Source organism: Variovorax sp. SRS16, assembly GCF_901827165.1.
Lineage (GTDB): Bacteria > Pseudomonadota > Gammaproteobacteria > Burkholderiales > Burkholderiaceae_C > Variovorax.
Genome location: NZ_LR594666.1, coordinates 2,407,259 through 2,461,804 on the forward strand (window position 1 = coordinate 2,407,259; position 54,546 = coordinate 2,461,804).

Sequence of the window (54,546 nt, forward strand, 5' to 3'; positions counted from 1 at the left end):
GCCATGCACCCGCGCTCAACGTACCGGAGCAGCTCGAAAGGGTGTCCGGCTTCGTTCAAGCGAATTCTTGAGCGGCGCGCGACAATCGCGCCCCTTCCATTCCAAAGAGAGATTCCCATGGCGCTGTCGCTGTACGAGGCTTCCATTCCGGTTTTCATTCGCGGGCTCGGGCAGCTCTCGCATGTGCTCGACAAGGCGCTGGCCCATGCGGGCGCGCAGGGCATCGATCCGGCAACCTTCGTCGCCGCGCGCCTGGCGCCCGACATGCTGACGCTGGCCGGCCAGGTGCAGACCGCGAGCGACGCCTCCAAGCTCGGCGCCGCGCGCATCGCGGGCATCACCGGCCCGAGCTTTCCCGATACCGAAACGCGCTACGAAGAACTGCAGGCCCGCGTCGCGAAGACGGTCGAATTCCTGCGCACGGTGGACCGCGCGCTGATCGACGGCCACGAGGACCGCGCCGTCGTCATCAAGGTGCGCGGCACCGAGATCCAGTTCACCGCCGAGCGCTATCTGCTGCAGTTCGCGCTGCCCAATTTCTTCTTCCACGTGACGACCGCCTACGACGTGCTGCGCCACAGCGGCGTGCCGCTCGGCAAGCTCGACTATCTCGGCCGTCTCTAGGAGGAACGCCGTGTGGGCCAGCCGCTCAGGTGGCGTTCCGCGATCGCGGCCAGCGCCGTGATCCAGGCGGGGCTGTCGTTGAGGCAGGGGATGCAGTGGAATTCCTTGCCGCCCGACTGCAGGAAGGCGTCGCGGCCTTCCATCGCGATTTCTTCCAGCGTCTCCAGGCAATCGGCCGGAAAGCCCGGGCATATCACGTCGACGCGTGAGACGCCGGCCGCGCCGAGCGCTCGCAGCGTGGGCTCGGTATAAGGCTCGAGCCACTTCGCGCGCCCGAAGCGCGACTGGAAGCTGACGCGGTACTGCGAGGGCTCGAGCTTCAGTTGCCGGGCCAGCAGGCTCGCCGTGGCGAGGCATTGGCGCTGGTACGGATCGCCCAGGCGGATGTTGCGCTCGGGAATGCCGTGGAAGCTCATCAGCAGCTGGTCGGGCCGGCCGCTCTGTTGCCAGTGGCGGGTCACGCTCTGCGCGAGCGCCTCGATGTAGAGCGGCTCGTCGTGGTAGTGGCTGACGAAGCGGAACTCGGGCAGCCGCCGCACGCGGGCCGACCATGCGTTGACCGCATCGATCACGCTGGCCGTGGTGGTCGCCGAATACTGCGGATAGGCCTGCAGCACCAGCACGCGCGTGACGCCTTCGGCCTTGAGCGCATCGAGCTGCGCCGAGATCGACGGCTGGCCGTAGCGCATGGCGTCGCGCACCGTCACGCGATGGCCGCGCTCGCCCAGCCATCCGGCCAGCAAGGTGGCCTGTTTCCGGGTCCAGACCTTGAGCGGCGAGCCCTCGGCGGTCCAGATGCCCGCGTACTTGGCGGCCGACCTGGCGGGCCGGGTGCGCAGGATGATGCCGTGCAGGATCAGCGCCCACAGCGCGCGCGGAATCTCGACCACGCGCGGGTCGCCGAGGAACTCGGCCAGGTAGGGGCGCACGGCACGCGCCGTTGCTTCGTCGGGTGAGCCGAGGTTGCACCAGAGCACCGCAGTGCGCTCCTGGGGGCTCTCGGGGGCGGGCGGTTCGGCGCGAAAGGGCATGCGATATTCTCGGTCATGGATTCCGCGACCCCTGATCCCCTGGCCCTCGACGTGCGGCGCATCGCAGCGATCTCGCTCGATCTCGACGACACGCTGTGGCCGATCTGGCCGACCATCGAACGCGCCGAGCGCGCGCTGCACGCATGGCTGTCGCGCGAAGCGCCGAAGACGGCCGCGCTGCTGCTCACCCCCGGCATGCTGAGCGAGTTGCGCGAAGCCACTGCCAAGGAGCGCTCCGACCTGGCCCACGATCTGAGCGCGTTGCGCCGCGAATCGATCCGCACGGCGCTGCGACGCGGGGGCGAAGACCCGGCACTGGCCGATCCCGCCTTCGAGATCTTCTTTGCCGAGCGCCAGCGCGTGACGCTCTACGACGACGTTCTGCCGGCGCTCAAGTGGTTGAGCGAGCGCTATCCGCTGGTCGCGATCTCGAACGGCAACGCCGATGTCCATCTCACGGGCGTCGGCCGCTGGTTTCGCGCCGCCTTCAATGCGCGCGCCTTCGGCAGCGGCAAGCCGCATGCGCCGATCTTTCGTGCCGCGGCGGCGTCGGTCGGCCTGTTGCCGAAGGACGTGCTGCACGTCGGCGACGACGCGGCGCTCGACGTGGTCGGTGCGCTCGATGCCGGCATGCAGGCCGCCTGGCTGGTGCGCGACGAGCGGCCGTGGGAACACGGTGCGCGCCCGCAGTTGATCGTGCCGAATCTGCACGCGCTGTGCGTGGCGCTCGACACGGCCTAGACACCGCCGGGGGTTGCCCGTCCACAAGGATCGGTGGCCGGCCTGTCGGGCGTGTCAGGCTGCGGCTGCCTCCTCCTCGATCACCGCAGTCCGTGTCCGGGTGCCGGCCATGTGGCGCGCGGCGATGTAGCCGAAAGTCATGGCCGGGCCGATGCTGCTGCCGCCGCCGGGATAGCGGCCGCGCATCATCGAATTCATGTCGAGGCCGGCCGCATACAGCCCTTCGATCGGATCGCCCTGCGGCGTCAGAACCTGCGCCTGGCCGTTGGTCTCCAGGCCGCCCACCGTGCTGAGATCGCCGGGATGGAGCGCGACGGCGTAGTAGGGGCCGTTGCCGATGGGGGCGATCCCGGGATTGGGCGCATGGGTCTGGTCGCCCCGGAAGCGGGAGTGCGCATCGGCCCCCTTGCCGAACTCGGGGTCCTCGCCGCGGGCGGCGCCCTCGTTGAAGCGCCGTACCGTCGCCTCGAGTTCGGCCGGGTCGATGCCGATCCGGCCGGCGAGCTGCGCGAGCGTCGGGGCTTCCACGAGGTAGCCGGCATCGATGAGCGCGCGCGCACTGAAGGGGGCAGGGCGCGCCAGGCCCAGGCCATAGGTGCGCAGGAAGTCCCGATTGGCGATCAGATGCGCGGTCGTGATGCCGCGCCGGTGCATGGTGCCGACGAAGCTCTGGTAGGACGTGCCTTCGTTGACGAATCGATGCCCATCCGGACCCACCGCGATGCAGCCGGGCATGGCGCGGTCGATGAAGATGTGCGGATACCTGACCATGCTGCCGTCGGGCTTGCGCAGCACCGACACCGGCGTCCAGATGCAATCGCCGGCATGCGCGGGATCGTGCATCCCGCCTGCGCTCCGGCCCAGCCGCACGCCATCGCCCACGTTGCCTTCCGGCTGCAGCGAGTGGTGATGTTCCGCGAAGGGGATGTGCTTCCTGCGCATCTGTTCGCTGGCGCCATAGCCGCCGGTCGCCAGCAGCACGCCGTGGCGTGCGGCGACGCGGATGCGTTGGCCCTCGTGCTCGATTTCCGCGCCGGTCACGCGTCCGTCCTTCAGCGTCAGTTCGAGCGCAGGCGAGTTCTTCCACAAGGTGACGCCGGCCTGGATGGCGGAATGAAACAGGCGCGCAGCCAGCGCGTTGCCATTGACGATGCGGGTGCCGCGGCCGTGCTGGAGCTTGTCCAGCATGAAGCGCCGCATGACGCCCGCGGTGTGCCTGAACCCCGCCCAGGTCTTCAAGGCGTGCCGCATCGGGTGGATGTCGGCGCCTTCGATCTGCATGCTGCCGAACAGCATGAGCTGCGGCAGTGGCATCCGCAGATCAGCGAGGCGATGGCCCAGCAGGCGGCCGTCGAAGGCCTCGGTCAGCAGCGAGCGGCAGCGCGCGGCGCCCGGCAGCTCGGACTCGTAGTCCGGCAGCGGGAACGGCTTGAAGCGCACCTGCGAATTCCGTTCCATGAACTTCAGCATCGCGGGCGCGTTGTCCAGGTAGCTCGCGACGAGGTCGTCCTGGTAGGCATCGCCCAGCACGCCATGGAGATAGGTCTCGGCGGCCTCGCGGGAATCGTCCAGGCCGATCTGTTGCATGACGTGGTTGCACGGGATCCACGGCGCGCCGCCGGAGTAGGCGGTCGTGCCGCCGAAGAGCGCGGTCTTCTCGATCACGAGCGCCTCCAGACCCGATTGACGCGCGGTGATGGCCGCGGTGAGGCCGGCGGCACCGCTGCCGATGATGAGGACGTCGGTTTCGATCATGGTGAAAGTCTCCTGGCGAACGATGGGAAGCGGCTTGGGCCGCTCGACGGCCCGCTGGCGCTCACGCCGGCACGATGCGCATCGGCAACTTGTCGAGCGTGCGCATCTGGTTGATCGGGCGATAGGTGGCCGGCGCGGTCAGTTCCATGCGGGCCACGCGGCGGCTCAGTGCGCCGATCAGTGCTTCGGATTCCTGGCGCGCGAGCATCTGGCCGATGCAGGCATGAATGCCGTGACCCAATGCCACGTGGTTGCCGGCGAGGGCAGGGCGATCGACATCGAAGCGCTCGGCCTCCGGGAATTGCCGCGGGTCGCGGTTCGCGGCACCCATGAAGACGCCGATCTTCGTGTCGGCGTTCAGGCGCACGCCGGAGAGTTCGGTTTCGCCGCGCGTGGTGCGATAGGTCACCTGGAACGGTGTCTCGTGCCGGATGCCTTCCTCGAAGGCCGCCTTGACCTTCGCGGGCTCGCTGCGCACGCGCTCCCACTGGGCCGGGCTCTTCGCCAACTGGTGCAAGGTGAAGCCGATGCCCGCGATGGTCGAGTCGGTGCCGCCGCCCACGAAGCTGCGCACCACGTTCGAGGCAATGCCTTCATCGAGCTCGCCCGCGTCCTCCGCGCGAAACAGGAGCTCGGCGATCGAGCCGGGGATCACGCCCTGGCGCGACACGCTCTCCTCGAACCATGCGAGATAAGGTTGCGCGGCCTCCATCGCGCGCTCGTAGAGCGCGTTGCGCGGGCCGCTCTGGTTGAAACGCATCTCGCCGATGGCCAGCGTCTCGGTGCGCGGCAGGCGCACGCCGACGGCCGCCGGAAAGGCTTCCAGAATAAAACGTTCGGCGCAGTCTTCCACACCGTCGAACTCGCGCCGCGCCAGCAACTCGTCCACCAGCGCCTCGGCCTTGCGGTCGAAGCCTTCCTTCCACTTGCGGATGACCAGCGGCGAGAGCAGGCGCGTCACCACCGATCGGATCTTCGTGTGGTCCGGCGGATCGGCTTCGAGCAGCCGGCTCGGTATGCGGAACTCGCCCGGCCTGCGGATGTCCTGGATGCCGATGCCGCCGGCATTGGTGAAGCGCGCGTGGTCCGACAGCACCGTCTTCGCTTCCGCGTGACGGCCCACGGCGTAGATGCCATGCGGCTGGATGTAGGCCACCGGCCCGGCTTCGCGCAGCGCTTCATGGAACGGATAAGGATCGCGCAGGACCTCGATCGAATAGGGATCGATGTCCAGCACGGGCGCTTCGCGCAACGCGACGGCTTCGGCGTTGGAGGTCATGCACAGGCTCCTGACGTGGGAAATGCGTCGAGTTTGGGGTTTGCCCTAGGCGCCGTCTGTCCCCTTGCCGGGGACGGGACGCGCCTTGAGATTCCGTGGCGGCGTGCGCTGTCACGCGGGATGGGGACAGACGTTCCGTCCGCAGCTTGATTTACTCGCGCCCATCCATCGAACGACTCAGGAGACACAACATGCGCGCTTCCCTCCTTGCCCTCGCGGCCTCCATCGCCCTCGCGTCCGGCGCGGGGGCGTATGCCCAGAAGAACTACGGCCCCGGCGCCAGCGACACCGAGATCAAGCTCGGCCAGACGGTGGCGTACAGCGGTCCCGGTTCGGCCTACGCGATGGTCGGCCGCATGTCGGTGGCCTACTTCAAGATGCTCAACGAAACCAGGGGCGGCATCCACGGACGGAAGATCAATCTGCTGTCCGTGGACGATGCCTACAGTCCGCCCAAGACGGTCGAGGGCACGCGCAAGCTGGTCGAGTCCGATCAGGTGCTGGCGATGGTCAACTCGATGGGGACCGCCGCGCAGACCTCGGTGCAGAAGTACCTCAATGCCAAGCAGGTGCCGCAGGTGTTCTTCTATGCGTCGAGCCCCGGCCTGCACGACGCCAAGGCCACGCCCTGGACGGTGCCGTTTTCCTTCGCCTACGACATCGAAGGGTCGATCTACGGAAAGTATCTGGCCGAATCGAGGCCGCAGGCCAGGATCGGCGTGCTCTACCAGAACGACGATGTCGGCAAGTCGTACATGCGCGGCTTTCGCAAGGCCCTGGGCGACAAGCAGCGCAACATCGTCAAGGAAGTCAGCCAGGAGATGAGCGACCCGACCGTCGATTCGCAGATCCTGCAACTGCAGGCCTCGGGCGCCGACGTGCTGGTGGCGTTCACTTCGAACAAGGCGCAGGCCCAGGCGATCAGGAAGGTGGCCGCGATCGGCTGGAAGCCTTTCTATATCGTGCCCTATGTCTCGAGTTCCATCACCGGCGTGCTTGCGCCGGCCGGCCTCGACAACGCGGTGGGCCTGGTGTCGAGCTACTGGTTCAAGACGCCGTCCGATTCGACCTGGACCCAGGACAAGGCGATGCAGGAGTACCTGGCCTTCTTCAAGAAATACCTCCCCAATGACGATCCGGGCGACACCACCTCGGTCTACACCTACATGGGCGCGCAGCTCACCGCGCTGGTGCTGGAGCGCTGCGGCGACAACCTCACGCGCGAGAACTTCCTCAAGCAGGTGCAGGGCCTCAAGGATGTGGAACTCGGCATGCTGCTGCCGGGCATGAAGATCAACTTCAGTGCCGACGACTACTACCCGATCCGCCAGGCGCGCCTCGCGCAGTTCGACGGCAAGTCGTGGAAGCCGATGACGGAGCTGATCACGATCGAGCGTTGATGGCGGAAAGGATCTCCAGGAGAAAGGCCGCATGCGCGGCCTTTTTCCTTGTGCGAATGTCCGGCCGATTCAGGCCATCGCCTGCGCCTCGCGAAACCCCTCGAGCACCGCATCGTCGACTTCGCGCGGCGCCACGCAATCGCCGATGCGGCGCACGGGCAGGCCGCGCGCGCTCAGCTGGTGGTAGAGCGCATCCTCGCTGGTGCGCTGCATCGACAGCACGACCGTGTCGGCCGCCAGCGCCTCGGCCGCACCGCCGAGCGTGCTGCTCAGAACGGCGTGGCCCGGCGCGATGCTGTCGACCCGGGTCGAGGCGCGCATCGCGACCCCGGCTTCGGTCACGCGCGGCATCAGCCATGGCCAGTCGAGCGTGGCTTCGAGCTTGCGCCCGAGCATCGCATCGGCGGTGACCACCGTGACCTCGCGCCCCGTGGCCGCCAGCAATCGCGCCAGGCCCAGCGGCAGGTAGTCGCCGTTGTCATCCACGATCAGCACGCGCCGGCCGCAGACCGGGAGCTGGTCGAGCGCCGAGAGCACATCCATCACGTGCGGCAATTCCGCGCCGACCATCGTGTCGCGGTCGGTGCGGAACATCGAGCGCCCGCCGGTCTGCCAGCGCGCGCCCGTGGCCACCACGACCTCGTCGGCACCGGCGGCTGCGACCGCCTCGGCCGTGGCCTCCCGGTGCAGGACGATCTCCACGCCCCGTCGCCGCACCGAGGCTTCCAGGTCGTCGACCAGGAAGTTCCACGATGCGTAGTCCGGCAACAGGCCGGCCTTGCGGATCTGGCCGCCGAGCTGGCCGCTGCGCTCCCACAGCGTGACGCGGTGCCCGCGCGCCGCCGCGGTGTCCGCGAACTTGAGGCCGGCGGGGCCGCCGCCGATCACCAGAATCCTTCGCGCGCCGGCGGGCGGCCTGATGACGACTGCCGCGCCGAATTGCAGCTCGCGGCCGGCCACCGGGTTGACGGTGCAGCTCACGTTCTGTCCGAGCCGGCGCCAGCAGCCCTGGTTGGCGCCGACGCAGCGGCGCGTTTCTTCGGCGCGGCCCTGTTGCGCCTTGCGCACGATCTCGGGGTCGGCAATGTGCGCGCGCACCAGGCCGACGAGGTCCGATTGCCCGCGCTGCACGATCTCCGCGGCCTTCTCGATGCTGCGCACCGAGCCCTGGATCAAGAGCGGAATGCGGCCCGCCAACGCCGCGCGCACCGGCGCCGCGCCGGCGGCGAGCGGTGCGGTCTCTCCGCTCGATTGCGGCGGCACGAGTTTGTGGTTCTGGTGGTAGTCGGTGTGCGAGAGGCACACGTAGTCGAAGAGCCGCGCCTGCTCCAGCAACTGCACGACGCGGACGGTCTCGCGCGGTGTGGTGCCGGCCTCGCCGAGGTATTCGTCGAGGCTCAGCTTGATGCCCACGACGAACTCGCTGCCGCAGCGCTGGCGCACCGCCTTGCCGATCTCCAGTGCCAGCCGCGCGCGGCGCTCGGTGTCGCCGCCCCAGGCATCGTCGCGCCGGTTCCAGTAGGGCGACAGGAAGTTGCTGACGAGATAGCCGTGCGAGCCGTGGATCTCCACACCGTCGCCGCCGCCTGCCTGCACGTTGGCGCAGGTGGCCGCAAAGCCGGCGATCACCTCGCGGATGTCTTCTTCCTCCATCGGCTTGGGCATCGCGCGGTGCACGGGCGAGGGCAGCGGCGAGGGCGCCATCACCGCGCCCCAGTGGTCGATGTTGTCGGTGCGCCGCGTGCCGCTGGCGCCCATGTGCGTGACCTGCACGAACACCGGAACGCCGTGCCGCTTGCTGGGCTGGACGAAGGCCTGCACCGCATCGGCCCAGGCCGGTTCCCAGGGCGAGACGCCCGCGCGCGCGCTGGCCGGGTGCACGTGAAAGCCATGCGTCACGATCAGGCCGACGCCGCCGTGCGCGCGTTCGGCCAGGTAGGCGCCATAGGCCGGCGGCGGCAGGCTCACCTGGTGCGCGGGCAGGTAGATCCGGTTGCGTGTCTGCACGGGGCCGATGCGCACCGGCTCCCACAGCGCGTCGAGCGGGTTCATTTCAGGAGAAGCACATGCCGCCGTTGACGTCCAGCACAGCGCCGGTGGTGAAGCTGGCGCCGCGCGAAGCCAGGAAGGCGGCCGGCCAGCCGATCTCTTCCGGCTGGCCCAGGCGCTGCATCGGATACTGGTCGACGGTGAAGGGTTGCTTGGCCGAGAGCAGCAGCGGCGTGAGGATCGGGCCCGGCGCCACGCCGTTCACGACCACGCCCGAGGCCGCAGCCTGCCGGGCGAAGTAGCGCACCAGCGCCGACAGGCCGCCCTTCGATGCCGCATAGGCCGGCTCCACGGCCAGGGTCGATCCGGCATTGCGTGCGGCCATCGAACTGGTCAGCACGATGCGGCCGCTGCCGCGTTTCATCATCCCGGGCAGCGCGGCGCGCAGCAGGTTGACCGGGCCCTTGACGTTGACGGCCATGGTGCGTTCGAACAGCGCTTCCCATTCGTCGCCGCCGTCGAGCCAGTCGCCCTTGACGTAGTAGCCGCTCGTGTCGATCAGCGCGTCGATCTCGCCGATGTCCTTGAGCAATGCGTTGACGTCGTCGCGTTTCGTGTTGTCGAGCGAGGCGGCGCGGGCCTTCAGCTCCCCGGCCAGCGCGGTCGGCGCCGTGAGGTCGGCGATGAACAGTTCGGCGCCCAGCGCCGCGCAGACGCGTGCCGTGGCGCCGCCGATGGCGCCGCCCGCACCGGTCACGAGGATGCGCTCGCCGCGCAGGTCGAAGAGATTTTTCATGGTGTGTGTCCTTCAGGAAAGTGAGGGGGGTGTGCCGTACGCGCCGGCCTCGAGCAGCGCGCGCGAGCCCAGGTCGGCGCCGTTCCAGCGCGTGAAGAAGCCGGCGGCGCTGCCGCCGTCGACGGTCATCACCGAGCCGGTGACGTAGCTGGCCGCATCGGACAGCAGGAAGAGGGCAGGGCCTGCCTGCTCTTCGGGCCGGCACAGGCGTCCGAGCGGGTTGCGGTCCACCATCGCGTACTGCAGGTGGTCCGGCGGAATGTTGGCCTTCAGGAGCGGCGTGTCGACCACGCCCGGCGCGAGCGCGTTGACGCGCACGCCGAAGCGTCCCCATTCGATGGCCAATGCGCGCGTGAGGCCGATCACGCCGTGCTTGGACGCGCTGTAGTGCGCGCGGCCCGCGTGGCCGCCGAGGCCATCGATCGACGCGACCGTGACGATCGCGCCGCGCTGCCGCGCCACCATGCGCCGGCCCACCGGCTGGACCGAGCGGAACATGCCGGTCAGGTTGACGTCCAGACAACGCGTCCAGAGTTCGTCGGGCATCGTGTCGGCGGCGGAAGGTGGCGAGATGCCGGCGCAGGCGACCATGCCGTCGATCTCGCCCATCTGTTCCTCGACGCACACGACGGCGGCCTCGCAGGCGGCCGCGTCGCGCACGTCCAGCGTCTGCGCCATCGCCTGCGCGCCGAGGTCGCGCAGTTCGGCGGCGACGTTCGCGGCGCGTTCGGCCACGGCATCGACCAACGCGACCCTGGCGCCGCCGCGCGCGGCTTCGATGCCGATCGCGCGGCCGATGCCGCTGCCGCCGCCGGTGATGAAGATCAGGCGGCCCTGCAGTCCGTAGTCCATGGCGAACACCTCCACATGGGATTGAGTGCGCCGAATGTGGCAGCGAGCGCGCGGGGCGTCTGTCCCCATGGCAAGGGACAACGCCGCGGCTGTACCACGCGCAGGGGACTGACGGTCCGGCGCGCCGCCCGAATACTGCGGCCATGTCTTCACCCTCCGATGTCCTGCTGCGCGTGAGCCAGCTGTGTGTCCGCTTCGGCGGCATCGTCGCGCTCGACGGCATCTCCTTCGACGTGCGGCGCGGTCAGATCTGCGGGCTGATCGGTCCCAACGGGGCAGGCAAGACCACGCTCTTCAATTGCCTGAGCCGCCTCTACACGCCGGCCTCCGGCGCCATCACTTTCGATGGCATCGATCTGCTGGCCCAGCCGCAGCACGCGATCGCGGCCGCGGGGATCGGCCGCACCTTCCAGAACGTGGCGCTGTTCCCGGCCATGACGGTGCGCGAGAACGTGATGGTCGGGCGCCACTGCCGCACCGGCACCGGCTACCTCGCCAATGCCTTCCGTCTGCCTGCCGTGCGGCGCGAGGAGGCCCAGGTGCGCGAGCGCACCGACGGCGTGATGCGCCTGCTCGACCTTGCCGAAGCGGCCGAGACGCCGGTGAAGAACCTGTCCTTCGGCACGCGCAAGCGCGTCGAGATGGCGCGTGCGCTGGTGGCCGAGCCCCGGCTGCTGCTGCTCGACGAGCCGGCGGCAGGCCTCAATCACGAAGAGGTGGATGGCCTGCGCCAGCTGATCGTGGACGTGCGCGACCGGTTCCGCGTCACCGTGCTGCTGGTGGAGCACCACCTCAACCTCGTGATGCGCGTGTCCGACCAGGTGGTGGCGATGAATTTCGGCCGCAAGATCGCCGACGGGCCGCCGGCCGAGGTGCAGGCCGATCCGGAGGTGGTGCGCGCCTACCTGGGAACGGAGACCGCCTGATGGCCGCGCTGCTGGAAGTGAAGAACCTCGAGGCCTTCTACGGCCCGACCCGCGTGCTCAAGGGCATCGGCTTCGAAGTCGCCGAAGGCGGGATCACCACCCTTCTCGGCGCGAACGGCGCGGGCAAGACCAGCACGCTGCGCGCGCTCAGCGGACTCATCCGCCGCACCGGCGAGATCCGCCTTGCCGGCCAGCGCATCGACGGCCACAGCACCGAGAAGATCGCCGCGCTCGGCATGGCGCACGTGCCCGACGGACGCGGCACGCTGGTGAACATGACAGTGGAAGAGAACCTGCGCGTCGGCGCCTACCTGCGCCGGCGCAAGGCGGAGGTGGACGAAAGCATGGAGCGCATGTTCGGGTACTTTCCCCGGCTGCGCGAGCGGCGTCAGCAACAGGCCGGCACGCTCTCGGGCGGCGAGCAGCAGATGCTGGCCATCAGCCGGGCGCTGATGCAGCGGCCCCGGCTGCTGCTGATGGACGAGCCCTCGTTCGGCCTCGCGCCGCTGATCATCCGCGAGATCTTCGACATCATGCGCGTCGTCAACCGGCAGGAGGGCGTGGGCATCCTGCTGGTCGAGCAGAACGTGGCGCGCGCGCTCGACCTGGCCGACCACGCATGGCTGCTCGAAACCGGCAGCACCGTGATCTCCGGGACCGCGAAGCAGTTGCGCGACGACGCGCAGATCCGCCGTTCCTACCTCGGCTTCTGAGAAGGACCCGTTCCATGTACAGCCTGCTGCAACAGATCGCCTCCGGCATCGCCATGGGCGCGATCTACGCCTGCCTCGGCCTGGCGCTGGTGATGATCTACCAGTCGACCCACCACATCAATTTCGCGCAGGGCGAGATGGCGATGTTCTCGACCTTCATCGCCTTCCTGCTGCTCAAATGGGGGCTGCCGTACTGGGCCGCGGCGATCGCGACCCTGGCCTTCGGCTTCGTTGCCGGCTTCGCCATCGAACGCCTGGTGCTGCGGCCCCTGGGGGACGTTCCGGAGCTGTCGGTCATCGTCGTCTTCATCGGCCTCTTCGTCGGCATCAATTCGCTGGCGGGATGGATCTTCGGCCACCAGCTGGAGCCCTTCCCGAGTCCGTTCCCCGAAAAGGTCTTCGGCGGCAGCACGCTGATCTCGGGCCACGAGTTCGGCACCGTGGTGGTGGTCCTCCTGGTGATGGCGGTGCTGTATGCATTCCTGCGCTTCACCAGGATCGGGCTCGCGATGCGCGCTTCGGCCGAGAACCCGGTGTCCTCGCGGCTCGCCGGCATCCCGGTCTCGTGGATGCTCTCGCTGGGCTGGGGCCTCTCGGCGCTGATCGGCGCGGTGGCGGGGCTGATGGTGGCGCCGGTCGTCTTCCTCGAGCCCAACATGATGGGCGGCGTGCTGATCTACGCCTTTGCGGCGGCGCTGCTCGGCGGCATCGACAACCCCTGGGGCGCGGTGGCCGGCGGGCTGATCGTGGGAGTGATCGAGAACCTGGCCGGGACCTATGTGGTGGGCACCGAGCTCAAGCTCTCGCTGGCCCTGCTGCTGATCGTCGGCGTGCTGCTGGTGCGGCCCTCGGGCATCTTCGGCCGCAAGCTGGTGGCGAGGGTCTGAGCATGTCGGCATTGCCTCTTTCAACCGAGCAGCCCTCCACCGTGGTCCCGCCATCCACCCGCGCCGCGCGAAGCTCGTGGCGAGCGCTCGCCCTGGGCGTGCTGGTTCTCGCGGCGCTGGCCGTGCCCTTCGCACTGTCCGACTACCGCATCTTCCTTGCCACCATGACGCTGATCACCGCGATCGGCGTGCTCGGCCTCAACATGCTGGTGGGCTACAACGGCCAGCTCTCGCTGGGCCACGGCGCGCTGTATGCGCTGGGCGCGTACGTCACGGCGGTGCTGATGGAGCACGCCGGCTTTGCGTGGTGGGCCACGCTGCCGGTGTCGGCAGTGGTGTGCTTCGCATTCGGTTTCCTGTTCGGTTGGCCTGCGCTGCGCCTGAAGGGCCACTACCTCGCGCTGGCCACCTTTGCGCTCGCGCTGGCCACGCCGCAGCTGCTCAAGCACAAGGCGCTGGAGCCCTGGACCGGCGGGGTGCAGGGCATCGCGCTGATGAAGCCCGACGCGCCCTTCGGGCTCAAGCTCTCGTCCGACCAGTGGCTCTACCTCGTGGTGCTGGCCGTGGCGGTGCTGATGTTCCTCTGCGCGTGGAACATGCTGCGGGGCCGGCTCGGCCGGGCCACGATCGCGATACGCGAACAACCGATCGCGGCGTCCGCCATGGGCATCAACGTGCCCTATGTGAAGGCGATGACCTTCGGCATCAGCGCGCTCTACACCGGCGTGGCCGGCTCGCTCGGTGCGATCGCCACGGCCTTCGTCGCGCCCGACAGCTTCGGCATGTTCGTGTCGGTGTTCTTTCTCGTGGGCGTGGTGGTGGGCGGCCTCGGCACGATCTCGGGCGCGCTGGTGGGCGCGGCCTTCATCCAGTTCATTCCCAATGTCGCCGACCAGATCTCGAAGTCCGCGCCGTCGGCCATCTTCGCGGGCTTCCTGATCCTGTGCATGTTCCTGATGCCGCAGGGCTTCGTCGGCCTGGTGAACAGCAGCCTGCGCCGCCTGGCCGCGCGACGTGCCGGCGAACGTCCCCGTCGAGGGGACTGACGCGCGCACGCGCCTGAGAGAAAGTCACACCATGCCCCGTGCCATCTACATCCATCCGAACGGCGAGCGCACCGAGCTCGACGTGGCCAACGGCCAGAGCCTCATGCTGGCCGCCACCACCCACGACGTGCAAGGCATCGTCGGCGACTGCGGCGGCGTCATGAGCTGCGCCACCTGCCACGTGATCGTCGACGACGCCTTCCTCGAGCGGATCCCGCCCGTGGTCGACACCGAAAGCCAGATGCTCGACTACACCGCCGCACCGCGCGAAGCGGGCAGCCGCCTGTCGTGCCAGATCGTCATGAGCGATGCGCTGGACGGCATTGCCGTGCGCATCGCGGACCCGCAACTGTAAGAACCGCATTCAACACGGAGAAACGCTTCATGCAAGTCACCGCATCCCAGGTCAGCGCCAAGCCCCCGACACCGCTGGCACCCAATCCCGGCCTCACGCCGATGATGCTCAACCACGCCGCATGGGTGACGCCCGACGCGGCGGCCACCACCGACTTCTACACCCGCATCATGGGCATGGAGCTGGCCAGCACGGTGCTGGACGACAGCGTGCCGTCGACCGGCGACGCCATTCCCTACTTCCACATTTTCTTCCGCATGGGCGACGGCTCGACCCTGGCCTTCTTCGAGGCGCCGGGCGTTCCGCCGCCGTCGAAGGCCAGCCATCCGGCCTACGACATCTTCAATCACATCGCGCTGCAGGCGAAGGACCGCGCCGAGGTGATGAAGTGGTACGAGTGGCTCACCTCGCAGGGCGTCGAGGTGATCGGGCCGACCGACCACAAGGGTCTGATCCTGTCGATCTACTTCCATGATCCGGCGGGCATCCGGCTGGAGGTCACCACGCCGCTCGACAAGGAGTGGAACCGCCACACCGACAAGGGCTACGCCGACCTCAAGCTGTGGGAAGACTGCAAGCGCCAGGCGAAGGCCGAAGGGCGCGACGTGCCGGAAGCGCTGCTCGAGCTCATCAAGGACGTGCGCAAGCGCTACGACGAGAAGGCATGACCCCGATCGCGCTGCGCCCGCTGTTCACGATCAAGGCGGAGGTCTCTGCGCCGCCGCAACTCGTGGGCGCCGTGCCGCACGGCTACACGCGGCGCGTGATGTGCGTGAGCGGAGGCCGCTTCGACGGCGAGCGCCTGCGCGGGCGCGTGCTGCCCGGCGGCGCCGACGTCGTGCTCGAGCGTGCGGACGGCGGGCTGCACCTGGACGTGCGCCTCGTGCTCGAGACCGACACCGGCGGCCTGGTCTACATGACCTACAGCGGGCGGCGAAACGGGCCCACGCCGGAGATCATGAAGAAGATCGTGAACCGCGAGCCGATTCCACGCGGCGCCGACTATTTCCGCGTCGCCGTCCAGTTCGAAACGGCCGCGCCCGGTCTCGAATGGCTCAACGACCGGATCGCCATCGGCACCGGGACCCGCGAGCCCGACGGGCCGGTGTACGACATCTGGGAAGTGGCATGAAGCGCTTCGAGGGCCGGCCGGCCATCGTCACCGCCGCCGCCTCCGGCATCGGCCGGGCTATTGCGCTGAGGCTGCACGAGGAGGGCGCACGGGTGCTCGCGGTCGACATCAACGCGGCGGCACTGGAAGCGCTGCCGCGCTCGGACACGCTGTGCACCCTGGTGGCCGACGTCACCGCCGAGGGCGCGCCGCAGGCGATCGTCGCGGAATGCCTGCGCGCGTTCGGCGGCATTCGCGTGCTGGTCAACAACGCGGGCCTCGGCAACTGCCCGCCCTTCCACGAAACCACCGACGCCGACTACGAGAAGTACGCCAACATCAACCAGAAGGCGACCTTCATGATCACGCGCGCTGCCTTTCCCGCGCTGATCCGGTCCGGCGGCGTGGTGCTCAACATCGCATCCACGCTGGGCGTGGTCGGATACCGGCGCCAGGCCGTCTACTCGATGGCGAAGGCCGGCGTGATCGGCCTCACGCGCAACCTGGCCGCGGACTATGCCGACCAGGGCATCCGCGTCAACGCCATCGCACCCGGCATCATCGCGACGCCGCAGACCGCGGGGCGCCTCGGCACCGCGCGCTTCCAGGCCACGATCGTCGGCACCACGCCGATGGGCCGGCCCGGCCTGCCCGAAGAGATCGCCGGCGCGGCCGCATTTCTGTGCAGCGACGACGCCGGCTTCGTCACCGGCCAGGTGCTGGCGGTCGACGGCGGCCAGACGACCAGCGCCTACCTCAGCGAGCCCTTGGTGCAGTGCTGGGTCGACGCGCATCCCGACCACTGAATCCCTGGAGTTTTCTCATGCGCATCGCATTGATCACCGGCGCCGCGGGCGGGCTGGGGCTGGCCAGCGCCCGCAGGCTGGCCGAAGAGGGACTGACCATCGCCGTCGCCGACCTGCATGCGGAGGCCGCCCGGCGCGCCGCCGCCACGCTGCCCGGCGCCGGTCACATCGGCCTGGCCTGCAACGTGGCCGACGAGGACAGCGTGCGCGCCGCCTTCGACACGGTGCAGGACAGGCTCGGCCCTGTCGGCGTGCTCGTCTGCTTCGCCGGCATCCTCAGCGCCCAGCCGTCGCCGGGCCGGCTGCCCACGGTCGACATCACGCTGCAGGAATGGGACGCCGTGATGCGCGTCAACGCGCTCGGCACTTTCCTGTGTGTGCGCGAGATGCTGCGCCGTTGCGACGGAAGGGCCGTCGAGCACGGCCGCATCGTCACCGTCGCCTCGCTCGCCGGCCAGATGGGCGGCATGCAGAGCGGATCGGCCTACAGCGCGTCGAAGGGTGCGGTGCTGGCCTTGTCGAAGGTGGTGGCGCGCGAGGCCGCGCCGCTGGGCATCACGGTCAACACCGTCGCGCCCGGACCGATCGACACGCCCATGCTGCACCAGACCGTGCCCGCCGGCGCGGGTGACCGGAAGTACCTCGGCACCGCGGCCGTGCCGCTGGGCCGCATCGGCCTGCCCGAGGAAATCGCTGCCGCCGTGTCGTACCTCGTCTCGCCCGGCGCCGGCTTCGTCACCGGCGCCACCCTCGACGTCAACGGCGGCATGTTGATGCGCTGACCACCCCTGAAGGAGATCCACGATGAACGCGATCGACGCTTGCCCCTTCCATCCCGCCAACAGCGACTTCAAGCCGTACTACAGCCCCGAGCTGCACGCCGCATTCGAACGCCAGCGGCGCGACGAACCGGTCTTCTGGAGCGAAGAGATCGGCTACTGGGTGCTGACCCGGCATGCCGATGTCTACGCGGTGCTGCACGACGGCGCGCGCTTCTCGTCGCAGAACACCACGCGGCCCGTCACGCCCATGCACCCCGACGCGCAGGCCATCCTGAAGGAGGGCGGCTATGCACAGACCGGCAGCCATTCGAGCCTGGACGGCGCCGTGCACAAGCGCATCCGCGGCGTCACCGGCCAGGTGCTGAATCTGCGCGAATTCGTCAAGCTCGAGTCGCACATCCGCCGCCTGGTGAACGAGGTGCTGGACCGCATCGACGGACAGGATCCGGTCGACCTGCTGCGCGACGTCAACTACGAGCTGCCGGCGCAGGTCGTCTTCAAGGTCCTGGGCATTCCCGATTCGGACATTCCCGACGTCAAGCACTGGGCGGGTGCGCGCAGCGTCATCGATTTCAGCCCCGCCACCCACGCGCAGCAGATCGAAGGCGCGCGCAACATGGTCGCGTTCTGGCAGTACTGTACCGAGATGGTCCACGAGCGGCTCAGGCATCCGCAGGACGACTTCACCAGCCGCATGCTCGCCATCCGCAACGGCGACGATGCCGTGATGACCATCCCCGAGATCATCACCCACACCTTCGGCGTCGCCTTCGCCGGCCACGAGACCACGACCAACCAGCTCACCAACACCTTCCGCAGCCTGCTGCAGAACCGCGGCCAGTGGGAAGCGCTGTGCGCCGATCCTGCGCTGGCGGCCAACACGGTGGAAGAGGGCATGCGCTATGCCGGCGCCGTCATCGGCTGGCGCCGCGTCGCCCTCGAAGACGTCGCGTTCCGCGGCGTGCGGATTCCCGAGGGCGCGCCGATCATGCTGTCCTTCGCGTCGGCCAATCGCGACGAGGATGTGTTCGAGGATCCCCACCGCTTCGACATCCGGCGCGCCAATGCGCGCAAGCAGCTCACCTTCGGCAACGGCGTGCACTTCTGCCTCGGCGCGCCGCTCGCGCGGCTGGAGATGAAGATCGTGTTCGAGGAATTCGCCAAGCGTTTTCCGCGCATGCGGCTGGCCGAACCCGACGACACGCGGCACATGCACACCTTCGTCTTTCGCGCACCCAGCGCGCTGCCGGTGACGCTGCAATGACGGCGGCCATGTTCGCGGACAAAGTGGCCGTCGTCACTGGCGGGGCCAGCGGCGTCGGGCTGGCGCTCGTGCGGCAGTTGCTCGACGCCGGTGCCCGCGTCACGGTGGTCGACCGCGACGAAGCCGCATTGCAGCGCGCACTCGAAGCGCTGGACCCTGCAAGATCCATCGGCGTGGCCGCTGACGTGGCGCAGGAAGCGGACGTGCAGCGCTACGTCGACACGGCCATGCGCAAGTTCGGCTGTATCGACCTCTTCCACAACAATGCCGCCATCGTCGGCCCCCAATCGCCGCTGCTCGATGTCCGCATGCAGGACTTCGAGCGGATCTTCGCCGTCAACGTGCGCGGCGTCCTGCTGGGCATGCAGGCCGTGGGCCGCGCGATGCGGGCGCAGGGCGGCGGGACGATGGTCAACACCGCGTCGGTGTCGGGGCAGCGCAGCAGCCGCGCCGAAGCGGGGCTGGGTGTGTACGGCGCTTCGAAGGCGGCCGTGATCCGGATGACGCAGCAGGCGGCGCTGGAGTTCGCGCCGCACGGGATCCGGATCAACGCCATCTGCCCGGGGCCGATCGATACGCCGCTGCTGCGCAGCACCTTCCGGGTGGATGGGCGCACCGAGGCGCAGGCCGAGGCGGCGCTCAAGCAGCACTTCCTGAACCAGCCCTTGAAGCGGGCCGCGACGGCCGAGGAAGTGGCGAACCTGGTGTTCTGGCTCCTCGGACCGCAGGCCAGCTTCGTCACCGGCGGGGTCTACAACGTCGACGGCGGCATGACGGCCTGAGGGGCGTGAGGCATCGCGGGATGCCTCCGCCCGCGTCGTGCGCGAGCCCTACTGCACGGTCACGAAGTTCCCTGCCTTGACCTGCAGCAGCACGCCGCCATAGCTCGGGTTGCGCCCCGCATCGACGCTCCAGGTCCCGTTCCCCAGCACCATCGGCACCTTGTTGAGCCTGGCCAGTTCGTCGCGGATCTTCGTGCGATCGGGACTCGGCCCGGCGTTCCTCACGGCCTGCACGGCCACCTGGCCCAGGGCGTAGCCCATCGCGGCCCAGTTGTCGGGAACGCTCTTGTACTTGGCCTGGTAGGCCTTCACGAAGGCCTGGTTCATCGGCGACGGGTCGTTGGGCGAATAGTCGGAGACGAAGTAGGTGCCTTCCACGGCCTTGCCGCCCGCCTTCACGAAGCCGGCGGAGCCGAGCGTGGAAGGCCCGACGAACTTGACCTTGGGATCGAGGCCGGCCTGCCGGATCTGCAGGATGAGGTTGGCCGCAACCTCGGCCGGCGCGGCGATGAAGATGGCGTCGGTCGGGATGGTGGCGACCTTGGTGGCGAGCGCGAGGAAGTTGGAATCGGCCGAGACGAATTTCTCGTCGGCGGCAATGGTGACGCCGGCCTTGCTCAGGTAGTCGGCCAGGGCGTCCTTCTGGCCGATGTAGCCGTCGTTGCTCTGGTCGTGCAGCAGCACGATGCGCTTGACGCCGAGCCTTTCGACCGCCAGCTTGCCGAGATAGCCCATGATGTCCACGGGCGTGGCCTGGATCTTGAAGGCCCAGGGGCCGGTGGCAAGGATGCCGGGCGAGCTGCCGATGGCGAGGATGGGCACCTTGAGGTCGTTGGCCACGGGCGCCGCGCCCAGGGCGTCGGCGCTCACGGTCGGGCCCAGGATCAGCATCGCGTTGTCGCGCTTGACGAACTGGTTGACCAGGCTGATGGTCTGCCCCTTGTCGCCGGCGGTGTCGGCCTCGATGATCCTGAACTTGTTGCCGCCGGGCAGGCCCTTCGCATTGGCCTCCTCCAGCGCGAGCTTCATGCCGTTCTGGATCGGCACGCCGCCGAAGGCGTAGGTGCCGGTCAGCGAGTTGAAGACGCCGACGGGAATTTCCTTGTCCTGTCCGTGGCTCAGGCCACTGATCGAAAGGGCGATGGCGCCGGCGAGTACGGCTCTGCGATGCAGGGTCATGGGTGTCTCCTTGGTATGGTTGATCGGGAGGTGACGGCCGTCATCCGGCCACCAGCGTGAGCGGCAGCACGTCGAGCGTGCGCAGCGTGTTGACGGGGCGCCAGCGCGCTTCGCCCGCCGGTTCGATGCGCTGCACGCGGCGGATCAGCGCGCCGAGGATGCTCTCGGCCTCGAGCCGCGAGATCATCTGGCCGATGCACACGTGCGCGCCCACGCCGAAGGCGCGATGCACCCCGGCGGTCTGGCGCGTCACGTCATAGCGATCGGGGTCTTCCCACTGGCGCGGGTCGCGGTTGGCAGCGCCCATGTGGTAGCCGACCTTGGTGTCGGCCCGCAGGCGCACGCCGCCGAGTTCGACCTCGCCGGTGGTGGTGCGGAACATGACCTGCGCCGGCGATTCCATGCGCAGTGCTTCCTCGAAGGCGCTCTTCAAAAGCGTGGGATTGGCCTTCACCAGGGCCAGCTGCTCGGGGTGTTCCGACAGCAGCTTCAGCGTGGAGCCGATGCCGGCGATGGTGGTGTCGACACCCGCGCGGAAGAACGAGCGAACGTGCAGCGGCGCGGTGCCCGCGTCGAAATCGCCCGCGTCCTCGGCCTCGTAGATCTTCTCGGCGAAGCCGCCCGGGCGCATGTGATCGCGCTGCAGCACCTGCTGGTACCAGTCCATGATCGGTGCGGCGCGCCGCAGGGTCCGCGCGACGCGTTCGTTGTTGGGGCCGAGCTGGTTGAAGTTGAGCTCGCCGGTCAGCTTGATGCGCTCCGGCGGCACGTCGATGCCGAGCACGGCAGGAAACACCTCGAGCACGAAGGCTTCGGTGATGTCGGCCACGCCGTCGATGCGGCCGCGGGCCACGGCCTGCTCGGCGATCTCCTCGGCGCGCTGGGCGAACTTGTCCTTCCAGGTCTTGACGACCAGCGGCGAGAGGATCTTCTGCAGTGCCGCGCGCACGCGCGTGTGCTCCGGCGGATCGATCTCCGAGATCGGGCTGCGCGTGCGCCAGGCGCCGGGCTTGCGGATGTCGCTCATGCCGACGCCGCCCTCGACGGTGAAGCGCGTGTGGTCGCTCGCCACGATGCCGGCCTCGGCATGGCGGGTCACGGCGTAGTAGCCGTGCGGCGCGACGAAGACGGCCGGCCCCATCTCGCGCATGCGCTCGAAGAGGGGGTAGGGGTTGGCGATGTTCTCGTCGGAGAACGGGTCCTCGTCGAGGACCGGCGCGTCGGCCATGTCGGTGGTGGCGGCGTGGTTCATGGCCTCACTCCTGGCTGGGCAGAACGCGGACCGTCATGTCGCTGATGCGCCAGCCGATGTCGGTGCGCCGGAAGCGCAGGTCGTACTTGCCGAACATGGCGATCTTGCCGGGGCCGTCGCGCCAATCGGTGATGAGTGCGCGCGCATGGCCCATGGCATCGTCGGCGCCGGCGCCGGGCACGACGTAGAAGTCGGTCATCTGGTGGTGCATGCGCTGCCTGAATTTCTTCCTCATCACTTCATCCATCAGCGCGAGCAGCTTGTCGCGGCCGCGGATGGTTTCCGGCGGAAGACCGCTGCCGCCCTGCGAGGCCGGCGGCGAGTTGGCGCGGGTCCAGCTGGCGTCCTCGGTGAAGAGCTGGACGAAGTCGGGATCGCCGGCGTCGGCCAGATGGCCGTAGCGGGCGAAGACGGAGCGGATCTCGAGTTCGTCTTCGACGGGCAGGTGCGGAAAGCGCATGAGGGTCCCCGGGGGTGGTCGCATGCGGCCAGTGTCGCGATGCGCCGGACCCGCGTCAGTCCCCATCGCAGGGGACGCGCAGGCTGGCCGCATGGGCTGCGGGCCGATCCGTACCACCGCCGGGGGACATACAAGCGGCGGCCGCGTCCCGATGATGCCGGCCATGCTGATGCAACAACTTCTGAATGGCGTGGTCGTGGGCAGCGTCTACGCCCTGTTCGCACTCGGGTTCACCCTGCTGTTCGGCGTGAACCACATCATGAACATGGCCCACGGCTCGGTGTTCATGTGGGGTGCGTTCGCGGGCCTGTACGCGGTCACGATGCTCGACGCGCCGATCTACGTTGCGCTGCTGCTGGGCATGCTCGCGGGGGGACTGGTGTCGGTGGCACTCGATGTGTTCGCCTTCCGTCCGCTGCGGCGTCGCCATGCGCCGGAGTTCTCGGCCATCGTGTCGTCCATCGGTGCCGACCTCGTACTGCTGGCGATTGCGCAGAAGGTGTCGAACACGGCGGTCATGCGCTTTCCGTTCGACGCGTTCCCGGTGGTGGTCTACACCATCGGCGGCATGCGCGTGCAGCTGCTGCAGCTGGTGATCGTGGGGCTGGTGATCGCGATGGTGTTCGGCCTGTTCTGGTACCTCTACCGCACCGGCTTCGGCCAGCGCATCCGCTGCGTCGCCTACTCGGAGCAGACCTCGCGCCTGCTCGGCATCAACCCGGGGCCGGTGAACATGCAGGTGTTCCTGATCTCGGGCGCGCTCGCGGGCATGGCCGGCGTGCTGATCGGGCTGGTCTTCAACTCGGTGCACTTCGCGATGGGCGAGCCGCTGCTGCTGCGCGCCTTCGCGATCATCATCCTCGGCGGGCTGGGCAGCATTCCGGGCGCGCTGATCGCCGGGCTCGCGATCGGCATCGTGCAGACGCTCGCGGTCGCCTACGTGTCGTCGGGCGTGTCCGAGGCGGTGGTGTTCATCGCGCTCTTCGTCGTCATCCTGCTCAGGCCGACAGGGCTCTTCGGCCAGTCCACCGCCGCGATGCGGGTGCAACGCGCATGATGAACTTCTTCTACACCTACCAGTCGCTGCTCGACCATGTGCTGGTCTACGCGCTGCTGGCGATGAGCCAGTACGTCGTGCTGCGTGCCGGCGTGTTCTCGCTTGGCACTGCGGGCTTCGCGGCCCTGGGCGCCTATGCGTGCGCGCTGCTGATCACCAAGGCCGGATGGACGCCGCTCGCGGCCATCGTCGCCGGCACCTTGCTCGGCGCGGTCGCGAGCGGGCTGCTGGCCATGCCGCTGTCGCGGCTGCGCGGCGTGTTCCAGGCGGTGGCCACGCTGGCGATGGTGCAGATCGTGCTGTCGGCCACGCAGAACTGGGTCAGCGTCACCAACGGCGCACTCGGCGTCAACGGCATCCCCAAGGTGGCGGGCACCGGCGAGCTGCTGCTGACCGTGATCGTGGTGGTGGCGGTGCTGGGCGCGATGGGGCGCTACCGCATCGGCCGCGCCATGGACGTGATCCGCGAGGACGAGACGGTGGCGGTGTCGCTGGGCATCCCGGTGCCGCACTACCACCGCATCGCGTTCGTTCTGTCGGGCTTTCTGGCGGGCCTGGGCGGCGCGCTGCAGGCGACCAGCAGCTATGCGATCACGCCCGGCGAGTTCGGCTTCGGCATGCTGGTGACTGTGCTCGCGATGGTGGTGCTCGGCGGCCGCACGTCGGTGTGGGGCGCGCTGGCGGGCGCCGCGATCCTCACCACGCTGCCCGAGCTTTTCCGCGTGTTCGCCGACTACCGCAATGTGGTGGAAGGCATCCTGCTGATGCTGGTGATCGTGTACCTGCCGCGGGGCGTGGCCGACACGCTGATCGCCATGCTGCGCGACCGCCGCCTGCGGCACCGGGCCGGCGGCGCGCGCGCGGGACAGGCATCGGTGCCGGCGATCACGAAGACCGTCACTGTCAACACCTCGATCGAAGGGAGCGTGCGCCCATGACCGCAACCCTGGTGCTCGAAGGCGTGGCCCGGCATTTCGGGGGCGTCCCGGCGGTGGACGGCCTCAGCCTGCAGGTGCCGGCCGGCCGGATCACCGGCCTGATCGGGCCCAACGGCGCCGGCAAGACGACGGTGGTGAACTTGATCACCGGCCTGTTGCATCTCACCGCCGGCAGGGTGCTGCTCGACGGGCGCGACGTCTCGCGCGACGAGGCGCCCGCATTGGCGCGCGCCGGCGTGGCGCGCACTTTCCAGAACATCCGGCTGGTGCCCGACGCGACCGTGGTCGAGAACGTGGTCGCCGGCTTTCATCGGCACGAGAAGTCCGGGCTGCTCGCCAATCTGCTGGGGTTGCCGTCGGCACGCGCCGAGGCGCGCCGGATGAACGAGCGCGCGCGGGAACTGCTCGATGAGTTCGGCATGACGGCGCTGGCCGAGCACCGCGCGGGCAGCCTTTCCTATGGTCACCAGCGTCGCATCGAGATGATGCGCGCGCTGGCCACCAGCCCCAGGCTGCTGCTGCTCGACGAGCCGGTGGCCGGCATGAACGACGCCGAGGCCGAGAGCCTCGCGGGCATCTTTCGCAAGGTGGCGGCGAGCGGCGTGGCCGTGCTGCTGATCGAGCACAACATGCGCTTCGTCATGTCGCTGTGCGCGGAGCTCTACGTGCTCGCCTCGGGCCGGCTGATCGCCGAGGGACTGCCGCAGGCCGTGGGACGCGACCCGAAGGTGATCGAAGCCTATCTGGGAGCCTGACACATGCTGGACATCCGACATCTCGACGTCCATTACCGCGGCATCCAGGCGCTGCGCGGGGTGAACCTGACGGTGAAGAAGGGCGAGATCTTCGCCCTGATCGGCCCCAACGGCGCCGGCAAGTCGAGCCTCGTCAATGCGTTGTCGGGCATCGTGCCCGCCGGCGGCGAGATCCTCTTCGAAGGCCGTCCGCTGGGGCGGCTGCCTGCGCACCTGCGTTCGCGTGCCGGCATCATCCAGGTGCCCGAGGGGCGGCGCGTGATCGCGCCGCTGTCGGTGGCCGAGAACCTCGACCTGGGTCGTCAGGCGGCGGGCGTGCGCGGCAGCGATGCAGAGGACCTCGCCCGCGTGCACGCGCTGTTTCCCGTGCTGAAGGACAAGCGCAACCAGCTGTCGGGATCGCTGTCGGGCGGCCAGCAGCAGATGCTGGCGATCGGCCGCGCGCTGATGGGGCGGCCCAGGGTGCTGATGCTCGACGAGCCGAGCCTCGGGCTGGCGCCGGTGATCATCAAGGAGGTGTTTCGCGCGCTGGTCCAGCTCAACCGCGAGGGCGTGACGATCCTGCTGGTCGAGCAGAACGCGCGCCTCGCGCTGCAGACCGCGCACCGCGCCGCGGTGCTGGAGCAGGGCCGCGTCGTTCACCAGGGCGAGGCCGGCGCGCTGGCGAACGATCCGGTGATCGCCGACCACTACTTCGGCCGTGCGGGCCTGATTGCGTGATCGAACAGAGGCCGATCGGCCGCGACCGGATGCGGCCCGCGGCGGTCGCTACTCGGCCTTGATGTTCCGCTCGCGAACCACGCGGCGCCACTTCTCGGTCTCCGCCTCGATGTAGCGGGTGAACTGTTCCGGCGTGCCGCTGACCGGATCGATGCCGTTCTCGTTGAGCTTCTGTTTCACCTCGGCGGGTGCGATCGCCTTGAGGTACGCGGCGCTCAACGCGCGCACGACCGGCGCGGGCGTGCCGGCGCGCACGGTGAAGCCCTGCCAGCCTTCGACCTCGAAGCCCTTGATGCCTTGCTCGGCGACGGTCGGCAGGTCGGGGTAGGCCGGGATGCGATGGGCGCCGGCGGCGGCGATCGCGCGCAGCCGGCCTGATTCGATGTGCGAGCGTGCCGACGCCCGATCGAGGAACATCATGCCGACCTGTCCGCCGAGCAGGTCTTGCACCGCGGGACCTCCGCCCTTGTAGGTGATGGCCACCACTTTCATGCCGGTCTCGCGGGCAAGCAGCTCGGTCGCCAGGTGGTGCGTGGTGCCCACGCTCGGGGAGGCATAGTTCAGCCCCTGCGGCATGCGCGCCGCCAGCGCCACCAGCTCCGGCACGTTGCTTACCGGCAGCACCGTGGGATTGACCACCAGCAGGAAGTCGAACTTGGCCGTCATGGTCACGGGCGCCAGGTCCTTCAGCGGATCGTAGGCGAGCTTCTCGAACATGCTGGGATTGACGGCATAGGTGGTCATGTCGCCGAGCAGGAAGGTGTAGCCGTCGGCCGGCAAATGCCTGGCCACCGCCGTCGCGCCGATGATGCCGGAGGCGCCCGGCCGGTTCTCCACGATCACGGGATGTCCCAGTGCCTCGCCCATGCCGGGCGCGACCAGCCGCGCGAAGTAGTCGGTGCCGCCGCCGGCCGGGTAGGGAACGATCAGGCGGATCGGCTGGCTGGGCCAGGCCGCCTGCGCAAGGACCGGAAACGCCGCCGGGACCAGCGAACCGGTGGCGAGCAGGGAAAGCAGGGTGCGTCTTTGCATGGTGATGTCTCTTCGTTCGGGTCGCCTCGTCTATGCCGTGAGGTCGCGCTGAAGAATCCTCGAGAAGGCCGCGGCCAGCTGGGACTGCGCCGCGTCGCTGCGGCCCATGGCGCGCCAGGCCACGTGCTGGTCGGGCCGCACCAGGATCGCGCCGTCGGACGACACGCCGCGCAGGCAGCGCCAGGTGCCTTCCACATCGCGCACCGCGGCTTCGTCGTGGATCTCGACCACGTCGAGCGGCACGCCGCCGCGCCGCGCCACGGTGGCCGCCGCATCGGCCCAGGCCGATGCCCCGCGCCCGGTCAGCAGCACGAAGCGGCCCGGCTGCACGAGATCGAGCGTGGAGATCTTCCGGCCATCGCGTTCGAGCCACGCGTGCGGCAGCCGATGCCCGGGCCGGGTGGTCGGCACGTAGGTCTGGCCGAGCGGGTCGCGTTCGGGCGTGGGCGTGCCGTCAGGCATCACCGCGCCGATGTCGTAGTGGTAGCCGAGCTCGATGTCGTGCGCCTGCCATTCCATGCGCTGCACTTCCATGATCTGTGCCAGCCGTGCGCGGCGGGTGCGGCCTTCCGGGTCGTCGGCGAAGAAGCGGCGGAAGTTGGCCTGGCTCAGTTCGGCATTGCCGCGCACCAGGCCGATGCCGGCGTCGGTGAGCTGGTGGTTCTGGAAGGTCATCAGCGCCCACTGGATGTTGGCGGCAGCGACCGGCCGGCGCTCGGCCTCGTAGCTGTCGAGCAGGCTGTCGTGCGCCTGTTCCTTCAGCACCGCGGCGATCTTCCAGGCGAGGTTGTGCGCGTCCTGGATCGCGGAGTTCAGGCCGAGGCCGGTGGTGGGCGGATGGCGATGCGCCGCGTCGCCGGCCAGCAGCACGCGGCCCCAGCGGTAGCGGTCGACCAGCACGCCTTCGACGGTCCAGTGGCCGATGCCGATGATGTCGGGGTCGAGATCGGGGATCTTCAGGAGTTCGCGCATGCGCGGCAGCAGCGAGGCTTCCTCGAAGCGCGAGGGATCGTCGGGCCGGAAGCTGAAGTGGAACATCCACTCTTGCGAATGCCGGCCGAAGCGCGTGGGGCCGAGCTGCCCCAGCACGCCGCTGGCCCACGAACCGCCTTCGGGGTTCACGAACCAGGTCGTCATCGAATCGTCGTCGTCCCAGTACTGCGAGAGGTCCGCGCGGAAGTACACGGTGACCATGTGCGCGAGGTCGGTCGCGCCGGTCATCACCGCGCCCACGGCGGGCCCGATGGTCTTGCCGCCATCGGCGCCGATGAGGTACCTGGCGCGCACGCGGAATTCCTCGCCGCTGGCACGGTCGAGCACCAGCGCGGTGACGCCGCTGTCATCCTGCTCGAACGATTGCAGCTGATGGTTGTAGCGCACCTGCGCAAGGTCTTCGGCCGCGGCCATCTCGCGCAGCAGCGGCTCCATGCGCACCTGGGGATACAGCGTCGACTCGCAGGGGCTGTCCTTGGCGTAGTGCTGCGCGAGCGAACCCCCGCCGAAGGATTCGATGCGGTAGAAGGTGCGGCGGTCGAGCTCGCCGTCGCCGGCGAGCGAGGTGCACCAGCGGATGTGCGAGATGTGCTTGAGCGGCATCGAGCGCTCGTAGACGCGCTGGGCCACGTCGAACTGGCGCAGCAGTTCCATGGTGCGCTGGCTGATGTAGCGCGCCTTGGGCAGGCGCCCGGGCGCGGGATGGCGCTCGATCAGCAGGCTGCGGATTCCCTGGCGGGAGAGGAACAGCGACGCGGCGAGGCCGCAGCCTCCGCCGCCGGCGATCAGAACGGGAATGTCGATGTCTTTCATGGTCATTTCTGAAGGAACGGATGGGCCTTGATGCGCGCGAACAGGGCGCGGTGACCCTGCGTCATCGATGGGTCGGTGTCGTTGCGCTGGTGCGCGAGCGCCTCGGCCAGCTCGCGCCAGTCGGCGGGCGAAAGGTAGTCGGCCGCCACCGGCAGCACGTAGCTTTCCTCGACTTCCATGTGACCGAGGTAGAGCGTGCCGTGGGCGTGCAGCAGCAGCTGGAAGGATTCGCGGTGCACCTCGCCCATCACTTCCCAGGCGGTGAGGGCGTGCGCCAGCTCGCGCACCGCGCAATCGCAGCGCTCGTGTTCGGCCTCGAGCCGATCGAGCACCGGATGGAGCGCGGGGCAGCGCTCGCGGATCTTCGGGAAAAGCAGCTCGCTCTCGCTGGCGTGGTGCATGCGCGCAGGCATCTCGTCGAGGTAGAACAGCATTGCGCGCAGCTCGTCGAAATCCGGCGCCTGGCCCGAGCGGCCGACACGCTCGACGGCGTTGCGCAGCGCCCCGAGCACTGTCGCGAGGGCTTCATGGTCCTCGCGGATCAGCTGGACGGCGAAGGGCTGGAAGGAGGGCATCGGCGGCACATGGGCTTGGCTCCATTGGCGCACAGCCGCGCGCCACGGTCTGTCCCGCTGCAGGGGACGCCGGATGCGCTCAGTGAAGCGCCTTGGAGGCGGCGGTCTGGAAGCGCTCGGCGCTCCAGCGGCCCCAGCGTGCGAGGTACCAGGTCAGCAGCTCGCGTTCGCTGCCGATGACCAGGCGCTGATACGCGCGCTTGCGGTAGGTCTTGACGGTCTCTTCGCTCACCGAGAGATCGAGCGCGATGCCCACCGACGACAGGCCGTAGAGAATGCGCGCGCAGACCTCGGCCTCGCGCCGCGGCAGCGCGCTGGTGGCGACGATGCAGCTCTCGATCTCGTCGAGCGTGGTCAGCGCCTGTGCCACGTTGGGCCGGCTCTGGCAGACGTCCGCGTGCTTGGACAGCATGGCCAGCAGCAACTCCGCCGCCTGGGCCAGCTTCTCGATGCCTTCGTGCGCGAAGGGCGTGTGCGGGTCGGCGCGCAGCACGCTCAGGCCGAAGGCGCCGCTGGCACCGCGGCCGCACAGCAGGATGCGGTCCCGCACGTGGGGGTAGACGCGCGGACGCAGGTCGTCGTACTCGTGGTCGCTGAAGTCGACGTGGATGATGGTGGCGGTGGCACCGTCGACGCGGCGCTGCGCCTCGGTCATGGCCGGGTCATGCTTCCAGAGGCCCTGGTTGACATAGCTCTCGACGCGGTCGCGCGCCGTGCGTTCGGGCTGCACGCAGCAGGCCGCGACTTCGCGCAGCTCGTCGCGTCCGAGGCGAAAGGCCGCGAAGTGATCGGCGCCGCACAGCGAGTGGAGATAGTTCGCGAAGGCCGGGCCGAAACGCTCGTTGCCCATGCAGTCGACGAGCTGAGCAAGAAGCGTCTCGGGGCTGTGGGCGACCGCTGGCCGGTCTTGAATCATCACCGTCATCATGGTTGTCTCCTGGGTGCTGGGATGCGCCCTGGGGCGCCAGCTGCCCGGACTTCTGTGTTCCGGGCAAGTTTCGAACTCCGTAATCAGATTACGCTCTTTGAAATTCCGTGTGTCTCCGGATAAACCCTTCGATGGGCGCCGCGCCGCGGTTCAACCCCAGCCCATGCGCCGTGAAACGTCTTCGGCGCGCGCCGCGAGGGCCTTGGCGACCGGGCCGTCGAAACGGGTGTCGATCCGGCCGGCCGGACCCATCACGGTGATCACGCCCGCCACCGCGCCGGCGTGATCGAAGACCGGCGCCGAGATGCCGTGCAGGCCGGGATTGAGGTCGCCCTCGATGCGCGCGAGCTTGCGCTTGCGCACGGCCTCGAACAGGGCCCGCACGTCGGCCTTGCTCATCGTGCGGGCGATCTTGTTCGGGATGGCGCCCGGGTGCTGCACGCCTGCCAGTTCGCGCTCGATGAACGGTGCCGTCACTGATGCGGGCATGTAGGCACCGAAGAGCTGCCCGGTGGACGAGGTCAGCATCGGCATCACCGAGCCCGGCCGGCCGCTGATGACGAGCGCATCGTTGGTTTCCTCGAAGCGTACGTAGGTCGGACCTGCCGAGCCCCAGACGGCGAGGCCGACGGTGAAGCCGAGCTCGTCGCGCATTTCGCCCAGCGTCGGCGATGCGACCTGAACGACGTTCAGCCGGCGCAGTGCCGCCAGACCGATGCGCACGGCCAGCGGCCCGAGCCGGTAGCCGCCGCTCGCGGAATCGCGTTCGGCGAGGCCGCCGCGGCAGAAGCTCACGAGGTAGCGGTGGGCCTTCGGCGGCTGCATCTCGGCGCGCTCGGCCACCGTCTTGAGCATCAGCGGCGCGCCGGTGTCGATCAGCGCGGAGAGCACGCGCACCGCGGTGTCCACGGCCTGCACGCCGCCGGCATCTTCGTCGCTCGCGCCCCCGCTGCCGTCGCCGTTGCCTGGAGACTTTGCATCGGTCATGGGTGGGGATGGGTCCATCCGCACGAGCCTAGCATGGGCCTTTCGGATCGACTCGCCTCAGCCGCGGGCCGTCGCGAGCAGGGCGGCGAAGCGTGCGACGCGCTGGCCCTGGAAGCGCGCGGCGGCGAGTTTTTCCTCGGGCAATCCCTTGCCGCGGCCGTCGGTGAAGCTCACGCCGTAGGGGTTGCCGCCGGCCGCATACAGCAGCGGGTCGGTGTAGCCGACGGGCACGATGATCGATCCCCAGTGATAGAAGACGTTGTGCATCGCGAGCAGCGTCGATTCCTGGCCGCCATGCAGGTTGCCTGCGCCGGTGAATGCGGCGGCCGCCTTGTCCTGCAGCTTGCCCTGCGCCCACAGCGGGCCGAGCGTGTCGATGAACTGTTTCATCTGCGCCGCTGGCAGGCCGAAGCGCGTGGGCGTGCCGAAGACGAAGCCGTCGGCCCAGTCCAGATCGTCGAGCGTGGCTTCGGGCACGTCCTGCGTGGCCTCGAGGTGCGCCTTCCAGGCCGGCTTGGCCTCGATGGCTTGCGCATCCGCGAGCTCGCGGACCTTGCGCAGGCGTGTCTGCGCGCCGGCAGCGCGCGCACCTTCCTCGATGGAACGCGCGATCTGCCAGGTGTGGCCGGTGCTGCTGTAGTAGACGATGGTGATGTGGGCCATTGCTTGTGGGTTCTTTGTTCTCTGGGGCGTGCGTCAGACGGTGAGCACGATCTTTCCGAAGTGCGCGTTGCTGCTCATGCGCGCGAGCGCCGCGGCGGCGTCGGACAGCGGGAAGCGGCTGTCGATCGGCAGCCTCAGCTGCCGGGCGGCGATGGCCTCGCCGAGGTCGGCGAGCATCCGCGCGTTGAGCGTGCGGATCTCCTCGACCGAGCGTGAGCGGAAGGTGACGCCGACGTAGCTGAGCCGGCGCAGCGCGTGCAGCTGGAAATCGAAGCTGCCGCCGGCACCGCCGAGGCGTCCGAGGTTGACGATGCGTCCACCGGTCGCGGCGGTCTGCATGGTTTGTGCAAACTGCGCGCCCGTCACTTGGTCGACGACCACGTCCACGCCCTTGCCGCCGGTGGCCTCGCGCACGCGCTCGTGCCAGTCGGCTTCGCCGGGATCGAGCGCCAGGTCGGCACCGAATTCGGCCAGCCGTGCGCGCCGCTGCGGATGGGTGGAGGTGCCGATCACCCGGCGCGCGCCGAGCAGCCGCGCGATCTGCAGGCCCATGAGGCCGACGCCGGAACTCGCGCCGTGGATCAGCACGTCCTGCCCGCGACGCAGCTGGCCGTGGGTGACGATGGCGTCGTGCATGGCCTGCAGCGCCAGGGTGAGGACGCTGGCCTCCTCGAAGGGCAGGGTGCTGTCGGGAATCCTGCAGGCACGGCCGCCGTCGGTGACCGCGTACTCGGCATAGGCGCCGGCGCCGGTGCACATCACGCGGTCGCCGGCTTTCCAGGGGCCGGCTTGCGGGCCGGCCTCCACCACTTCGCCCGCCCACTCCATGCCGATCACTTTGCCGTCCTTCGCGGCGAGGCCGGCGAGATCGGCGCGGTTGAGGCTGGCCGCCTTCACGCGCACCAGGATTTCGTGGGATCCGGGTTGCGGCGGCGGCACGTCGGCCGACTGCGCACCCTGCGCTGTGGAGATGATTGCTTTCATCCGGCGAGCATAGGCAGCGGCTTGCGCGTGGTATGCCCCCCTCGGGTGGGACAGACAGCCGCCGCCGGGCCGCTAAGGTGGCGTTCCATGATCTACGAGCTTCGTCTTTACGCCGTCGCGCCGGGGCGCATGGCCGACGTCCACGCGCGCTTCAACGAGCACTTTCCGGCACTGTTCGCCAAGCACGGCGTGGACTGCGTCGCGCGCTGGAATGCCGTGGCCGGTCCCGACGCGCCGCGCTTCGTCTACCTGATGGCCTACCGCGACTACGCGCAACGCGAGGCGGTGTGGGCCAGCTTCTATGCGGACGCCGAGTGGTGGTGCATCCGCGCCGAGACCAATGCGGGGCATGAGATGGTGGAGCGGCACGATCTGTTCTTCCTCAAGCCCAACGCGGCGTGGCCCGCGCCGTCGGCACGCGATGCCGGGACGGCGATCGGCGGATTGCACGAGCTGGTCCAGCAGCAGATCGCGCCAGGCCAGAACGCGCATGCCAACGCCTTTCTTCAGGAGACGTGGCTGCCGCGCGTGCGCAAGGCCGGCGCCCGGGTTCTGGCCGTCTGGGACATGGCCGCGGGTGCCGGCATGCAGAAGATCGTGCTGCTCTATGCATGGCCCGATGCGGCTGCGTGGCACGCGGGGCGCAGGTCGATGGACGGCGACGAGACACTGCAGGCGGCCTTCGCCGCGCAACGCAGGCAATACGGCACGGCACTGTTCGAGCGCAGCGAGGTCAACCTGCTCGACCCGGCGCCCGGGATGATCATTCGCGCGGGCCTTGGACGCGTCGCGGATTGATGCGCTAGGACGTCGGGCGCAGGCGTGTTGCCGCAGCCCGCTGCCGCAGACTGAGCGCCAACGCCGCGCCGATCGCCAGCAGCGCCGCCGCGCAGACCATGAACACCGGACGCGTGCCGATGCGGTCGACCACTGCCGAGGCGCCTGCCACGCCGGCGGCGATGCCCAGGAACATCGTGGAGGCGAACAGGCTCACGGCCGTTCCGCGCAGCGCGGGCACCATCTGCGTGGCCAGCGTCTGCAACGTGCCGTGCAGCATGTAGAAGCCCACGCCCGCGACCAGGCACGCCGGTAGCGCCAGCGCCCAGTGGCGGCCCACGGCGAGCACCAGCCAGCCGATGCCGAGCGCGATGCCGCCGGTGAAGACCATGCCGCTCTCGCCGAGCACGGCCAGCAGGCGGCGCGCCGCGAAGGCGTAGAAGAAGCCGCCGATGCCGTACAGGACGACCACGCCGGCCGCGGCCGACAGGGCCAGCCCGAACTCGCGCACCAGATAGGCCGGCAGGAAGGCGAGGCCGGAGAAGGCGAAGGCGCCTTCTGCCGCCACCACCAGCAGCATCCAGCGTGCCCAGGGCTCGGAGAGCACCCGCACGATGTCGCGCACGTGGCCATGCGGGGAGGGCGCGCGCACGGCCTCCGTGCGCACCTCGCGGTTCAGGCTGATCGCCAGGCCGCCGACGCAGAAGACCCCGGCCAGCAGCGCGAAAACGGCGCGCCAGCCCAGCCATTCGGTGAAGACGGCCGACACCCACTGTCCGGCGATCATTCCGCCCAGCGAGAGCATGAGGAAACGCGCCAGCACCGGCTGCCGCTCGTCGTAGGGCACGGTGTCGCCCACCCAGGCCAGCACCAGCGCGATGATTCCTGCCGCGGCGGCGCCGGCGAGAAAGCGCGCCAGCACCAGCATCTCGAGGCTCGTCGCGAACATCGCGAGCACGTTGCCCAGCACGCAGCCGAGTGCGGCGAAGCCGATGGTGCGACGCTTGCCGTAGCGATCGCCGAAGGGGCCGAACAGCAATTGCAGCAGGCCATAGGCCACCGCGTAGACCGAGACGGTGAGCGCGGCGCGTCCGGCCGTGACGCCGAAGGTCTGTGCCAGCGAGGGCAGCATCGGATCGCAGGCGCGCATCATGGCGCTGCTGCAGAAGTGCACCGTGGCGAGCGCCGCCAGGCCGCCCGGCCGCACACGGTTTACTGGCGTACCTTCGCGCAGCAGCGCTTCGGTATTCGCCTTCGGAACGGCCGGGCGGCTCATGCTTGCGCGTCCTGCTTCTCGAAGCCCGGCCGCGGGATCAGCGACAGCCAGGTGGTGCTGAGGCCGCCGTCGACCAGCACGTCCTGTCCGTTCACGTAGCCCGAGCGCGGGCTGGCCAGGAAGGCGACCACGTCGGCGATGTCCTTGGGTCCGCTGATGCGCCCCGCGGGCACGATGGATTCGCGCCTCGCCAGCACCGCCGGTTGCCGGTAGATGCCTTCGGTGAGCGGCGTGCGCACCATCGCCGGGCTGACGACGTTGCTGCGGATGCGGTGCTCGCCCAGTTCGACCGCCAGCAATTGCGACAGCATCTTCACGCCGGCCTTGCTCACGCTGTACGGACCGCTGTATGGCTGCGGCACGCGCCCCGAGATCGAGGCGACGTGCACCATGCTGCCGCCGCCCGCGGCCATCATCTGCCGGCCGAAGGCCTGCGCACACAGCAGGAAGCCGCTGAGGTTCACGGCCATCAGCTGGTTCCAGCGGTCGAGCTCGATGTCCATCAGCGCCGCGGCGTAGATGGTGGCCGCGTTGTTCACCAGCACGTCGCAGCGGCCCAGGTCGCGCGCCACGGTCGCCGCGGCGCGCTCCACGCTTGTTCTGTCGGTGATGTCGCAGCCGACCGCGATGGCGCGCGCACCCGTCTGCGCGATGCCGGCGGCGGCCTGGGCCGCGCCGGTTTCATCGCGGTCGAGCAACGCGACCCTGGCGCCGACCCGCGCGAGTTCGCGCGCGATCTCGGTGCCGATGCCGCCTGCTGCGCCGGTGACGACGCAGACCTTGTCTTCGAGTTGCAGCCAGGAATCTGTCATGGTGCAACTGTCCGGCGGGGGCATGTCGATGTCAGTCCCCTCGAAGGGGACGGCGTGCCGGCATGTACCGCCGCCGGGGGACTGTGGCGGCCGAAGCCGCGGCGTACATTGACGCCATGAACGCAGCCTTCAACGTCGAGACCGAATGGGTGCATCTCCAATACGAGGAGCGCGCCGCCTTCACCGAAACCTACGGCTTTTCCGGCAACCAGGGGGCGGTGAACCTCGAGGGCATTCGCTTCCGGCCCGCCGGCCATGAATCCGAAACGCTGATGGTGTTCATGCACCCGGCCTCCACGCTGCAACTGCTGCCGGTGCCGCGCGCCATGGCAGCGACCGGCGCGCACGTGCTGTGCGCCGGCAGCCGCTATCAACGCAACGACACCGCGCTGATCATGGAGAAGGTGTTCCTCGATCTGGGTGCCTACATCCGTCACGCCAGGGAGGTCTGGGGCTACCGCAAGGTGGTGCTGGTCGGCTGGTCCGGCGGCGGCGCATTGGCCGTGAGCTACCAGGCCGAGGCGGAGGCGCCCTCCATCACCCATACACCCGCCGGCGACCCGGTCAATGTGAAGGGCGCCGGATTGATCCCGGCCGACGCCGTGGTCTACCAGGCGGCGCATCTTTCACGCGCCCACTTGCTGGCCGAGGCCATCGACCCCTCGGTGACGGATGAGCTGAATCCCGACAGCCGCGACGTCGAACTCGACATCTACGATCCGCGCAACCCCCATCAGCCGCCGTACTCGCCCGCCTACATCGAGCGCTATCGTGCCGCGCAGCTGGCACGCATGCGGCGCATCACGGCCTGGGCGAAGCAGACGCTGGCCGAATTGAAGGCGCGCAACACCGGCGAGATCGAACGCCCCTTCATCGTGCACCGCACCCTTGCCGATCCGCGATTTCTCGACCCCACGCTCGACCCCAACGACCGCAAGCCGCACTGGTGCTACATGGGCAACCCGGAGACGGTGAACACCGGCCCGGTGGGGCTGGCGCGTTTCACCACCCTGCGTTCGTGGCTGTCGCAATGGTCGCTCGACGACTCCTGCGGCAATGGCCTGGAAGGCGCCCGGCGGATCAGCACGCCGCTGCTGGTGATCGAGAACAGCGCCGACGACGCGGCACCCCAGACGCATCCGAAGATGCTGTTCGAGGCAGCAGCCTCGCCCGACAAGACCTTTCGCATCATCCAGGGCGCGACGCACTACTACGCCGGCCAGCCGGAGTTGCTGCAGGAAGCGACGGAACTGATCCGTGGCTGGCTGCAGCAGCGCGGAATGCTGGCGCCATGACACCTTGAACGCCAAGGCGGCCATGGGGCTGGCGCTGATCGTCGTCGTCGTGACCCTGGCCACCGCGATGCAGCCGCTGGGCACCGACCTCTACCTGGCGGCGCTGCCCGCCATCCGCAACGAGTACGCGGCGAAGGTGGGCGTGGTGCAGCTCACGCTGGCCGTGCTGGTGTTCAGCTTCGGCCTCAGCCAGCTGCTGTGGGGGCCTGCCGCCGACCGCTTCGGCCGGCGGCCGGTGCTGCTGACGGGCTTTCTGCTCTACACCGCCGGGGCAGCGCTGGGTGCACTGGCGCCGGGCATCGAGGTGCTGATTGCCGTGCGCGCCATGCAGGGCCTGGGCATCGCCGCCACCATGGTGTGCGGTCGCGCCATCGTGCGCGACCTGTTCGAGCAGCAACGCGGCACGCACGTCATGACCATGGCCATGTCGATGCTGGCCTTTCTGACCATGCTGATCCCCGTGACCGGCGCACTGCTGACCGAGGCGCTGGGCTGGCGCTCCACGCTCTGGTCGATGGCGCTGTGCGGCGTGGGCGGCGCCGTGCTGGTGCTGCTGCGTGTGCCCGAGACGGCACCTGCGCTCAAACCCGATGCGCTGCGCCTGCGGCCGCTGTTCGCGGGCTATGCACGCATCGCCCGCAACCCGGCCTTCCGGTCCTGGACCTTGCTCAATTCCTTCGGCTACGCGGCCAACTTCGGCTTCTTTTCCAGTTCGGCCTATCTCTTCATCGAGACCTTCCGCGTCACGCGCGTGGGCTTCGGGCTCGTGATCGGCGGTGCGTCGATCACGTACCTCATCGGCACCATGCTGTGCCGGCGCTGGATCGCGGCGGACGGCATCGTGGCTTCGGTGCGCCGCGCCGGCTTCCTGTCGCTGGCGGCGGCGGCGCTGCTGATCGTGCCGCAGCTTGCCGATGCGCATTCGCCCGTCACGCTCACGGCGGGGCTCTGGCTGATGCTGCTGGCCTACGGCATCCACCAGCCCTGCGGCCACGTCGGCATGGCCACGCCGTTCCCGCTGCAGGCCGGCGCTGCCTCCGCGCTCGGCGGCTTTGTGTTCGCCGCCGCGGCCTTCCTCTGCGGCACCTGGATGGGGCTGCTCTACAGGAGCGGCAGCGCGGCCGTGCTGTCGCTCACCACCGGCGTGCTGGCAGCATCCACGGGCGTGATTGCCCTGACCCTGGTGCAGCGGCATGGTCGTGTCCAGCCTTGCGGCCCGCCGCATCCTGAATCTTCCATCCTTCATTTCAAGGGACCCTCATGAACAACGCCTACATCGTCGGCTGGGGCCACACGGCCTTCGGCAAACTGGACAACGTCGAACTCGAACAGCTCATTCGCGATGCGGTGCAGCCGGCACTGGACAGCGCCGGCGTGGAAGCTGGCGATATCGACGGCATCTTCGTCGGCCACTTCAACGCTGGCTTCGTCGGACAGGACTTCACCGCCGCGCTGCCTGCCGTGGCGATACCCGCCTTGCGCCACACGCCGGCCGTGCGCGCCGAGAACGCCTGTGCCACCGGCTCGGCAGCGATCTGGGCGGCGCTCGATGCGATGGCTGCAGGCCGCATGAAGCGCACGCTGGTGATCGGCATGGAACGGATGAACGGGCTGCGAACGCCGGAGGTGGCCGCCACGCTCATCAAGTGCGCCTACGTCAAGGAAGAGGGCAGCGACCCGGCCGGCTTCGCCGGCATCTTCGGCGGCATCGCGACGAGCTACTTCGATCGCTTCGGCGACCAGTCGGACGCGCTGGCGGCCATCGCGGCGAAGAATCACGCCAACGGCATGCACAACCCCTACGCGCACATGCGGCGCGACTTCGGCTTCGACTTCTGCCGCACGCCGTCCGAGAAGAACCCCTTCGTGTCAGGGCCGTTGAAGCGGTCCGACTGCTCCCTGGTGTCCGACGGCGCCGCGGCGCTGGTCCTGTCGACCGAGCCGCTGCCGGGCGCCCGGGCGCCGGCGGTGCGCTGGCGCTCGCGCACCCATGTCAATGATTTCCTGCCGATGTCTCGCCGCGACCCGACGAAGTTCGAAGGTGCTGCGATGGCGTGGCAGAAGGGGCTGGCCTCGGCCGATGCGAGCTTGGGCGATCTCTCCTTCGTCGAGACGCACGATTGCTTCACCATCGCCGAATTGCTGGAGTACGAAGCCATGGGCCTCGCGCCGCACGGCCAGGGCGCGCGCGTGATTCTCGACGGCGTGACGCGCAAGGACGGCAGGCTGCCCGTCAATCCCTCGGGCGGGTTGAAGTCGAAGGGTCACCCGATCGGCGCGACCGGCGTGTCGCAGCATGTGATGGCCGCCATGCAGCTCTCCGGCACCGCCGGCGGCATGCAGGTGGATGGCGCGCGCATGGGTGCGGTGTTCAACATGGGCGGCTCGGCCGTGGCCAGCTATCTCAGCATTCTGGAGTCCGCCTCGTGAATGCGGCGCAGGTCATGAACCTCGGGCGCCTGCTCACGCAGACGGCCCAATTGTTCGGGGATCGGCCGGCGCTGATCCAGGAAGGCGGGCCGACCTGGACCTGGGGCGAGATGGAACAGCGCGTGGCCGCGATGGCCGCGGCGCTGCACAAGCTGGGGCTGCGCAAGGGGGACCGCATCCTCGTGCAGTCGCGCAACAACCTGCAGATGTTCGAGAGTTGCTGGGTCGCTTTCCGGCTGGGCTGCATCTGGGTGCCGACCAACTTTCGCCTGACGCCGCCGGAGGTCGCCTACCTGGGTGCGTCCAGCGGGGCAAGCGCCATGATCGTGGAAGACGTGTTCGCGGGCCACACCGATGCCGTGCGCGAAGCATCGCCGGCGCTGAAGCACGTGATCGCGATCGGCCGGCCGCGTGCGGGTGAGCACGCCTACGAGGAACTGGTGCGCGAACATCGCGGCCAGTCCGCAGATCACGAGACCGTCGCCAGCGACGATCCGCTCTGGTTCTTCTATACCTCGGGCACCACCGGACGGCCCAAGGCCGGTGTGCTCACGCATGGGCAGATGGCCTTCGTCGTGACGAACCATCTGGCCGACCTGATCCCGGGAACGACCGAGCACGACCTTTCCATCGCGGTGGCGCCGCTGTCGCACGGCGCGGGCATTCACGCATTGCTGAACGTGGCGCGCGGCGCGGCGACGGTGTTGCCCGCCAGCGAGAAGCTCGACGCCGAGGCGGTCTGGCAGGCGATCGAGAAGCATCGGGTCACGAATCTTTTCACCGTGCCCACGATCGTGAAGCTCCTGGTGGAGCACCCGGCGGTGGACCGCTACGACCACAGTTCGCTGCGCTACATGATCTATGCCGGCGCGCCCATGTACCGCGCCGACCAGAAGCTGGCGCTGCAGAAGCTCGGCAAGGTGCTCGTGCAGTACTTCGGGCTTGGCGAGGTGACCGGCAACATCACCGTGCTGCCGCCCGCCATGCATTCGGATGACGACGCCGACCCGAATGCGAACATCGGATCGTGCGGCCGGGCGCGCACCGGCATGGAAGTGGCGATCCTCGATGCCGCGCTCCAGCGGCTACCGACGGGGGAGGTCGGTGAAATCTGCTGCCGGGGGCCGGCCGTGTTTTCGGGCTACCACGACAACGCGGAGGCCACCGGGAAGGCGCTGCGCGGCGGCTGGTTCCACACCGGCGACCTCGGCCGCATGGACGCGCGCGGGCTGCTCTACATCACGGGCCGTGAATCCGACATGTACATCTCGGGCGGCTCCAACGTCTATCCGCGCGAAGTGGAAGAAGTGCTGCTGACGCATCCTGCCGTCGCGGAGGTGGCGGTGCTGGGCGTGCCCGATGCCAGATGGGGCGAGGTCGGCGTGGCCATCGTGGTCCGCCGCGAAGGCGCGCAGGTGGACCGCGATGCGCTCATGGCGCATCTGGACGGCCGCTGCGCGCGCTATCGCTGGCCGCAGCGCGTGTTCTTCTGGGACATGCTGCCGAAGTCCGGCTACGGGAAGATCGCGAAGAAGGACATCCGGCAGCTGCTGCTCGATCGCGGCGAGATCGAGGCCTGATGTTGCCGCGCCGGGGTGGCCGATGGTTCAGTGCAGATCCCGGAGCTGAAAGGCGGGTGCCCTTGCCTGCTCGGCGGTCAGGCGAACGCCCTTTGCCAGCAGCCGGCGTGCGAGCATGTGGTCGCCCGGGCGGTTGATGGTTTCCACAGCCGCCAGCCGCTCGTTGCGAATGCAGAGGACGGTGTGCGCCTGCCCTTGCGGCTCTGGCAGTACCACGTGCTCGTCATCCACCGAGCGCAGGCCGGCAATCTGCAGCTTGATGTCGCCCTGGTCACTCCAGAACCACGGGACCGCGTTGTGCGAGACCGCCTTGCCCATGAGTCGTGCGGCCGCGCTTCGGGCCTGGTCGGACGCGTTCTGAACCGATTCGAGCCGTATCCGCCGACCGGATGCCGCGTCGGGAAAACCGGCCACGTCGCCGATGGCAGAAATCGCCGGATCGGAGGTGAGCAGCTTTTCGTCGACCGAGATGCCGTTGTCGACGGCCAGTCCGGCCTGCGTTGCAAGCTGCGTTCGGGGCTGTGCACCGATGCCGACGACGACGATGTCCGCCGGAAGCGTCTTGCCGTCCGCGGTATGGACGGCGGCGATCTTGCCGTTTCGTCCTTCGAGCGCGGAGACGCCGCAGCCGAACAGCAGGCGCGTACCTTTCTCCGTGTGCGAATCGGCGATGGTGCGCGCGCATTCGGGCGACACGGCGCGGGCCAATGCACGCGCTGCGACGTCGATGACGGTGACGTCGAGCCCGAGCGTGCGGGCGACGGCGGCGAATTCGAGGCCGATGAAGCCCGCGCCGGCCACCACGGCGCGGCGACCGGGTTGGAGACGTGGTCGCAGTCCGTCTGCGTCGCCCAGGGTGTGCAGACCCACGACGCCGTCGAGATCGGCACCCTGCAGGGCCATCTTCCGCGGGCTCGAACCGGTGGCTATCACGAGGTGGTCGTAAGCGATGCGCTGGCCTGATTGCAGCGAGATTCGCTGCGCCGTCCGATCGATGGACTCGACGCGTGTCCGCACGAGCTGCACATGTTGATCCTGGAAGAAGCGTTCGGGACGGAAATGCAGGTCGGAAGCCGATGCCTTGGCGAGAAGGTAAGCCTTGGAGAGCGGCGGTCGCTGGTAGGGAAGGCTCGCTTCATCGCCCACCAGCAGGATCTTGCCGCCGAAGCCTTCCTGGCGCAGGGATGCACAGCACTGGAATCCCGCGTGGCCCGCGCCGATGATGACGATCTGCTGCATGCCGGCCGGGCCGGGGCGGGGTTCGAATTCGTACGGAATCGGCCGGTTCATCTGCGTGTCTCCTGCGCAGGAATGATCGGCGCGAATGCATGCGCCGTATGTCCCTGCGGAAGGGGACGACAGACATCCCCCTGCCGCCGCCCGGACGCTCAGGTCGGCCTAGACCTTGATCATGGCTTCGGCGTCCTGCACCTTGCGGCGCGCCAGCGCCAGGTTGGCGCGGGCCTTGTCGAGCACGATATAGAAGAACAGGCCCGCGTTCGACGCGATGGGGCGGATGATGTGGTACTGCTTGCCCAGCGTGATCAGGATGTCGTCGATGCTGTCGTTCAGCTTGAGCGACTGCATCGTGCGCATCTTGGCGCGCACCACTTCGGTATTGCCGGCAGCCGCCAGCTCGATGTCGACGCCGGAGCCGGCCTGGCCCAGCACCATGCCCGAGTTGCTGTCGACGAGCGCGGCGCACATCGCGCCGTCGATCGACATGGCCTGGCTCAAGGATTGTTCGATGGATGCCATGGTTATCTACTCCCTTTCATTGCAATTGCAGAACGTTAGATCAAAGAAATGGCCTTGCCGATCTCGTCGGCGGCCCACAGGGCGGCACCCAGCAGCATGCCGGGTGCCAGCACCATGCACAGCAGCAGCCCGTCGCCCTTGCCCACCGGGCGTATGAGCAACTTGCCGTTCGGACTCTCCACGATCAGGCCGTCGCAGCCTTCATGGCCCACTTCGCGGCCGGCGGCGCGCGCCACGGCGATCAGCGAACCCGCCATGGCTGCGAATTGGGCCGATCGAGGCTCGCCCTGGTAGTGGACCGCGGCGACCTCGAAGCCATCCGGCGTCGCCAGCACCACGGTCGTCACCTTGGAGTGCGACTCGGTGTGTTGCTTCAGGACGGCGACATACCGGTCTCGCTTGGCGTGATGCACCGAGACGAATGGCTTGCGGTGGCGGGAATTGGTCATGGTGCTGGTCAGTACGCGGGGTCCGGCAGCACGGCGACCAGCAGTTCGAGCGCATCGAGCATCTGCTGCCTGTCCCGTACGTCGACCTGCATCACCGGAACCGCCCAGCCGGCACGGCCGGCGAGTTCTTCGGCAAAGTGCTGGATGAGCGCGGGATCCGCCGGCCGCGCAACCAGCACGACGACGGCCGCTTCGGGCGCGAGTTCGCTTGTCATCGCGATGGCGTGCTGCGCATGGTCGATGGCATCGGCCTCCGCGAGATCGACCAGCACCATCACGCCCATCGCGAAGCCGAGCAGCCAGCGGCGCATGAAATCGAAGCGGCTTTGACCGGGACTGCCGTAGACGTGCAATTCATCGCCGTTGCCCAAGCGCACGATGCCGAAGTCCGCGCCAACGGTGGTCGTGGCCTTCGCGTGGCGTTCGGTGTCCAGATTGGCGACATCGCAATCCACCACCGTGTCGCCGCAGAGCGCGCGCACGGCCGTTGTCTTTCCGATGCCCATCTCGCCGAAAAGCACGATGCGTGGTGCATTCATGAAGTGTGCGGCCCCGTGGGCACCGGCGTCGATCGTGCGCCGGAAAGCCATTGCCTTAGCTTGCCGATGAAGCCGGGCGTGGCCTGGCGATCGCCGATGGTTGTATTGACGAGTGCGGCCGCGGGCGCTTCGGAGATATACAGGGCATCCCTGCGTTGCAGGGCATTCAGCAATGCATCGATCTGGATGGCACTCAATTCGCAATTCTTGACAATCCAGTCCCGTGTCACCGCTTTTCTCGCCATGGCCGCCAATGCTCTCGAATGCGCGGGACTTGCCATTCCCGAATCCAGGCTGACCCAATGCCGGAGTCTGAAAGCGAGTGCGATGTCGCCGCCGAGCGGCATCGGCTGCGACTTGTTGTTGGCATCCCGGAGATTGAGAACACGAACAGCCGCCAGGTCGAGTGCCGCAATGAGCGATGCGACACCGTATGCGGCTTCCAGTCGAACGGCCTGAATCGGGCGTGCCTGCTTCGGCGCATCGCCGATGACAAGGGCAACCGCATCGGCGCGCACTTCAATGGCCCGGTCGACCACCACGACATCCGCGCCGATCGGTGCCACGGACTCCCACTGAACGATGCTGCGCGTCCGGGCGACATTGAACAATGCGTCGAATCGCATGCCCAGAGAAGCCGGCAGAAGCTCGGCACTGATACGAACCGTTTTTTTCATTTCCATTCGACATTCGATGCGGCATCCGGATTCGTCAAGATGAGTGAGTGCGATGAATGATTGATTCAATCCCCACAAAGAATCATCTGTGCGATTGGATGCGAGACAAGTGCGATGGGCAATCGTACCCATTCGCCGAGAGTCATTCGCCGCATTGCGAGGACTCTCTGCATTTCGCCATCATTGTTCAGATTTGCACTCTCGCATTGATTTGATAATTCCAAATCAATGCATGAGAACTTCTATTTGCGCTCAGCAGAGTTCAATGCGCATCGAAGATGCTCGGCGGCCAGTCGATCCGGATGCGGGTCTCGAACATGACGAAGACCGAAGACCGAAGGCCGAAGACCAAGGGCAGCGTCAGAGTGTCTGCACCACCGCGATCGCGCTGCGCACCGCGCCCTCGATGGTGGAAGGATAGGGGCCGTCGACATAGTCGCCGCAGGCCAGCAGGCCTGCCGCGATGCGCGGTCCCGGCCGCACCAGCGCCGGCGTGCAGGCAAAGCTCGCGCGGCGTTCCACCACGGTCTGCACGGCGCACAGATCTGTCAGCCCGAGCTGTTGCCGGGCTTGCGCCAGCACCTGGCCTTGCAGCGCGTCACGCGCCTCGTTGCTCGCACTGACGACGAAGGCGAGCAAGCCTCGAGGCCCGCCGAGCCGGCCACGATCGAAGACGAATTGCGCCGGTGCGCCGATGCCCGAACGCAATGCAAGCAGCGGCACGGGCAGCGAGGCGTTCGCCGCGACATAGACGGTGGCGATGCCTTCGTGCTGCAGTGCCTCGGCCGTCCGCGACCAGGCTGTCGCGTCGGCGTGCTCCGCGCCAGCGGCGAGGCGCGCGGCTTCCCACGGCGAACAGGCGAGAACCGCGCGATCGAAATGCTGGCCATCGATCTCCCAGCCGATCGTGCGACGCACGATGGCGTGGACGCGCGTGCCGGCATGGACCGTCGCGCCCTGCACGCCGAGCCAGCGCGCCGCTGCATCCGGCAGCAGGGCGCCGAGATCGACGCGCGGCAGCAGCAGGTCGGCGCCGCCGCGTTCGGCGAACAGGGCATCGTGCAGCACGCGCAGGAAGACCTGGCCGCTGGCCTGTTCGATGCGCGTGTTGAGCGCCGAGACGCACAGGGGCTCGACGAGTTCGCTCACGACGCGCGGCGTCAGCGATCCGCAGAGCCCGGCCACCGTGGCGCCCGGTTCGCAGCGAAAGCCGCTCGCGCGCCAGCCGATGGCGGTGCGCAGCAGCGCGGTCTTGTCGCGCCAGGACCAGCCGCGCGCACGGACGATGCCGGCCAGCAGGTCGAGCGGTGGCGGCCATCGGGGCACTTGCAGACCGCCGCCATCCGGAAAACGCAAGGTGAGCGGCAAGCGAAGCAGCACCGTCTCGGGATCGACGCCGACCGTCCGCATCAGCGCCAGCGTGGCGGCATAGGCGCCGATCAGGATGTGCTGGCCGTTGTCGAGCATCACCGGCTGACCGTCGGGCATCTGCGCCGGCAATGCGCGTGCGCGTCCCCCGAGCGTGCGCGCGGCCTCGAAAACGCTGACCGAATGTCCGCCGCGCGTGGCTTCGATCGCGCAGGCCAGGCCGGCCCAGCCGGCGCCGACGATCGCGACCTTCATGGACGCGAAGGCCGCCGCCGAGCGGTTGCCGTCATAGCTTGCCGAGCGCCTGCACGCGCCAGGCGAGCCAGAGCTTGCGCACCGGCGTCAGGCTGACACGCTGATGCAGCACCTGGAAGTTGTCGCGCTCGATCTCGCGCAGCAGGGTGCGGTAGATGCTGGCCATCATCAGCCCCGGTTTCTGCGTCCGGCGATCGGCCGGCGGGAGCAGGGCGATCGCCTCGTCGTAGGCCGCCTGCGCGCGCGCCGTCTGGAATTTCATGAGGGCGACGAAGCGTTCGGAGTGCACGCGGTTCAGTATCTCGTGCGCCTTGACGTCGAAACGCTGCAGCTCGTCGACCGGCAGGTAGATGCGTCCGCGCAAGGCGTCCTCGCCGACGTCGCGGATGATGTTGGTCAGCTGCAGCGCCAGGCCCAGCCTGTGGGCATAGGCGGTGGTCTGCGCATCGGTCTGGCCGAAGATGCGCGCCGCGCCTTCGCCGACCACGCCGGCCACCAGGTGGCAGTAGCGCCGCAGCGCGGGAAAGTCGAGGTAGCGCGTCTGCTCGAGGTCCATCTGGCAGCCCGCGATGACCTCGTGCAGCTGGCGTTCCTCGATGCCGTAGGCCGCGGCATGTGGCATCAGCGCCTGCATCACCGGATGGTGCGGCTGGCCGGCGAAGGATTGGGCGACCTCGGTGCGCCACCATGCGAGCTTGGTCGCCGCGACGCCGGGATCGCTGACTTCGTCGACCACGTCGTCGATCTCGCGGCAGAACGCATAGAAAGCGGTGATGGCTGCGCGCCGCGGCTTTGGCAGGAACAGGAAGGCGTAGTAGAAGCTGCTGCCCGAGGCCGCCGCCTTGTCCTGGACGTACTGCTCGGGATTCATCGTGAGGGCCTCATCATGCGGGCGATTGTCTCCGCATCCCGAAGGCTCGCCAGACCATCGGCAGCATGTCGGCCTTGCCGAGGGTCGGGCGCCGCGAGAAGCTATCGCAGCCTTGCGCCTCGATCCGGTCGAGGATGCGCTGGCCGCCCTGCACGACGAAGCGCAGTTCCCAGCCCGCACGCCCTGGCAGCCGGTGCACCAGCGGCGCGCCCTCGCGCATCAGTGCGCGGGCCCAGGCCACTTCGGTCGCCACCAGTGCGATGGCGGCCGGCGGCGGCGCGGCGGGCGCGAGCGGCCTGAAAGTCCTGAAGTCCCGGCCCGCCAGGCCGTGCATCGCGCTGTCGGCGCGCGGCAGATAGAAGCGGCCGCGCGGAAGATCGACGCTGAGGTCCTGCCAGAAGTTGATGAGCTGCAAGGCGCTGCAGATGGCATCGCTCTGCGCCAGCGCGATCGCGTCATCGACGCCGTAGAGATGCAGCAGCAGGCGGCCGACCGGGTTGGCCGAGCGGCGGCAATAGTCCAGCAGTCCACCGCGGTCGGCATAGCCGCTGCCGTCGCGCGTCTTCTCGATGTCCTGCATGAAGGCCGAGAGCAGGTCGGCCAGCAACCGCTCGGGCAGCGCGAACCCGTGCATTGCCTGCGCGAGCGGACCGAACACGCCGGGCCAGCGCGCCGAAGGCGCCTTGCCGCGTGCCACGGCGCCGAGATCGGCGCGGAAGGCATGCAGGTCGTCGAGCCGCTGCGCCGGGTCGGCGTCGCCTTCGTCGGCGATGTCGTCGGCCGTGCGCGCGAAGCCGTAGATGGCGGCGATCGGCGGCCGCAATCGCGGGGGGCACAGCCAGGAGGCGACCGGAAAATTCTCGTAGTGGGTGGATGGCACGCGGCGGATTGTGCGGCACGACCCGGTACGATCGGCCCCGCCAACGGCTCCATTCGATGAACACGACGACGCAGAAACTGAATCCCGCGGATGCTGCGCCTCGTGCGCACGCCGGTCCCGCCCTGATGATCGCCGCGCTGGGCGTGGTCTTCGGGGACATCGGCACTTCGCCGCTCTATGCCTTCAAGGAGACGATGAACCCGGCGCACGGCGTGCCGTTCACGCCGCAGGCGGTGCTGGGGCTGTTGTCGCTGATCTTCTGGGGGCTGATGTTCGTCGTGACGCTGAAGTACGTGGTGTTCGTGCTGCGTGCCGACCACGACGGCGAGGGCGGCATCCTGGCGCTGCAGGCGCTGGCGCGCAACGCGGTCTCCGGGCCGACGACCCGGCCCTGGGTCTGGCACGCGATCGGGCTGCTGGGCCTGGTCGGCGCCGCGATGTTCTATGGCGACAGCCTGATCACGCCCGCCATCTCGGTCCTGTCGGCGGTCGAAGGGCTGGAGGTGGAGGCGCCGGGCCTGCAGCACTTCGTGATCCCGATCACGATGCTGATCCTGATCGGTCTTTTCGCCGTGCAGCGCAAGGGCACCGGGGTGGTGGGCAAGGTGTTCGGCCCGGTGATGCTGCTGTGGTTTCTCGTGATCGCACTGGCGGGCCTGTGGCAGGTGCTGCGGCAGCCGCAGGTGCTGGCCGCGCTGGATCCGCGCTACGCGATCGGCTTCCTCGTGGTTCACCATGCGCAATCGCTCGCGGTGCTGGGCGCGGTCTTCCTGGCCTTCACCGGCGGTGAGGCGCTCTATGCGGACATGGGACATTTCGGCGCGAAGCCGATCCGGCTGGCGTGGCTCTTCATCGCGCTGCCCGGGCTGGTGCTCAACTATTTCGGCCAGGGCGCGCTGGTGCTGGCGAATCCCGCGGCCATCGACAACCCCTTCTTCCGGCTCTTTCCTTCGTGGGCGGTGCTGCCGATGGTGGTGCTGGCCGCGATGGCCACGGTGATCGCGTCGCAGGCGGTCATCTCGGGCGCGTTCTCGCTCACGGCGCAGGCCATGCGCATGGCCTACCTGCCGCGCATGCGCGTGGTGCAGACCTCGGGCGACGCCATCGGACAGATCTACGTGCCCGGCATCAACTGGTTGCTGATGGTGGGCGTGCTGCTGCTGGTGCTGGGCTTTCGCAGTTCGAGCGCGCTGTCGGCGGCCTACGGCATCGCGGTCTCGATCACGATGGTCACCACCACGCTGCTGGCCGGTGTGGTGGCGTTCCGGCTCTGGCGCTGGAACCGCGTGGCGGTCGTGATCGGCGTGCTGCTGTTCGCGGTGGTCGACGTGACCTTCGTGATCGCCAACAGCCTCAAGATCGCCGAAGGCGGCTGGATCACGCTGGCGGTGGCGGTGCTCGTGATGATCGTGTTCACCACCTGGGCCAAGGGCCGCCGCCTGGGGCTGGAGGCGGCGGAGGCGGAGCGCCTGCCGCTGGTGCCCTTCGTTGCGTCGCTGGCGGCCCATATGCCGCACCGGGTCAGGGGCACGGCCGTGTTCCTCAACGCGGATGCCGATTCGGTGCCGCATGCGCTGCTGCACAACCTCAAGCACAACCAGGTGCTGCACGAACAGGTGATCGTGCTGCGCGTGCTGACCTGCGACACGCCGCGCGTCGACGCTCGCCTGCGCATCGAGGCCGAGCCGCTCGGCCATGGCGTGTGGGTCGTCACCGCGCGGCACGGCTACATGGAGCGGCCCGACGTGCCCGAATTCATCCGCATCCTGGCCTACCAGAAGGGCCTGGCCTGCGATTCGATGACCACCTCGTACTTCGTTTCCCGTGCCTCGGTGGGCGACGAGCAGTTGCCGGGCATGAACCCGGTGCGCCGGGCCTTGTTCGGATGGATGCAGCGCAACGCGGGGCGCGCGTCCGACTACTTCGAACTGCCCGGCAACCGGCTGGTCGAAATGGGACAGCGGACTTAGCGACGCCGCGCAGGCTGTCATTGACAGCGATTGGCGTATACCCTAGATTACTAACCGGCTGGTCATTAATGACCCCGTTCGGCTTTTCAAGGGTGTTCCATGACCGCGTCGCTTTTCTCTCCGACTCACCCCCGCGCCTGGCTGTTGCTGGCCGTCCTCGCGCTGGTCGGCTGCTCGCGGCCGCCTGCCGCCGAGGAGCCGGTACGCGCGGTCAAGGTCATGGCCGTCGGTACCAGCGCCTATGGCACCGAGCCGGAGTTTTCCGGGCAGGTGCAGGCGCGCATCGAATCCGGCCTCGGCTTCCGGGTGGCCGGCAAGATCACGCGGCGGCAGGTCGATCTCGGCCAGCACGTGCAGGCGGGTCAGGTGCTGGCGCAGCTCGACCCTCAGGACTTTCGGCTCGCTGCCGAGGCCGCGCGTGCGCAGCAGGCCGCCGCGCTGACCAACCGCGACCTGGCGGCCGCGGACCTCAAGCGCTACCGCCAATTGCTCGAGCAGAAATTCATCAGCGGCGCCGATCTGGAAAAGCGCGAGACCACCTACAAGGCCGCGCAGGCCCAACTGGAGCAGGCGCAGGCGCAGCTGAGCTCGCAGGGCAACCAGGCCGCCTACACGACGTTGGTGGCCGATGTCCCCGGCATCGTGACCGCGGTCCAGGCAGAGCCGGGGCAGGTCGTCTCGGCCGGCATGCCGGTGCTGCGCATCGCTCAGGACGGCGCGCGCGACGTGGTGTTCGCCGTGCCCGAAGACCGCGCGGCGCTCATCAAGCCGGGTTCACCCGTCAGCGTGCGCGGCTGGGCCGGCGGCAGCGCGCTCGAGGGCAAGGTGCGCGAAGTGGCGGCCAGCGCCGATGCCGTCACGCGCACCTATGCGGTCAAGGTGGCGATCGATCCGGTGACAGCGCCGGCGCTGGGTGCGACGGTCTACGCACGGCCGCAGGCGCTGTCGCACGCCGGCGCGCCGGTGCTGAAGCTGCCGACCAGCGCGCTGCGCCAGGAAGGAAAGGGCACGGCGGTCTGGGTGCTCGACAAGGACAGCATGACCGTGCGTTCGCAGCCGGTCCAGGTCGCGACCGCCGACGGCAACGACGCGGTGATCGCCGAAGGCATCGAGCCGGGCATGCTGGTGGTGGTGGCCGGCGTGCATGTGCTGTCGCCGGGGCAGAAGGTGTCGATCTACCGGGAGAAGTCGGCCACAGCGCCGGTGGGCCCGGCGCAGCAGGACGGCAGGATGCCGGCACCCGCGACCGCTGCTGCGGTCGCCCTGCGCTGAGTCCGCGTTCATGAGCTCGCAGATCGCCGAGACCGGCAAGCCCGGCTTCAATCTCTCGAAATGGGCGCTCGACCATGCGCCGCTCACGCGCTACCTGATGGTGGTGCTGATCGTGCTGGGCTTCGCGTCCTACTTCCAGCTCGGGCAGGACGAGGATCCGCCGTTCACCTTCCGTGCGATGGTGATCCGCACCTACTGGCCCGGCGCGACCGCGCAGCAGATGGCCGAGCAGGTGACGGACAAGCTCGAGCGCACGCTGCAGGAAGCACCCTATGCGGACAAGATCCGCAGCTACTCCAAGCCCGGCGAGTCGCAGATCATCTTCGAGATCAAGGATTCGTCGAAGTCGGCCGACGTGCCGAACGTCTGGTACACGGTGCGCAAGGACATCGGCGACATGCGAAGCACCTTGCCGGCGGGCATCCAGGGGCCGTTCTTCAACGACGATTTCGGCGATGTCTACGGCGTGATCTACGCGCTGGAAGGCGACGGCTTCAGCTATGCCGAGCTCAAGACCTTTTCCGACGACGTGCGTCAGCGGCTGCTGCGCGTGAAGGACGTCGCCAAGGTCGATCCGTTCGGCATCCAGGACGAGAAGGTGTACATCGAGGTGTCGCAAAAGCGCGTGGCGCAGCTCGGGCTGGACTTCAATGCGGTACTGGCGCAGATCGGATCGCAGAACGCGGTCGAGAGCGCGGGCACCATCCAGTCGCCGCAGGACGTGGTGCAGGTGCGCGTGGCCGGGCAGTTCACCAGCGTCGAGCAGCTGCGCGCGATGCCGATCCGGGGCAGTTCCGGCAACCAGCTGCGCCTGGGCGACATCGCGGACATCCACCGCGGCTACGTCGATCCGCCGGCGGTCAAGGTGCGGCACCAGGGCAAGGAGGTGATCGCGCTCGGCGTCTCGATGGCCAAGGGCGGCGACATCATCGCGCTCGGCAAGGCGCTGAAGCTCGCCACGGCCGGCATCCAGAAGCAGTTCCCGGTCGGCGTGAACCTCGCGCAGGTGCAGGACCAGCCGGTGTCGGTCGCCGACTCGGTCAACGAATTCGTCGGCGTGCTGATCGAGGCGGTGGCCATCGTGCTGGCCGTGAGCTTCATCGCGCTCGGGCTGCACAAGGGCGGGCGCTTCGGCTGGTACGTCGATATCCGGCCCGGGCTGGTGGTGGCGATCACCATTCCGCTGGTGCTGGCCGTGACCTTCCTGGCCATGAACTACTTCGGCATCGGGCTGCACAAGATATCGCTCGGCTCGCTGATCATCGCGCTCGGCCTCTTGGTCGACGACGCGATCATCGCGGTCGAGATGATGGTGCGCAAGATGGAGGAAGGCTACGACAAGGTGCGCGCCGCCACCTTCGCCTACGACGTGACGGCCAAGCCGATGCTCACGGGCACGCTGATCACGGCGGCCGGCTTCCTGCCGATCGGCCTCGCGAAATCGGTGACGGGCGAATACACCTTCGCGATCTTCGCGGTCACGGTGATCGCGCTGGTGCTGAGCTGGATCGTCTCGGTGTACTTCGTGCCCTACCTCGGCACGCTGCTGCTCAAGGTCAAGCCGCACGATCCCGACGCGCCGCCGCACGAACTCTTCGACACGCCCTTCTACAACACCTTCCGCCGCATGGTGAACTGGTGCGTGGAACACCGCTGGCTCACCATCGGCGCCACGCTGCTGACCTTTGCGCTCGGTATCGCCGGCATGGGCCGCGTGCAGCAGCAGTTCTTTCCCGATTCGAGCCGGCCCGAGATCCTGGTCGAGTTGTGGTTTCCGGAAGGCACCTCCTTCGCGGCCAACGAGCAGGTGGCCAAACGGGTCGAGGCGCGGCTGCTGAAGGAGGAAGGCATCGCCACCGTCACCAGCTGGATCGGATCCGGCGTGCCGCGCTTCTATCTGCCGCTGGACCAGGTTTTCCCGCAGAGCAACGTGTCGCAGATGATCGTGCTGGCCAAGGACTTGAAGGTGCGGGAGGCGCTGCGCATCAAGCTGCCGGCCGTGCTCGCAGAGGAGGCCCCCGAGGCGCGCGGCCGCGTCAAGCTGCTGCCTAACGGGCCGCCGGTGCCGTACCCGGTGCAGTTCCGCGTGATCGGCACCGACCCCGCCCAGCTGCGTGTGCATGCCGACGAGGTGAAGGCGGTGATGCGCGGCAACCCCAACATGCGCGGCGTCAACGACAACTGGAACGAGTCGGTGAAAGTGATCCGCCTGGACGTCGACCAGGCCAAGGCGCGCGCACTCGGCGTGACGAGCCAGGCGATCGCGCAGGCCTCGCGCACCATGTTCAGCGGCACGACGGTCGGCCAGTACCGCGAGAACGATCTGCTGATCGACATCGTGCTGCGGCAGTCGCCCGACGAGCGCGGGGCGATCTCGGACATCGGCAATGCCTACCTGCCGACCAGTTCGGGCGCGTCGATTCCGCTGGCGCAGATCGCCAGGCCGGTCTTCACCTGGGAGCCCGGCGTGATGTGGCGCCAGAACCGCGACTACGCGATCACCGTGCAGGGCGACATCGTCGAAGGGCTTCAGGGTGCGACCGTCACCGGCCAGCTGCTGCCGAAGCTGCGCGAACTCGAAGCCAAATGGCGTGCCGATGGCGACGGCGCCTACCGCATCGAGGTCGCCGGTGCGGTGGAGGAGAGCAGCAAGGGCTCGGCCTCGATCGTGGCCGGCGTGCCGATCATGCTGTTCCTGGTGTTCACGCTGCTGATGCTGCAGCTGCACAGCTTCAGCCGTTCGCTGCTGGTGTTCATCACCGGGCCGCTGGGCATTGCCGGCGTGGCGATGGCGTTGCTGGTGCTGGACCGGCCCTTCGGCTTCGTCGCGCTGCTCGGCGTGATCGCACTGATGGGGATGATCCAGCGCAACGCCGTGATCCTGATCGACCAGATCGAGCACGACCGCGCGGCCGGCGTGCCGACCTGGGACGCCATCGTCGAATCCGCGGTGCGGCGGCTGCGGCCGATCGTGCTGACCGCGGCAGCGGCGGTGCTGGCGATGATCCCGCTGTCGCGCAGCGTGTTCTGGGGGCCGATGGCGGTCGCGATCATGGGCGGGCTGATCGTCGCCACTGTGCTGACGCTGCTGGCATTGCCTGCGATGTATGCCGCCTGGTTCCGGGTCCGGCGCGAGGGTGAGGTGCAGCCGGAAGAGGGTCTGGTTAGCGTTTAAAATGCGCGGTTGCCTGAAATACGGGACCGCGCGGGTGGCGAAATTGGTAGACGCACCAGGTTTAGGTCCTGACGCCAGCAATGGCGTGCCGGTTCGAGTCCGGCCCCGCGCACCAGACACAGACCCTCACAAGGAAGACACAAAATGACCGTGAACGTTGAAACCCTCGAGAAGCTCGAACGCAAGATCACGCTGACCTTGCCCGTCGGCACCATCCAGTCCGAGGTCGATTCGCGCCTCAAGAAGCTGGCCCGCACCGTCAAGATGGACGGCTTTCGTCCCGGCAAGGTGCCGATGAACGTCGTGGCCCAGCGCTACGGCTATTCCGTCCACTACGAGGTCATGAACGACAAGGTCGGCGAGGCCTTCTCGCAGGCGGCCAACGAAGCCAAGCTGCGCGTCGCCGGTCAGCCGCGCATCACCGAGAAGGAAGACTCGCCCGAAGGTGAACTCGCGTTCGACGCCGTCTTCGAGGTCTTCCCCGACGTCAAGATCAGCGACCTGTCCGCAGCCGAAGTCGACAAGCTCAGCGCCGACGTGGGCGACGAGGCGATCGACAAGACGCTCGACATCCTGCGCAAGCAGCGCCGCACCTTCGCGCAGCGCGCGCAGGACGCCGCCGCGCAGAACGACGACCGCGTCACGGTCGATTTCGAAGGCAAGATCGACGGCGAACCCTTCCAGGGC

The 54,546-nt window shown here is 68.6% G+C and carries 54 protein-coding genes and 1 tRNA gene (2 of these 55 only partly in view); 29 read left to right on the top strand and 26 right to left on the bottom strand.

The window, feature by feature from the left end; genetic code table 11:
• Both E5P2_RS11645 and E5P2_RS11650 read left to right on the top strand, forming a co-directional pair.
• Positions 1-71, top strand: partial view of an alpha/beta fold hydrolase gene (locus tag E5P2_RS11645; RefSeq protein ID WP_232080666.1) — the 3' portion only. Its footprint begins 802 nt before the window's first position; the window shows 71 of its 873 coding nt (coding positions 803-873); its start codon lies off the left edge, out of view; it ends in the stop codon at positions 69-71.
• A 46-nt stretch (positions 72-117) separates the two neighbouring features.
• On the top strand, positions 118-624 hold the full coding sequence (locus E5P2_RS11650; RefSeq protein WP_162567233.1) for a DUF1993 domain-containing protein: 507 nt from the start codon (positions 118-120) through the stop codon (positions 622-624).
• On the opposite strand, the gene hemH is transcribed toward E5P2_RS11650, so the two are convergent.
• Complete coding sequence (hemH, locus tag E5P2_RS11655; protein ID WP_162567234.1) at positions 621-1,655, bottom strand: ferrochelatase; 1,035 nt, start codon at positions 1,653-1,655, stop codon at positions 621-623. The two genes, E5P2_RS11650 and hemH, sit on opposite strands and share 4 nt — an antisense overlap.
• A 15-nt stretch (positions 1,656-1,670) precedes the next feature.
• On the opposite strand from hemH, the gene E5P2_RS11660 reads away from it, so the two are divergent.
• Positions 1,671-2,396, top strand: a complete 726-nt coding sequence (locus tag E5P2_RS11660) for an HAD-IA family hydrolase (protein WP_162567235.1) — start codon at positions 1,671-1,673, stop codon at positions 2,394-2,396.
• A gap of 54 nt (positions 2,397-2,450) precedes the next feature.
• On the opposite strand, the gene E5P2_RS11665 is transcribed toward E5P2_RS11660, so the two are convergent.
• Together E5P2_RS11665 and E5P2_RS11670 are read right to left on the bottom strand one after the other, a co-directional pair.
• Positions 2,451-4,151 (bottom strand): FAD-dependent oxidoreductase, encoded by a 1,701-nt coding sequence (locus E5P2_RS11665; RefSeq protein ID WP_162567236.1) that lies wholly within the window; start codon positions 4,149-4,151, stop codon positions 2,451-2,453.
• A gap of 61 nt (positions 4,152-4,212) precedes the next feature.
• Positions 4,213-5,430, bottom strand: coding sequence for a cytochrome P450 (locus E5P2_RS11670; protein WP_162567237.1), 1,218 nt, complete (start codon positions 5,428-5,430; stop codon positions 4,213-4,215).
• Between the two features lie 191 nt (positions 5,431-5,621).
• Between E5P2_RS11670 and E5P2_RS11675 the strand changes: the two genes are divergently transcribed.
• The gene (locus tag E5P2_RS11675) at positions 5,622-6,830 is read left to right on the top strand and encodes an ABC transporter substrate-binding protein (protein ID WP_162567238.1); all 1,209 of its coding nucleotides are present in this window, start codon (positions 5,622-5,624) and stop codon (positions 6,828-6,830) included.
• 69 nt (positions 6,831-6,899) lie between these two features.
• On the opposite strand, the gene E5P2_RS11680 is transcribed toward E5P2_RS11675, so the two are convergent.
• From E5P2_RS11680 to E5P2_RS11690, 3 genes are read right to left on the bottom strand one after another with little or no spacing between them, the layout of a single operon-like run.
• Positions 6,900-8,882, bottom strand: a complete 1,983-nt coding sequence (locus E5P2_RS11680) for an oxidoreductase (RefSeq protein ID WP_162567239.1) — start codon at positions 8,880-8,882, stop codon at positions 6,900-6,902.
• A gap of 1 nt (position 8,883) precedes the next feature.
• Complete coding sequence (locus tag E5P2_RS11685; protein WP_162567240.1) at positions 8,884-9,615, bottom strand: SDR family NAD(P)-dependent oxidoreductase; 732 nt, start codon at positions 9,613-9,615, stop codon at positions 8,884-8,886.
• A 12-nt stretch (positions 9,616-9,627) separates the two neighbouring features.
• Positions 9,628-10,467, bottom strand: coding sequence for an SDR family NAD(P)-dependent oxidoreductase (locus E5P2_RS11690; protein ID WP_162567241.1), 840 nt, complete (start codon positions 10,465-10,467; stop codon positions 9,628-9,630).
• 143 nt (positions 10,468-10,610) lie between these two features.
• On the opposite strand from E5P2_RS11690, the gene E5P2_RS11695 reads away from it, so the two are divergent.
• From E5P2_RS11695 to E5P2_RS11745, 11 genes are read left to right on the top strand one after another with little or no spacing between them, the layout of a single operon-like run.
• On the top strand, positions 10,611-11,393 hold the full coding sequence (locus E5P2_RS11695) for an ABC transporter ATP-binding protein (RefSeq protein ID WP_162567242.1): 783 nt from the start codon (positions 10,611-10,613) through the stop codon (positions 11,391-11,393).
• Entirely contained in the window at positions 11,393-12,106 is a 714-nt protein-coding gene (locus E5P2_RS11700) for an ABC transporter ATP-binding protein (protein WP_162567243.1), read from the top strand. Before E5P2_RS11695 ends, E5P2_RS11700 begins: the two co-directional genes overlap by 1 nt.
• Before the next feature lie 14 nt (positions 12,107-12,120).
• Positions 12,121-12,993, top strand: coding sequence for a branched-chain amino acid ABC transporter permease (locus E5P2_RS11705; RefSeq protein ID WP_162567244.1), 873 nt, complete (start codon positions 12,121-12,123; stop codon positions 12,991-12,993).
• A gap of 2 nt (positions 12,994-12,995) precedes the next feature.
• Positions 12,996-14,039, top strand: coding sequence for a branched-chain amino acid ABC transporter permease (locus E5P2_RS11710; RefSeq protein WP_162567245.1), 1,044 nt, complete (start codon positions 12,996-12,998; stop codon positions 14,037-14,039).
• A 31-nt stretch (positions 14,040-14,070) separates the two neighbouring features.
• A complete protein-coding gene (locus tag E5P2_RS11715) occupies positions 14,071-14,394 on the top strand; it encodes a 2Fe-2S iron-sulfur cluster-binding protein (RefSeq protein ID WP_162567246.1) in 324 nt (107 codons plus the stop codon).
• A 29-nt stretch (positions 14,395-14,423) separates the two neighbouring features.
• Complete coding sequence (locus E5P2_RS11720; protein WP_232077038.1) at positions 14,424-15,062, top strand: VOC family protein; 639 nt, start codon at positions 14,424-14,426, stop codon at positions 15,060-15,062.
• Positions 15,059-15,526, top strand: a complete 468-nt coding sequence (locus tag E5P2_RS11725) for a DUF3237 domain-containing protein (protein WP_162567248.1) — start codon at positions 15,059-15,061, stop codon at positions 15,524-15,526. Before E5P2_RS11720 ends, E5P2_RS11725 begins: the two co-directional genes overlap by 4 nt.
• On the top strand, positions 15,523-16,311 hold the full coding sequence (locus E5P2_RS11730) for an SDR family NAD(P)-dependent oxidoreductase (protein ID WP_162567250.1): 789 nt from the start codon (positions 15,523-15,525) through the stop codon (positions 16,309-16,311). The genes E5P2_RS11725 and E5P2_RS11730 overlap by 4 nt, the downstream gene beginning before the upstream one ends.
• 17 nt (positions 16,312-16,328) lie before the next feature.
• Positions 16,329-17,093 carry an SDR family NAD(P)-dependent oxidoreductase gene (locus E5P2_RS11735; RefSeq protein ID WP_162567251.1) on the top strand — a complete coding sequence of 255 codons (765 nt, stop codon included), beginning with the start codon at positions 16,329-16,331 and terminating at the stop codon, positions 17,091-17,093.
• Positions 17,094-17,115: 22 nt separating this feature from the next.
• Positions 17,116-18,357 (top strand): cytochrome P450, encoded by a 1,242-nt coding sequence (locus E5P2_RS11740; RefSeq protein ID WP_162567252.1) that lies wholly within the window; start codon positions 17,116-17,118, stop codon positions 18,355-18,357.
• Positions 18,358-18,365: 8 nt separating this feature from the next.
• Positions 18,366-19,139, top strand: coding sequence for an SDR family NAD(P)-dependent oxidoreductase (locus tag E5P2_RS11745; protein WP_162567254.1), 774 nt, complete (start codon positions 18,366-18,368; stop codon positions 19,137-19,139).
• A gap of 48 nt (positions 19,140-19,187) precedes the next feature.
• Here the strand turns inward: E5P2_RS11745 and E5P2_RS11750 are convergent, their stop codons facing one another.
• The 3 genes from E5P2_RS11750 to E5P2_RS11760 are packed head-to-tail and all read right to left on the bottom strand — an operon-like array spanning position 19,188 to position 22,030.
• Positions 19,188-20,318, bottom strand: a complete 1,131-nt coding sequence (locus E5P2_RS11750; protein ID WP_162567255.1) for an ABC transporter substrate-binding protein — start codon at positions 20,316-20,318, stop codon at positions 19,188-19,190.
• 40 nt (positions 20,319-20,358) lie between these two features.
• On the bottom strand, positions 20,359-21,570 hold the full coding sequence (locus E5P2_RS11755; protein WP_162567256.1) for a cytochrome P450: 1,212 nt from the start codon (positions 21,568-21,570) through the stop codon (positions 20,359-20,361).
• Positions 21,571-21,574: 4 nt separating this feature from the next.
• Positions 21,575-22,030 carry a nuclear transport factor 2 family protein gene (locus tag E5P2_RS11760; protein ID WP_232080667.1) on the bottom strand — a complete coding sequence of 152 codons (456 nt, stop codon included), beginning with the start codon at positions 22,028-22,030 and terminating at the stop codon, positions 21,575-21,577.
• A gap of 169 nt (positions 22,031-22,199) precedes the next feature.
• Here E5P2_RS11760 and E5P2_RS11765 point away from each other — a divergent pair, with 169 nt between their 5' ends.
• Genes E5P2_RS11765 through E5P2_RS11780 form a run of 4 tightly spaced genes read left to right on the top strand, consistent with a single transcriptional unit; the run spans position 22,200 to position 25,500 of the window.
• On the top strand, positions 22,200-23,087 hold the full coding sequence (locus tag E5P2_RS11765; RefSeq protein ID WP_232080668.1) for a branched-chain amino acid ABC transporter permease: 888 nt from the start codon (positions 22,200-22,202) through the stop codon (positions 23,085-23,087).
• Positions 23,084-24,025, top strand: a complete 942-nt coding sequence (locus E5P2_RS11770; protein WP_162567260.1) for a branched-chain amino acid ABC transporter permease — start codon at positions 23,084-23,086, stop codon at positions 24,023-24,025. The genes E5P2_RS11765 and E5P2_RS11770 overlap by 4 nt, the downstream gene beginning before the upstream one ends.
• Complete coding sequence (locus E5P2_RS11775) at positions 24,022-24,780, top strand: ABC transporter ATP-binding protein (protein ID WP_162567262.1); 759 nt, start codon at positions 24,022-24,024, stop codon at positions 24,778-24,780. Before E5P2_RS11770 ends, E5P2_RS11775 begins: the two co-directional genes overlap by 4 nt.
• Positions 24,781-24,783: 3 nt before the next feature.
• The gene (locus E5P2_RS11780; protein WP_162567264.1) at positions 24,784-25,500 is read left to right on the top strand and encodes an ABC transporter ATP-binding protein; all 717 of its coding nucleotides are present in this window, start codon (positions 24,784-24,786) and stop codon (positions 25,498-25,500) included.
• Between the two features lie 48 nt (positions 25,501-25,548).
• Here the strand turns inward: E5P2_RS11780 and E5P2_RS11785 are convergent, their stop codons facing one another.
• The 7 genes from E5P2_RS11785 to E5P2_RS11815 all read right to left on the bottom strand — a co-directional run bounded on the left by E5P2_RS11785 (position 25,549) and on the right by E5P2_RS11815 (position 32,475).
• Positions 25,549-26,532, bottom strand: a complete 984-nt coding sequence (locus E5P2_RS11785) for a Bug family tripartite tricarboxylate transporter substrate binding protein (RefSeq protein WP_162567266.1) — start codon at positions 26,530-26,532, stop codon at positions 25,549-25,551.
• A 30-nt stretch (positions 26,533-26,562) separates the two neighbouring features.
• A complete protein-coding gene (locus E5P2_RS11790) occupies positions 26,563-28,338 on the bottom strand; it encodes an FAD-dependent monooxygenase (protein WP_162567268.1) in 1,776 nt (591 codons plus the stop codon).
• A 2-nt stretch (positions 28,339-28,340) separates the two neighbouring features.
• A complete protein-coding gene (locus tag E5P2_RS11795; protein WP_162567269.1) occupies positions 28,341-28,913 on the bottom strand; it encodes a hemerythrin domain-containing protein in 573 nt (190 codons plus the stop codon).
• 79 nt (positions 28,914-28,992) lie between these two features.
• Positions 28,993-29,841, bottom strand: a complete 849-nt coding sequence (locus E5P2_RS11800; RefSeq protein WP_232080669.1) for a helix-turn-helix domain-containing protein — start codon at positions 29,839-29,841, stop codon at positions 28,993-28,995.
• Between the two features lie 150 nt (positions 29,842-29,991).
• A complete protein-coding gene (locus E5P2_RS11805; protein WP_162567271.1) occupies positions 29,992-30,828 on the bottom strand; it encodes an IclR family transcriptional regulator in 837 nt (278 codons plus the stop codon).
• 57 nt (positions 30,829-30,885) lie between these two features.
• Entirely contained in the window at positions 30,886-31,491 is a 606-nt protein-coding gene (wrbA, locus tag E5P2_RS11810) for an NAD(P)H:quinone oxidoreductase (protein WP_162567273.1), read from the bottom strand.
• Between the two features lie 33 nt (positions 31,492-31,524).
• The gene (locus E5P2_RS11815; RefSeq protein WP_162567274.1) at positions 31,525-32,475 is read right to left on the bottom strand and encodes a quinone oxidoreductase family protein; all 951 of its coding nucleotides are present in this window, start codon (positions 32,473-32,475) and stop codon (positions 31,525-31,527) included.
• Between the two features lie 87 nt (positions 32,476-32,562).
• On the opposite strand from E5P2_RS11815, the gene E5P2_RS11820 reads away from it, so the two are divergent.
• Complete coding sequence (locus E5P2_RS11820; RefSeq protein WP_162567276.1) at positions 32,563-33,273, top strand: NIPSNAP family protein; 711 nt, start codon at positions 32,563-32,565, stop codon at positions 33,271-33,273.
• A 4-nt stretch (positions 33,274-33,277) separates the two neighbouring features.
• On the opposite strand, the gene E5P2_RS11825 is transcribed toward E5P2_RS11820, so the two are convergent.
• Together E5P2_RS11825 and E5P2_RS11830 are read right to left on the bottom strand one after the other, a co-directional pair.
• Positions 33,278-34,528 (bottom strand): MFS transporter, encoded by a 1,251-nt coding sequence (locus E5P2_RS11825; RefSeq protein WP_162567277.1) that lies wholly within the window; start codon positions 34,526-34,528, stop codon positions 33,278-33,280.
• On the bottom strand, positions 34,525-35,340 hold the full coding sequence (locus E5P2_RS11830; RefSeq protein ID WP_162567278.1) for an SDR family NAD(P)-dependent oxidoreductase: 816 nt from the start codon (positions 35,338-35,340) through the stop codon (positions 34,525-34,527). The genes E5P2_RS11825 and E5P2_RS11830 overlap by 4 nt, the downstream gene beginning before the upstream one ends.
• A gap of 116 nt (positions 35,341-35,456) precedes the next feature.
• Here E5P2_RS11830 and E5P2_RS11835 point away from each other — a divergent pair, with 116 nt between their 5' ends.
• The 4 genes from E5P2_RS11835 to E5P2_RS11850 are packed head-to-tail and all read left to right on the top strand — an operon-like array spanning position 35,457 to position 40,645.
• A complete protein-coding gene (locus tag E5P2_RS11835; RefSeq protein ID WP_162567279.1) occupies positions 35,457-36,635 on the top strand; it encodes an alpha/beta hydrolase in 1,179 nt (392 codons plus the stop codon).
• Complete coding sequence (locus E5P2_RS11840) at positions 36,598-37,899, top strand: MFS transporter (protein WP_232080670.1); 1,302 nt, start codon at positions 36,598-36,600, stop codon at positions 37,897-37,899. The genes E5P2_RS11835 and E5P2_RS11840 overlap by 38 nt, the downstream gene beginning before the upstream one ends.
• A complete protein-coding gene (locus tag E5P2_RS11845) occupies positions 37,896-39,065 on the top strand; it encodes an acetyl-CoA acetyltransferase (protein ID WP_162567281.1) in 1,170 nt (389 codons plus the stop codon). The genes E5P2_RS11840 and E5P2_RS11845 overlap by 4 nt, the downstream gene beginning before the upstream one ends.
• A gap of 14 nt (positions 39,066-39,079) precedes the next feature.
• Positions 39,080-40,645, top strand: a complete 1,566-nt coding sequence (locus E5P2_RS11850; RefSeq protein WP_232080905.1) for an acyl-CoA synthetase — start codon at positions 39,080-39,082, stop codon at positions 40,643-40,645.
• 27 nt (positions 40,646-40,672) lie between these two features.
• Here E5P2_RS11850 and E5P2_RS11855 read toward each other — a convergent pair whose 3' ends face one another.
• The 8 genes from E5P2_RS11855 to hpnC form a co-directional block, all read right to left on the bottom strand.
• Entirely contained in the window at positions 40,673-41,935 is a 1,263-nt protein-coding gene (locus tag E5P2_RS11855) for an NAD(P)/FAD-dependent oxidoreductase (RefSeq protein ID WP_162567283.1), read from the bottom strand.
• 108 nt (positions 41,936-42,043) lie between these two features.
• On the bottom strand, positions 42,044-42,403 hold the full coding sequence (locus tag E5P2_RS11860) for a hypothetical protein (protein ID WP_162567284.1): 360 nt from the start codon (positions 42,401-42,403) through the stop codon (positions 42,044-42,046).
• Between the two features lie 35 nt (positions 42,404-42,438).
• On the bottom strand, positions 42,439-42,852 hold the full coding sequence (locus E5P2_RS11865) for a roadblock/LC7 domain-containing protein (RefSeq protein WP_162567285.1): 414 nt from the start codon (positions 42,850-42,852) through the stop codon (positions 42,439-42,441).
• Positions 42,853-42,860: 8 nt separating this feature from the next.
• Complete coding sequence (locus E5P2_RS11870) at positions 42,861-43,391, bottom strand: GTP-binding protein (RefSeq protein WP_162567288.1); 531 nt, start codon at positions 43,389-43,391, stop codon at positions 42,861-42,863.
• Positions 43,388-44,074 (bottom strand): hypothetical protein, encoded by a 687-nt coding sequence (locus E5P2_RS11875; RefSeq protein WP_232080671.1) that lies wholly within the window; start codon positions 44,072-44,074, stop codon positions 43,388-43,390. The genes E5P2_RS11870 and E5P2_RS11875 overlap by 4 nt, the downstream gene beginning before the upstream one ends.
• Before the next feature lie 354 nt (positions 44,075-44,428).
• On the bottom strand, positions 44,429-45,691 hold the full coding sequence (gene hpnE, locus E5P2_RS11880) for a hydroxysqualene dehydroxylase HpnE (RefSeq protein WP_162567292.1): 1,263 nt from the start codon (positions 45,689-45,691) through the stop codon (positions 44,429-44,431).
• Between the two features lie 31 nt (positions 45,692-45,722).
• Positions 45,723-46,562 (bottom strand): presqualene diphosphate synthase HpnD, encoded by an 840-nt coding sequence (hpnD, locus tag E5P2_RS11885; RefSeq protein WP_162567294.1) that lies wholly within the window; start codon positions 46,560-46,562, stop codon positions 45,723-45,725.
• A gap of 13 nt (positions 46,563-46,575) precedes the next feature.
• Complete coding sequence (gene hpnC, locus E5P2_RS11890; RefSeq protein ID WP_232080672.1) at positions 46,576-47,442, bottom strand: squalene synthase HpnC; 867 nt, start codon at positions 47,440-47,442, stop codon at positions 46,576-46,578.
• A 56-nt stretch (positions 47,443-47,498) separates the two neighbouring features.
• On the opposite strand from hpnC, the gene E5P2_RS11895 reads away from it, so the two are divergent.
• From E5P2_RS11895 to tig, 5 genes are all read left to right on the top strand, one after another.
• Positions 47,499-49,412, top strand: coding sequence for a potassium transporter Kup (locus E5P2_RS11895; RefSeq protein WP_174262660.1), 1,914 nt, complete (start codon positions 47,499-47,501; stop codon positions 49,410-49,412).
• Positions 49,413-49,511: 99 nt separating this feature from the next.
• On the top strand, positions 49,512-50,684 hold the full coding sequence (locus E5P2_RS11900) for an efflux RND transporter periplasmic adaptor subunit (protein ID WP_162567296.1): 1,173 nt from the start codon (positions 49,512-49,514) through the stop codon (positions 50,682-50,684).
• A 10-nt stretch (positions 50,685-50,694) separates the two neighbouring features.
• A complete protein-coding gene (locus tag E5P2_RS11905; RefSeq protein ID WP_162567298.1) occupies positions 50,695-53,859 on the top strand; it encodes an efflux RND transporter permease subunit in 3,165 nt (1,054 codons plus the stop codon).
• A gap of 28 nt (positions 53,860-53,887) precedes the next feature.
• Positions 53,888-53,974: transfer RNA gene (locus E5P2_RS11910), tRNA-Leu, on the top strand.
• Positions 53,975-54,003: 29 nt separating this feature from the next.
• A protein-coding gene (tig, locus tag E5P2_RS11915; protein ID WP_162567300.1) for a trigger factor crosses the window boundary here: on the top strand, positions 54,004-54,546 show its beginning. Its footprint extends 771 nt past the window's final position; only the first 543 of its 1,314 coding nucleotides appear in the window; it begins with the start codon at positions 54,004-54,006; its stop codon lies beyond the right edge, outside the window.

What these genes read in the sequence shown, in the direction of transcription:
- E5P2_RS11650 (WP_162567233.1), top strand. Translation starts at nt 118, where the DNA reads ATGGCGCTGTCGCTGTACGAGGCTTCCATTCCGGTTTTCATTCGCGGG.
- hemH (WP_162567234.1), bottom strand. Translation starts at nt 1,655, where the DNA reads ATGCCCTTTCGCGCCGAACCGCCCGCCCCCGAGAGCCCCCAGGAGCGC.
- E5P2_RS11660 (WP_162567235.1), top strand. Translation starts at nt 1,671, where the DNA reads ATGGATTCCGCGACCCCTGATCCCCTGGCCCTCGACGTGCGGCGCATC.
- E5P2_RS11665 (WP_162567236.1), bottom strand. Translation starts at nt 4,151, where the DNA reads ATGATCGAAACCGACGTCCTCATCATCGGCAGCGGTGCCGCCGGCCTC.
- E5P2_RS11670 (WP_162567237.1), bottom strand. Translation starts at nt 5,430, where the DNA reads ATGACCTCCAACGCCGAAGCCGTCGCGTTGCGCGAAGCGCCCGTGCTG.
- E5P2_RS11675 (WP_162567238.1), top strand. Translation starts at nt 5,622, where the DNA reads ATGCGCGCTTCCCTCCTTGCCCTCGCGGCCTCCATCGCCCTCGCGTCC.
- E5P2_RS11680 (WP_162567239.1), bottom strand. Translation starts at nt 8,882, where the DNA reads ATGAACCCGCTCGACGCGCTGTGGGAGCCGGTGCGCATCGGCCCCGTG.
- E5P2_RS11685 (WP_162567240.1), bottom strand. Translation starts at nt 9,615, where the DNA reads ATGAAAAATCTCTTCGACCTGCGCGGCGAGCGCATCCTCGTGACCGGT.
- E5P2_RS11690 (WP_162567241.1), bottom strand. Translation starts at nt 10,467, where the DNA reads ATGGACTACGGACTGCAGGGCCGCCTGATCTTCATCACCGGCGGCGGC.
- E5P2_RS11695 (WP_162567242.1), top strand. Translation starts at nt 10,611, where the DNA reads ATGTCTTCACCCTCCGATGTCCTGCTGCGCGTGAGCCAGCTGTGTGTC.
- E5P2_RS11700 (WP_162567243.1), top strand. Translation starts at nt 11,393, where the DNA reads ATGGCCGCGCTGCTGGAAGTGAAGAACCTCGAGGCCTTCTACGGCCCG.
- E5P2_RS11705 (WP_162567244.1), top strand. Translation starts at nt 12,121, where the DNA reads ATGTACAGCCTGCTGCAACAGATCGCCTCCGGCATCGCCATGGGCGCG.
- E5P2_RS11710 (WP_162567245.1), top strand. Translation starts at nt 12,996, where the DNA reads ATGTCGGCATTGCCTCTTTCAACCGAGCAGCCCTCCACCGTGGTCCCG.
- E5P2_RS11715 (WP_162567246.1), top strand. Translation starts at nt 14,071, where the DNA reads ATGCCCCGTGCCATCTACATCCATCCGAACGGCGAGCGCACCGAGCTC.
- E5P2_RS11720 (WP_232077038.1), top strand. Translation starts at nt 14,424, where the DNA reads ATGCAAGTCACCGCATCCCAGGTCAGCGCCAAGCCCCCGACACCGCTG.
- E5P2_RS11725 (WP_162567248.1), top strand. Translation starts at nt 15,059, where the DNA reads ATGACCCCGATCGCGCTGCGCCCGCTGTTCACGATCAAGGCGGAGGTC.
- E5P2_RS11730 (WP_162567250.1), top strand. Translation starts at nt 15,523, where the DNA reads ATGAAGCGCTTCGAGGGCCGGCCGGCCATCGTCACCGCCGCCGCCTCC.
- E5P2_RS11735 (WP_162567251.1), top strand. Translation starts at nt 16,329, where the DNA reads ATGCGCATCGCATTGATCACCGGCGCCGCGGGCGGGCTGGGGCTGGCC.
- E5P2_RS11740 (WP_162567252.1), top strand. Translation starts at nt 17,116, where the DNA reads ATGAACGCGATCGACGCTTGCCCCTTCCATCCCGCCAACAGCGACTTC.
- E5P2_RS11745 (WP_162567254.1), top strand. Translation starts at nt 18,366, where the DNA reads ATGTTCGCGGACAAAGTGGCCGTCGTCACTGGCGGGGCCAGCGGCGTC.
- E5P2_RS11750 (WP_162567255.1), bottom strand. Translation starts at nt 20,318, where the DNA reads ATGACCCTGCATCGCAGAGCCGTACTCGCCGGCGCCATCGCCCTTTCG.
- E5P2_RS11755 (WP_162567256.1), bottom strand. Translation starts at nt 21,570, where the DNA reads ATGAACCACGCCGCCACCACCGACATGGCCGACGCGCCGGTCCTCGAC.
- E5P2_RS11760 (WP_232080667.1), bottom strand. Translation starts at nt 22,030, where the DNA reads ATGCGCTTTCCGCACCTGCCCGTCGAAGACGAACTCGAGATCCGCTCC.
- E5P2_RS11765 (WP_232080668.1), top strand. Translation starts at nt 22,200, where the DNA reads ATGCAACAACTTCTGAATGGCGTGGTCGTGGGCAGCGTCTACGCCCTG.
- E5P2_RS11770 (WP_162567260.1), top strand. Translation starts at nt 23,084, where the DNA reads ATGATGAACTTCTTCTACACCTACCAGTCGCTGCTCGACCATGTGCTG.
- E5P2_RS11775 (WP_162567262.1), top strand. Translation starts at nt 24,022, where the DNA reads ATGACCGCAACCCTGGTGCTCGAAGGCGTGGCCCGGCATTTCGGGGGC.
- E5P2_RS11780 (WP_162567264.1), top strand. Translation starts at nt 24,784, where the DNA reads ATGCTGGACATCCGACATCTCGACGTCCATTACCGCGGCATCCAGGCG.
- E5P2_RS11785 (WP_162567266.1), bottom strand. Translation starts at nt 26,532, where the DNA reads ATGCAAAGACGCACCCTGCTTTCCCTGCTCGCCACCGGTTCGCTGGTC.
- E5P2_RS11790 (WP_162567268.1), bottom strand. Translation starts at nt 28,338, where the DNA reads ATGAAAGACATCGACATTCCCGTTCTGATCGCCGGCGGCGGAGGCTGC.
- E5P2_RS11795 (WP_162567269.1), bottom strand. Translation starts at nt 28,913, where the DNA reads ATGCCCTCCTTCCAGCCCTTCGCCGTCCAGCTGATCCGCGAGGACCAT.
- E5P2_RS11800 (WP_232080669.1), bottom strand. Translation starts at nt 29,841, where the DNA reads ATGATGACGGTGATGATTCAAGACCGGCCAGCGGTCGCCCACAGCCCC.
- E5P2_RS11805 (WP_162567271.1), bottom strand. Translation starts at nt 30,828, where the DNA reads ATGACCGATGCAAAGTCTCCAGGCAACGGCGACGGCAGCGGGGGCGCG.
- wrbA (WP_162567273.1), bottom strand. Translation starts at nt 31,491, where the DNA reads ATGGCCCACATCACCATCGTCTACTACAGCAGCACCGGCCACACCTGG.
- E5P2_RS11815 (WP_162567274.1), bottom strand. Translation starts at nt 32,475, where the DNA reads ATGAAAGCAATCATCTCCACAGCGCAGGGTGCGCAGTCGGCCGACGTG.
- E5P2_RS11820 (WP_162567276.1), top strand. Translation starts at nt 32,563, where the DNA reads ATGATCTACGAGCTTCGTCTTTACGCCGTCGCGCCGGGGCGCATGGCC.
- E5P2_RS11825 (WP_162567277.1), bottom strand. Translation starts at nt 34,528, where the DNA reads ATGAGCCGCCCGGCCGTTCCGAAGGCGAATACCGAAGCGCTGCTGCGC.
- E5P2_RS11830 (WP_162567278.1), bottom strand. Translation starts at nt 35,340, where the DNA reads ATGACAGATTCCTGGCTGCAACTCGAAGACAAGGTCTGCGTCGTCACC.
- E5P2_RS11835 (WP_162567279.1), top strand. Translation starts at nt 35,457, where the DNA reads ATGAACGCAGCCTTCAACGTCGAGACCGAATGGGTGCATCTCCAATAC.
- E5P2_RS11845 (WP_162567281.1), top strand. Translation starts at nt 37,896, where the DNA reads ATGAACAACGCCTACATCGTCGGCTGGGGCCACACGGCCTTCGGCAAA.
- E5P2_RS11850 (WP_232080905.1), top strand. Translation starts at nt 39,080, where the DNA reads ATGAACCTCGGGCGCCTGCTCACGCAGACGGCCCAATTGTTCGGGGAT.
- E5P2_RS11855 (WP_162567283.1), bottom strand. Translation starts at nt 41,935, where the DNA reads ATGAACCGGCCGATTCCGTACGAATTCGAACCCCGCCCCGGCCCGGCC.
- E5P2_RS11860 (WP_162567284.1), bottom strand. Translation starts at nt 42,403, where the DNA reads ATGGCATCCATCGAACAATCCTTGAGCCAGGCCATGTCGATCGACGGC.
- E5P2_RS11865 (WP_162567285.1), bottom strand. Translation starts at nt 42,852, where the DNA reads ATGACCAATTCCCGCCACCGCAAGCCATTCGTCTCGGTGCATCACGCC.
- E5P2_RS11870 (WP_162567288.1), bottom strand. Translation starts at nt 43,391, where the DNA reads ATGAATGCACCACGCATCGTGCTTTTCGGCGAGATGGGCATCGGAAAG.
- E5P2_RS11875 (WP_232080671.1), bottom strand. Translation starts at nt 44,074, where the DNA reads ATGGAAATGAAAAAAACGGTTCGTATCAGTGCCGAGCTTCTGCCGGCT.
- hpnE (WP_162567292.1), bottom strand. Translation starts at nt 45,691, where the DNA reads ATGAAGGTCGCGATCGTCGGCGCCGGCTGGGCCGGCCTGGCCTGCGCG.
- hpnD (WP_162567294.1), bottom strand. Translation starts at nt 46,562, where the DNA reads ATGAATCCCGAGCAGTACGTCCAGGACAAGGCGGCGGCCTCGGGCAGC.
- E5P2_RS11895 (WP_174262660.1), top strand. Translation starts at nt 47,499, where the DNA reads ATGAACACGACGACGCAGAAACTGAATCCCGCGGATGCTGCGCCTCGT.
- E5P2_RS11900 (WP_162567296.1), top strand. Translation starts at nt 49,512, where the DNA reads ATGACCGCGTCGCTTTTCTCTCCGACTCACCCCCGCGCCTGGCTGTTG.
- E5P2_RS11905 (WP_162567298.1), top strand. Translation starts at nt 50,695, where the DNA reads ATGAGCTCGCAGATCGCCGAGACCGGCAAGCCCGGCTTCAATCTCTCG.